Source organism: Wolbachia endosymbiont (group A) of Limnophora tigrina (assembly GCF_964263225.1).
GTDB lineage: Bacteria > Pseudomonadota > Alphaproteobacteria > Rickettsiales > Anaplasmataceae > Wolbachia.
On sequence record NZ_OZ181654.1, the window covers coordinates 115,344 to 173,014 of the forward strand.

General features: G+C 34.0%; 48 protein-coding genes, 1 tRNA gene and 5 pseudogenes (2 of these 54 cut by a window edge). 20 read left to right on the forward strand and 34 right to left on the reverse strand.

Translation table 11 applies throughout. The features are described from left to right. Positions 1-50: the final stretch of an AEC family transporter gene (locus ACE38P_RS00580; RefSeq protein WP_064125222.1), read on the forward strand. 880 nt of this gene lie to the left of the window's left edge; 50 of the gene's 930 nt are visible here — the last part of the coding sequence; its start codon lies off the left edge, out of view; it ends in the stop codon at positions 48-50. Positions 51-412: 362 nt separating this feature from the next. On the opposite strand, the gene ACE38P_RS00585 is transcribed toward ACE38P_RS00580, so the two are convergent. From ACE38P_RS00585 to prfA, 3 genes are all read right to left on the reverse strand, one after another. Beyond that, a complete protein-coding gene (locus tag ACE38P_RS00585; protein WP_264375589.1) occupies positions 413-598 on the reverse strand; it encodes a hypothetical protein in 186 nt (61 codons plus the stop codon). Continuing rightward, complete coding sequence (locus ACE38P_RS00590) at positions 592-789, reverse strand: hypothetical protein (protein ID WP_374699326.1); 198 nt, start codon at positions 787-789, stop codon at positions 592-594. Before ACE38P_RS00590 ends, ACE38P_RS00585 begins: the two co-directional genes overlap by 7 nt. Before the next feature lie 184 nt (positions 790-973). Next, entirely contained in the window at positions 974-2,065 is a 1,092-nt protein-coding gene (gene prfA, locus ACE38P_RS00595) for a peptide chain release factor 1 (RefSeq protein WP_010401258.1), read from the reverse strand. Positions 2,066-2,175: 110 nt separating this feature from the next. On the opposite strand from prfA, the gene yihA reads away from it, so the two are divergent. After that, positions 2,176-2,772, forward strand: coding sequence for a ribosome biogenesis GTP-binding protein YihA/YsxC (yihA, locus tag ACE38P_RS00600; protein ID WP_369800778.1), 597 nt, complete (start codon positions 2,176-2,178; stop codon positions 2,770-2,772). After that, positions 2,747-3,685, forward strand: coding sequence for an acetylglutamate kinase (argB, locus tag ACE38P_RS00605; protein ID WP_017531630.1), 939 nt, complete (start codon positions 2,747-2,749; stop codon positions 3,683-3,685). Before yihA ends, argB begins: the two co-directional genes overlap by 26 nt. A 351-nt stretch (positions 3,686-4,036) precedes the next feature. Here the strand turns inward: argB and tnpC (ACE38P_RS00610) are convergent, their stop codons facing one another. Together tnpC (ACE38P_RS00610) and ACE38P_RS00615 are read right to left on the reverse strand one after the other, a co-directional pair. Continuing rightward, a complete protein-coding gene (gene tnpC, locus ACE38P_RS00610; RefSeq protein ID WP_374699286.1) occupies positions 4,037-5,419 on the reverse strand; it encodes an IS66 family transposase in 1,383 nt (460 codons plus the stop codon). Between the two features lie 128 nt (positions 5,420-5,547). After that, positions 5,548-7,080: a hypothetical protein gene (locus ACE38P_RS00615; RefSeq protein ID WP_007302823.1), complete on the reverse strand. Its 1,533-nt coding sequence runs from the start codon at positions 7,078-7,080 to the stop codon at positions 5,548-5,550. A 179-nt stretch (positions 7,081-7,259) separates the two neighbouring features. On the opposite strand from ACE38P_RS00615, the gene ACE38P_RS00620 reads away from it, so the two are divergent. Beyond that, on the forward strand, positions 7,260-8,537 hold the full coding sequence (locus ACE38P_RS00620; protein WP_010401253.1) for an adenylosuccinate synthase: 1,278 nt from the start codon (positions 7,260-7,262) through the stop codon (positions 8,535-8,537). Between the two features lie 256 nt (positions 8,538-8,793). On the opposite strand, the gene tnpC (ACE38P_RS00625) is transcribed toward ACE38P_RS00620, so the two are convergent. After that, on the reverse strand, positions 8,794-10,176 hold the full coding sequence (gene tnpC / locus ACE38P_RS00625; RefSeq protein WP_374699286.1) for an IS66 family transposase: 1,383 nt from the start codon (positions 10,174-10,176) through the stop codon (positions 8,794-8,796). 107 nt (positions 10,177-10,283) lie between these two features. Beyond that, on the reverse strand, positions 10,284-11,666 hold the full coding sequence (tnpC, locus tag ACE38P_RS00630) for an IS66 family transposase (protein ID WP_374699327.1): 1,383 nt from the start codon (positions 11,664-11,666) through the stop codon (positions 10,284-10,286). A 308-nt stretch (positions 11,667-11,974) separates the two neighbouring features. Here tnpC (ACE38P_RS00630) and ACE38P_RS00635 point away from each other — a divergent pair, with 308 nt between their 5' ends. The 3 genes from ACE38P_RS00635 to ACE38P_RS00645 are packed head-to-tail and all read left to right on the forward strand — an operon-like array spanning position 11,975 to position 14,745. Then, positions 11,975-13,858 (forward strand): hypothetical protein, encoded by a 1,884-nt coding sequence (locus tag ACE38P_RS00635; protein WP_374699328.1) that lies wholly within the window; start codon positions 11,975-11,977, stop codon positions 13,856-13,858. 55 nt (positions 13,859-13,913) lie between these two features. After that, positions 13,914-14,177 carry a translation initiation factor IF-1 gene (gene infA, locus ACE38P_RS00640; protein ID WP_052264695.1) on the forward strand — a complete coding sequence of 88 codons (264 nt, stop codon included), beginning with the start codon at positions 13,914-13,916 and terminating at the stop codon, positions 14,175-14,177. Then, complete coding sequence (locus ACE38P_RS00645; RefSeq protein WP_264686397.1) at positions 14,155-14,745, forward strand: Maf family nucleotide pyrophosphatase; 591 nt, start codon at positions 14,155-14,157, stop codon at positions 14,743-14,745. The genes infA and ACE38P_RS00645 overlap by 23 nt, the downstream gene beginning before the upstream one ends. On the opposite strand, the gene ACE38P_RS00650 is transcribed toward ACE38P_RS00645, so the two are convergent. Both ACE38P_RS00650 and ACE38P_RS00660 read right to left on the reverse strand, forming a co-directional pair. Beyond that, on the reverse strand, positions 14,732-16,999 hold the full coding sequence (locus tag ACE38P_RS00650) for a hypothetical protein (protein ID WP_374699329.1): 2,268 nt from the start codon (positions 16,997-16,999) through the stop codon (positions 14,732-14,734). The genes ACE38P_RS00645 and ACE38P_RS00650 overlap by 14 nt on opposite strands. Positions 17,000-17,379: 380 nt before the next feature. Continuing rightward, positions 17,380-18,717 (reverse strand): alanine:cation symporter family protein, encoded by a 1,338-nt coding sequence (locus tag ACE38P_RS00660; RefSeq protein ID WP_029237595.1) that lies wholly within the window; start codon positions 18,715-18,717, stop codon positions 17,380-17,382. A 387-nt stretch (positions 18,718-19,104) separates the two neighbouring features. Between ACE38P_RS00660 and ACE38P_RS00665 the strand changes: the two genes are divergently transcribed. Together ACE38P_RS00665 and ACE38P_RS00670 are read left to right on the forward strand one after the other, a co-directional pair. Then, positions 19,105-19,332 carry a hypothetical protein gene (locus tag ACE38P_RS00665; protein WP_064085506.1) on the forward strand — a complete coding sequence of 76 codons (228 nt, stop codon included), beginning with the start codon at positions 19,105-19,107 and terminating at the stop codon, positions 19,330-19,332. A gap of 75 nt (positions 19,333-19,407) precedes the next feature. Next, the gene (locus ACE38P_RS00670; protein ID WP_374699330.1) at positions 19,408-20,298 is read left to right on the forward strand and encodes a hypothetical protein; all 891 of its coding nucleotides are present in this window, start codon (positions 19,408-19,410) and stop codon (positions 20,296-20,298) included. Between the two features lie 144 nt (positions 20,299-20,442). Here ACE38P_RS00670 and ACE38P_RS00675 read toward each other — a convergent pair whose 3' ends face one another. The 3 genes from ACE38P_RS00675 to ACE38P_RS00685 all read right to left on the reverse strand — a co-directional run bounded on the left by ACE38P_RS00675 (position 20,443) and on the right by ACE38P_RS00685 (position 23,272). Beyond that, positions 20,443-20,946: a protein-disulfide reductase DsbD domain-containing protein gene (locus ACE38P_RS00675; RefSeq protein ID WP_264376423.1), complete on the reverse strand. Its 504-nt coding sequence runs from the start codon at positions 20,944-20,946 to the stop codon at positions 20,443-20,445. A 287-nt stretch (positions 20,947-21,233) separates the two neighbouring features. Continuing rightward, complete coding sequence (gene groL, locus ACE38P_RS00680; protein ID WP_374699331.1) at positions 21,234-22,892, reverse strand: chaperonin GroEL; 1,659 nt, start codon at positions 22,890-22,892, stop codon at positions 21,234-21,236. 89 nt (positions 22,893-22,981) lie between these two features. Beyond that, on the reverse strand, positions 22,982-23,272 hold the full coding sequence (locus ACE38P_RS00685; protein WP_007302813.1) for a co-chaperone GroES: 291 nt from the start codon (positions 23,270-23,272) through the stop codon (positions 22,982-22,984). Between the two features lie 113 nt (positions 23,273-23,385). On the opposite strand from ACE38P_RS00685, the gene ACE38P_RS00690 reads away from it, so the two are divergent. Further along, positions 23,386-24,183 carry a YgfZ/GcvT domain-containing protein gene (locus tag ACE38P_RS00690; RefSeq protein ID WP_264331039.1) on the forward strand — a complete coding sequence of 266 codons (798 nt, stop codon included), beginning with the start codon at positions 23,386-23,388 and terminating at the stop codon, positions 24,181-24,183. A 163-nt stretch (positions 24,184-24,346) separates the two neighbouring features. Then, complete coding sequence (locus ACE38P_RS00695) at positions 24,347-25,000, forward strand: ankyrin repeat domain-containing protein (protein WP_374699332.1); 654 nt, start codon at positions 24,347-24,349, stop codon at positions 24,998-25,000. 1,053 nt (positions 25,001-26,053) lie between these two features. Here ACE38P_RS00695 and ACE38P_RS00700 read toward each other — a convergent pair. From ACE38P_RS00700 to ACE38P_RS00710, 3 genes are all read right to left on the reverse strand, one after another. After that, positions 26,054-26,227, reverse strand: coding sequence for a hypothetical protein (locus ACE38P_RS00700; protein ID WP_374699333.1), 174 nt, complete (start codon positions 26,225-26,227; stop codon positions 26,054-26,056). A 4-nt stretch (positions 26,228-26,231) separates the two neighbouring features. Beyond that, a complete protein-coding gene (locus ACE38P_RS00705) occupies positions 26,232-26,504 on the reverse strand; it encodes an ankyrin repeat domain-containing protein (protein ID WP_264683355.1) in 273 nt (90 codons plus the stop codon). A gap of 131 nt (positions 26,505-26,635) precedes the next feature. Continuing rightward, complete coding sequence (locus ACE38P_RS00710; RefSeq protein WP_064085230.1) at positions 26,636-27,625, reverse strand: ribonucleotide-diphosphate reductase subunit beta; 990 nt, start codon at positions 27,623-27,625, stop codon at positions 26,636-26,638. A 129-nt stretch (positions 27,626-27,754) separates the two neighbouring features. Between ACE38P_RS00710 and ACE38P_RS00715 the strand changes: the two genes are divergently transcribed. Further along, positions 27,755-28,093 (forward strand): outer membrane protein assembly factor BamE, encoded by a 339-nt coding sequence (locus tag ACE38P_RS00715; protein ID WP_029237605.1) that lies wholly within the window; start codon positions 27,755-27,757, stop codon positions 28,091-28,093. A gap of 52 nt (positions 28,094-28,145) precedes the next feature. Here ACE38P_RS00715 and ACE38P_RS00720 read toward each other — a convergent pair whose 3' ends face one another. Next, the gene (locus ACE38P_RS00720; RefSeq protein WP_010401890.1) at positions 28,146-28,673 is read right to left on the reverse strand and encodes a hypothetical protein; all 528 of its coding nucleotides are present in this window, start codon (positions 28,671-28,673) and stop codon (positions 28,146-28,148) included. A 196-nt stretch (positions 28,674-28,869) separates the two neighbouring features. On the opposite strand from ACE38P_RS00720, the gene recO reads away from it, so the two are divergent. Continuing rightward, complete coding sequence (gene recO / locus ACE38P_RS00725) at positions 28,870-29,598, forward strand: DNA repair protein RecO (protein WP_007302913.1); 729 nt, start codon at positions 28,870-28,872, stop codon at positions 29,596-29,598. A gap of 22 nt (positions 29,599-29,620) precedes the next feature. Here the strand turns inward: recO and ACE38P_RS00730 are convergent, their stop codons facing one another. The 8 genes and pseudogenes from ACE38P_RS00730 to gap form a co-directional block, all read right to left on the reverse strand. Further along, positions 29,621-30,997 (reverse strand): PleD family two-component system response regulator, encoded by a 1,377-nt coding sequence (locus ACE38P_RS00730; protein ID WP_010401888.1) that lies wholly within the window; start codon positions 30,995-30,997, stop codon positions 29,621-29,623. Then, entirely contained in the window at positions 30,969-31,259 is a 291-nt protein-coding gene (locus tag ACE38P_RS00735; protein ID WP_264687230.1) for a hypothetical protein, read from the reverse strand. Before ACE38P_RS00735 ends, ACE38P_RS00730 begins: the two co-directional genes overlap by 29 nt. Positions 31,260-31,264: 5 nt before the next feature. Then, the gene (locus ACE38P_RS00740; RefSeq protein ID WP_374699334.1) at positions 31,265-35,935 is read right to left on the reverse strand and encodes an NAD-glutamate dehydrogenase; all 4,671 of its coding nucleotides are present in this window, start codon (positions 35,933-35,935) and stop codon (positions 31,265-31,267) included. A gap of 27 nt (positions 35,936-35,962) precedes the next feature. Next, complete coding sequence (clpB, locus tag ACE38P_RS00745) at positions 35,963-38,524, reverse strand: ATP-dependent chaperone ClpB (protein WP_264375574.1); 2,562 nt, start codon at positions 38,522-38,524, stop codon at positions 35,963-35,965. A 397-nt stretch (positions 38,525-38,921) separates the two neighbouring features. Further along, positions 38,922-39,549 (reverse strand): annotated as a pseudogene (locus ACE38P_RS00750) (IS6 family transposase). A 141-nt stretch (positions 39,550-39,690) separates the two neighbouring features. Continuing rightward, positions 39,691-40,875: a hypothetical protein gene (locus ACE38P_RS00755; RefSeq protein WP_374699335.1), complete on the reverse strand. Its 1,185-nt coding sequence runs from the start codon at positions 40,873-40,875 to the stop codon at positions 39,691-39,693. 456 nt (positions 40,876-41,331) lie between these two features. Further along, positions 41,332-42,090, reverse strand: coding sequence for a twin-arginine translocase subunit TatC (gene tatC, locus ACE38P_RS00760; protein ID WP_010401503.1), 759 nt, complete (start codon positions 42,088-42,090; stop codon positions 41,332-41,334). 3 nt (positions 42,091-42,093) lie between these two features. Then, on the reverse strand, positions 42,094-43,065 hold the full coding sequence (gap, locus tag ACE38P_RS00765; protein WP_374699336.1) for a type I glyceraldehyde-3-phosphate dehydrogenase: 972 nt from the start codon (positions 43,063-43,065) through the stop codon (positions 42,094-42,096). 151 nt (positions 43,066-43,216) lie between these two features. Between gap and ACE38P_RS00770 the strand changes: the two genes are divergently transcribed. The 4 genes and pseudogenes from ACE38P_RS00770 to ACE38P_RS00785 all read left to right on the forward strand — a co-directional run. After that, positions 43,217-43,546, forward strand: coding sequence for a hypothetical protein (locus ACE38P_RS00770; RefSeq protein ID WP_374699337.1), 330 nt, complete (start codon positions 43,217-43,219; stop codon positions 43,544-43,546). A gap of 287 nt (positions 43,547-43,833) precedes the next feature. After that, positions 43,834-44,528: pseudogene (locus tag ACE38P_RS00775) on the forward strand (transposase); the annotation flags it as partial. A 55-nt stretch (positions 44,529-44,583) separates the two neighbouring features. Further along, entirely contained in the window at positions 44,584-46,041 is a 1,458-nt protein-coding gene (locus ACE38P_RS00780) for an IS4 family transposase (protein ID WP_374699293.1), read from the forward strand. A gap of 9 nt (positions 46,042-46,050) precedes the next feature. Then, positions 46,051-46,489 (forward strand): annotated as a pseudogene (locus ACE38P_RS00785) (transposase); the annotation flags it as partial. A 19-nt stretch (positions 46,490-46,508) separates the two neighbouring features. Here the strand turns inward: ACE38P_RS00785 and ACE38P_RS00790 are convergent. The 5 genes and pseudogenes from ACE38P_RS00790 to ACE38P_RS00810 form a co-directional block, all read right to left on the reverse strand. Then, positions 46,509-46,998: pseudogene (locus ACE38P_RS00790) on the reverse strand (hypothetical protein). Positions 46,999-47,025: 27 nt separating this feature from the next. Then, on the reverse strand, positions 47,026-48,180 hold the full coding sequence (locus tag ACE38P_RS00795) for an ankyrin repeat domain-containing protein (protein WP_374699338.1): 1,155 nt from the start codon (positions 48,178-48,180) through the stop codon (positions 47,026-47,028). Positions 48,181-48,357: 177 nt separating this feature from the next. After that, positions 48,358-49,638, reverse strand: coding sequence for a flavodoxin-dependent (E)-4-hydroxy-3-methylbut-2-enyl-diphosphate synthase (gene ispG, locus ACE38P_RS00800; RefSeq protein WP_374699339.1), 1,281 nt, complete (start codon positions 49,636-49,638; stop codon positions 48,358-48,360). A gap of 16 nt (positions 49,639-49,654) precedes the next feature. Continuing rightward, the gene (locus ACE38P_RS00805; protein ID WP_264330408.1) at positions 49,655-50,281 is read right to left on the reverse strand and encodes a TRP75-related protein; all 627 of its coding nucleotides are present in this window, start codon (positions 50,279-50,281) and stop codon (positions 49,655-49,657) included. Positions 50,282-50,457: 176 nt separating this feature from the next. Beyond that, entirely contained in the window at positions 50,458-51,015 is a 558-nt protein-coding gene (locus tag ACE38P_RS00810) for a hypothetical protein (RefSeq protein ID WP_374699340.1), read from the reverse strand. Between the two features lie 197 nt (positions 51,016-51,212). Between ACE38P_RS00810 and ACE38P_RS00815 the strand changes: the two genes are divergently transcribed. Together ACE38P_RS00815 and ACE38P_RS00820 are read left to right on the forward strand one after the other, a co-directional pair. After that, on the forward strand, positions 51,213-51,596 hold the full coding sequence (locus ACE38P_RS00815; RefSeq protein WP_211908733.1) for a transposase: 384 nt from the start codon (positions 51,213-51,215) through the stop codon (positions 51,594-51,596). A 76-nt stretch (positions 51,597-51,672) separates the two neighbouring features. Continuing rightward, a complete protein-coding gene (locus ACE38P_RS00820) occupies positions 51,673-52,161 on the forward strand; it encodes a transposase (RefSeq protein ID WP_010404973.1) in 489 nt (162 codons plus the stop codon). 137 nt (positions 52,162-52,298) lie between these two features. Here the strand turns inward: ACE38P_RS00820 and ACE38P_RS00825 are convergent, their stop codons facing one another. From ACE38P_RS00825 to ACE38P_RS00845, 5 genes and pseudogenes are all read right to left on the reverse strand, one after another. Beyond that, complete coding sequence (locus tag ACE38P_RS00825; RefSeq protein ID WP_374699341.1) at positions 52,299-54,407, reverse strand: FtsK/SpoIIIE family DNA translocase; 2,109 nt, start codon at positions 54,405-54,407, stop codon at positions 52,299-52,301. Next, positions 54,408-54,686: a YggT family protein gene (locus ACE38P_RS00830; protein WP_010401649.1), complete on the reverse strand. Its 279-nt coding sequence runs from the start codon at positions 54,684-54,686 to the stop codon at positions 54,408-54,410. 183 nt (positions 54,687-54,869) lie between these two features. Further along, a pseudogene (locus ACE38P_RS00835) lies at positions 54,870-55,497 on the reverse strand (IS6 family transposase). 66 nt (positions 55,498-55,563) lie between these two features. Then, positions 55,564-56,181 (reverse strand): RDD family protein, encoded by a 618-nt coding sequence (locus ACE38P_RS00840; protein WP_264374840.1) that lies wholly within the window; start codon positions 56,179-56,181, stop codon positions 55,564-55,566. 22 nt (positions 56,182-56,203) lie between these two features. After that, positions 56,204-56,286: transfer RNA gene (locus ACE38P_RS00845), tRNA-Leu, on the reverse strand. A 102-nt stretch (positions 56,287-56,388) separates the two neighbouring features. Here ACE38P_RS00845 and ACE38P_RS00850 point away from each other — a divergent pair. Further along, a protein-coding gene (locus tag ACE38P_RS00850; RefSeq protein WP_139686507.1) for a replicative DNA helicase crosses the window boundary here: on the forward strand, positions 56,389-57,671 show its 5' portion. Its footprint extends 160 nt past the window's final position; the window shows 1,283 of its 1,443 coding nt (coding positions 1-1,283); the start codon lies at positions 56,389-56,391; the stop codon falls past the right edge of the window.

Consider the following 57,671-nt stretch of genomic DNA (forward strand, 5'->3'; position numbering starts at 1 on the left):
ATGTTCCACTTATAATATCATTATTTTTTACTAAACTTGTCCCTTTTTGATCAAAAATTTAAGCGCTAGCCTATTCACAAAACTTGAATTTAGACTAGACTTCTTGGATAATCATAAAAGAAACTAATCCTTTTTTCCTCTCCTTTCTTATTTTTTTACACAGAATAGGAAGTTATCAATTGATGGAATTTTCGCAATAATGTCAATAGCAGTAAGATTTCCTACACCTTTTAGCAGGTCTATAGTTGAATTTGGATGTTCTATGAGCAGCAACAAATAAATGTAACTTGCCTTTTTCTATATGATGCTATTAACCGAATAGGTATTCGCTTGACATTTCCATATCTTTGTTATCATTAGTAATACTAAAGGGAAAACTAAACTTAGTAAGATTTGGAAGCATATTGTTGTTCTATGATTCACGTAATGCTGCTATGCCTTCGTTGCAGACGTTGTCATAAAGTAAATTAAATTCTTTAATATTTGAAAAACTACCACCCCTTAGCGCACTCATTAATATTATTTCACTTTCAACATCAATATCATTAGAAATTAAATCAAGTTTAATAAGATTTGGAAAGTTACCATTCTTTAACATTTAGTGATTGCTATTGAGCCTTCTGCGCCAATAATGCTAGAAGTTAATTTACACTCAGTAATATTTGGAAGATTAATATTCTCTAATGCTTCATTTAAAACTTCTTCGCACTGAGCATCAATATAACAATTAGATAAAGTCAAGCTTGTAATATTTTGCTTTTTCTGTAAAAAGTTTACTAGCTTTTCCATATATACATATAGATTATTTAACTCTAAGGTGTTACTATTAACATATTGATTAAAGTCAACTTCCATGGTTTCTGTAAGTTATAGAGCTGCTAATTATAGCATAAATTTAAATAATTGTCAACCTTATGAACAACTAACTTTACTTCTTTTTAACCTGATACCTATGCTTTGTTTCAAATTTCCATCAAAAAGTAACATTACCCCCTCCAGTCAACCTTTCTGCTTCATTTCGTGAAATCAATGCCTCAATAAATTCATCTAGTTCACCTTCTTTTATAATCTGTTCTAGTCGATGTGAAGTGAGATTAATTCTATGATCTGTTATTCTTGATTGTGGAAAGTTATAAGTTCTTATACGTTCAGAGCGATCTCCAGAACCAATTTGGCTTTTCCTCATTGTTGACCTTTCCATTTCTTTTTTTTGTCTTTCAATTTCGTATAGCCTTGCTCTCAACACTTTGAGCGCTTTAGCCTTATTTTTGTGCTGCGATTTTTCATCTTGCTGTATTACAACTATCCCTGTTGGCAAGTGGGTGACCCTTACTGCGCTGTCAGTTGTATTCACTGATTGCCCTCCAGGACCACTGGATCTATAAACATCTATGCGTAAATCTTTTTCTTCTATTTCAAAGTCAACCTCTTCTACTTCAGGTAATATTGCAACAGTAGCTGCGGAAGTGTGCAATCTTCCTGAGGATTCAGTTTCTGGCACTCTTTGTACTCTGTGCACCCCTGACTCAAATTTCAGTCTTGCAAAAACTTCTGTTCCATTAATGAGTGCAGAAGCTTCCTTATAGCCACCTATACCTGTATTAGAAATACTTATTGGCTCAAACTTCCAATTTCTTCTTTCTGCATATTTTTGATACATACGAAATAACATCGCTGCAAATAATGCTGCTTCTTCTCCGCCTGTGCCTGCTCTAATTTCTAATATTGCATTTCTTGAGTCATCTTCATCTTTGGGTAATAATGCCAACTTTAGTTTTGCTTTTACTTTCGGTAATAGTATCTTTTGCTTCTCAAGAAGTTCTTCTTTTGCTAACTCTTTTATATCACCATCGCTGTTCTCATCTTTCATGATTTCTTCTAAATCTGAAATTTCCTCTTTTAATATATTATATTCATCGATTATCTCGATAATTGGTCTGAGTTCAGAGTATTCCTTTGAAAAACTAACGAATTCTTTTTGACTCAAATTGGTAGGGTTTTCCAGATTTCTCTCTACATCAGAAAACTTTTTTTTTAAGTCTTGTAAATTATTCTCTATATCCATATAGTACAGGTCTAGTTTTCAGCTGTTTAAGTAAGTAATATATACTGAAATAAAAAATTTCTTATATCAAGCAATAACACTATAATTGTCTCGAATATTTCTACCTAAGTATAATGGCAAAACAGATAACATCAATCTGCAGCTTCATATTTGGAGCTTCAGACAAAAAATCATTACCAGATGAGTCGGCTCCAGAGATTGCATTTGCTGGTAGATCAAACGTAGGAAAATCAAGTTTAATCAACTTGCTGATAAACAGCAAAAAAGCTGCAAGAGTTTCTTCTAAACCTGGATGCACTAGACAAATAAATTTTTACTCTATGTACAATGATAAGTTTAGGATTGTCGACCTACCGGGTTATGGCTATTCTTGTGCAAGCAAGGAAGAAGCAGTACAATACTTAAACCTAATTGAGTACTATCTAATTCACAGGAGAAATCTAAAAAGAGTGTTTGTGCTTATAGATAGCAAGGTAGGATTAAAAGAAATAGACAAAGACTTTGTTTATTGGTTAATATGTAATAATATTAACTTTAATATTGTGCTAACAAAAATAGATAAAGTGAATCAGGAAAGTCTAGATGCTATTCTAGAAAATACTCAAAAGTGGGTTAATAATGAACATGTATCAATTCATCAAATAAGCATTCGTGTTAAGCATAAAATCACCAAGGTAAGAGATGAGTTTTTCAAATTTACAAGATAAAAAAATGAAAAGTGATGAATCTTTAAATGGTAAGATGCCATTGAAGGAAAAAACAGAAATATTATTTGAAGTTCTGTCTAACATACCTAAATTTGTAGGCGAAACTTTTATCATCAAATGCAGCAGTGTAATAATCTCAGATGAAACGCTGCTTAGTGCTTTTGCGCATAATGTTGTTCTGTTGAAACAGCTTGGTATAAATCCGGTGGTAGTTCATGACGGAGAATATGAAATTAACTTAGTGTTAAAAATGCTAGGTATGAATGATAAGTTTATAAATGGTGTCAGACTTACAGACAAAAGCACTATGAAAATCATTGAAATGGCACTGTGTGGTTCAATTAATAAAAAAATTGTTCAGCATATAAATTCTGCTGGTGGTTCAGCTATTGGACTATGTGGAAAAGATGGCAACCTCATAAAAGCTGAAAAGATAAGCACTACGCTTAGGGAAAATAGATTAAATAATATTGAAAAAATACTAGACATGGGATTTATCGGTAGACCAACTGAAATCAATCCTGATATATTATTCTTTATTGAAGAATCAGATTCTATACCAGTTATTGCACCTATCGGTTATGGAAAAAATGGAGAAACATATCATATTGATACTGATAGCACTGCAAGTGCAATTGCACTTGCAGTTTACGCATCTAAAATGATAATCTTGAGTGATACAGATGAAGAAATAAACAAAGTTGGCAATGGAAGAGTCTTGATTAAAAATTTAAAAGAATCGATTGATTGTGGAAAAATTAAAGGAGAAAAATTTGTTGAAAGGCTTATGTCATATACTAAAATGGTAGAAGAATGTGCAGGGGTTGTTCACATAGTTGATGGTAGAGTACCTAACATTATACTTGATTTATTTACTGAGAATAATTCAGGTATATCAATAATGGATGATTAATAGCTGTACTGCTTATAACCATATGAACATTGAAAATTTGGGAATAGCTTATGTCAAATTCCTATTCTCTTTTCCAGTTTTTTAGGGTTTTTTTTCTTGCAAGCATAATAGTTTCGTATACATAATTAAAGCAAATGGTATTTTTAGCTTGATAACAGAGGAAAATAAAGAGGGCTTGGGTGTAACACTCAAATAATGATTTACCTTATGGATACCGCTAGAAAAGTTGACTAAGGTATACAATTCTCTCTGCGTCAAGTTACTCAAGATATCGAATCTACAAACGCTTTGGATTGAGTGTGTTTGATCAATTTGAGTGCTTTAAATGAAGTATCCGTTCAGCAGAGTGGTTTAAGAAACGATAGATAGAAGATTGTGAAAAGGGTTTAGCCTCCTCTGTTTCCATGTTAAGTATAACGAAATTATTTGCTCAAGGAATGAGTTTCCTCGTTCTGATTGTGTAAAATATGAATTTTTGCGATAAACGACATAATGCCGTATTTGCCGTTCAGCGTGATTATTTGTCAGCGGAGTATTTTCTGGGTCATCTAAAAATTTCCACATCATTCTTTCAGATTTCAAAATATTCTTTGCAACTCGAGACGCTCCAATTGCTTCAGGTAAGCGAGATATTTCCTTCAAATAATACCTTGTACGTTTTCGCAATTTCTTGGCACGTCTAATAAATCTTGAAACATCTATCTCATTTTTTAGTAAAGCTTTTTTCAGTGCAAATAACTCAGTGGCTACATTTCTCAAGTAACAGCCCAGAACTTTAACTTCAAATTTCCAACTATGCGCTAATCTTTCAAAATCCCTTGCTAAGTGTGCCCAACAGATTTGCCTTCTTTCATCAGCAAAGTAGTTGTATGCTGCATATCTGTCGGTTACTACCAAGCTATTACGATTGCAGCATACACTATTTTTTAAAACTTTCATTCCCCTTGACTCTGTCAACTTCACAAAACTTGCCGTATTGCTTGCAAACATCCAACACCAAGCGAGTTTACCTTTGTTATAATGGCTCGTTTCATCAATATGTAGAACTTTACTCCTACTTATCTCTTGTTCGATCTGCTCATACATTTTTTTGCATTTTGAAGCAACTCTATGTTCACTATTTGATATGCTACCGACGCTTATGTTCAAATTGAAGATATCATTTATGATGCTAGCTACTTCGCGCTTTGAATTTTTATAAAACCCACTGAGTGCTGCAACTACTGACTTAACCCTTGGGCCAAATGTATCTGGCGTAACACCCTCTGGTAACTTGCTACTTCTTCTTTTTCCGCATCTCTGACAACGGCCATGTTCCAACTGATATTCCATTACATAAGCCTTAATCTCCGGAAGATCTACTTTCTGATGAATATAAGGTTTTTCGCATATTGCAATCTTCCCTCCGCATTCGCAAGTAGGTGACAACTCTATCTTTATCACCTCATCTGCTTCCATTTTAGCACGATAATTACCCTTATGCCCAACTTGACCACCAATCTTTCTTTCGCTTTTTGGCTTTTCCTTTTTCATTTTGTATAATTCTTTTGAATTGGGAATTGATGAGTTTTTTGAATTTAAACCTAGCCTTTCCTTTAATTCAGCGTTCTCTATCTTTAAAGCCTCATGCTCTGCTTTTAAACTTTCATTCTCTCTTTCCAATCTTTCTATTTTTGCTTCTAACTTTTCTATTTTTTGCTGTAAATTTTTGCAGAGTTCTAAAAGGTTTACCATATTACCTCATATTTACCCTATGATTATCTTTATTATCTTGCTTTGTCTACCTTATTTTGCCGCTCTGCTGAACGGACACTAAATGAAAGGCGAAAATTGAGCATACTACGCCTCTGTACACAGTATCTTTAATGCAAATGCCCATGTGATTCCATAGATAATCTCTGTTTTTTTATTTTATCTGTCCATTTATCATTCTCTATATCTTGTTTGTTGGTTGCTCTTTTTTCTTGCTCAACAATTGCCTTATCTATCTTCTGATGAATTGCATCAATTGCATTAATTGCATTTTTTTCTTTGTATACTTCGCTTTTTCCTTCAACAATTAAATTGGTAAAAATATTTACAACAAACTGCACTTGATTATGATTAACCTGACCTTTTATCGAAGAAGGTAAAGAGTTTAATTCCATCAATACTTCTGATGCTGTTTTATCTTGAGTGGAAAGCCCTAAATTATCTGCTACTTCACTTATTAATAACTCTCTGTTTTCTTTATTATCTTCCAATTTAGTATAATCACGCAGTAGATCCATAACTGCAGATACTCTGACTTCAATAATATCATCAACATCTTCACCTCCTAGAGCAACTCCTGATTCCAATAACTTCTCTCTGAGGTTTTTGCTTAAAAGATTAATAAATTCTTCATTTGCATCTGATCCTATGGTTGATATCGTACCATCTAAATAGTTATTTACTTTGATTTGAGTACCTAAGTCATGCTCTATTTGTATTTTTGTCTCATATTTAAATCCTAGTTCTGCACAGAATTTCTGAAAATATTCTTTAATAATGTCAAACAAGCTCTTGCCATTATCTTTATAGTTTTTTAGCTCTTCAGGAATAGTAAGTGATAACTTACCTTCTTTATATATTATACCATTTTTGCTATCTTGAGATTCAAGTGTGAATTCTAATGAGCTGGATAGGTCACATATTTTCTCTTTCGGATTGTTAAGCGTGGTTATAGGCATTGCCATATCAGACTTCACTTTTATGTGGTTGTGATCAGTGCAGTAAATGTTTAGCGCTTTTTTAGGACTATGTGGAATCAAGCTACAACTACTGAGTGCTGCATGAGATTCATTAAATATACCAGCTTCATACCCTGCTTGATTACAATTGGTGACTAGCTCTTCTAAAATAGCATTACTTGGAACTTCTGCCCCAGCGTACCTGAACATTTCCTTGAAAATTTCCTTTGCTAATGCACGATAATCTTTTTTGGAGAATAGATGATAAGAGCTTCTCCCTGCGTTATAAAATCTCTCAAATTCCTTTCTATATTCATCAATTTTTTTTTCATCAGCAACTGTAGGGCTATTACAATGATTTTCCCAAACTTCAGATAGTCTATCTTGATCAAGCTCCTTAAGTACTGGTTCCATAAAAGCTTTACCTTCTTCAGAGAGGTTATCAAAATTATCACGGTTAAAAATCTCATTTTTATAATCTTTAGCTCCTTCCTTAAATGCAATAATAAAATTTTTATCTATTTCTTTTTCATTAATAATAAAATTCATTCTTTGAAAATCTAAGAACATTGTTTCACCGGAATTCGCTAATTTATTATCTTGATCTGCTCTTAATTTACTAAAATTGAATTCTTTAGCTGTGGCCTTTAATCTAACTACCGGACTCTTCTTTGCCTCTTTCATAATTAACACCTTACTATAAATATGCTGTAAGTTGTACCATATAATGATGAATAATTTTATAATATATAAAAAAGTCGATAGTCTATTTCTTTATTTTAGGGATATAGGAAAGGCGTAGATTTCTCTTTTCATTTGTAGCATGCTGCATTAATATTTACGTATTAATCTAGAAAATAGTGATGAATAATATTGTAATTGTTGGTCTGCAATGGGGTGACGAAGGCAAGGGCAAAATAGTAGATTATCTTTCTGAGAATGCAGATGTAGTTGTGAGATTTCAGGGAGGAAATAATGCAGGGCACACTATAGTAATAGATGATGAGGTTTATAAATTAAATTTACTGCCCTCTGCTGTTTTGAGAGCGGACAAAATATCTATTATAGGAAACGGTGTTGCTCTTGATTCACATGCTCTAGTCTCAGAAATAGAGTCATTGAAAGTTAAAGGAGTGGACGTAAACTATAACAACTTGATGGTATCCGAGAGCTGTCCATTAATACTTAGCGTACATAAGGACAAGGAAAAGCTATTTGAAGATTTAAACGGAAATCACAAAATTGGTACAACAAACAAAGGGATAGGGCCATGTTATGAAGATAAAGTTGGCAGGAGAGCTATACGCCTTTGTGACTTAGAAAACACAGATGAGCTCAATCAAAGAGTGGATGCTCTCCTGAGTTACCATAATGCTATCAGAAAAGGACTTAACTACCAGGTAGTTAAAAAAGAAGAAATATTAAAGGAAATTCAAGAGATTTCAGAAAAAATTCTTTTATATAAAAAACCTGTGTGGAAGATACTAAATGATTTTATGAAAGAAGGTAAGAAAATAATATTTGAAGGCGCTCAAGGCGCATTTTTAGATATCGACCACGGAACTTACCCTTTTGTTACTTCAAGTAATACCGTAGCATCGCAAGCGATAACAGGCTCAGGATTATCCTACAATGCTCACATTATTGGTGTAGCAAAAGCGTATACAACAAGAGTGGGTAATGGTCCATTTCCTACTGAACAAAATAACGAGATTGGAGACAGCTTATTTTCTATAGGTAAGGAACTTGGAACAGTAAGCAATAGAAGAAGGCGCTGCGGATGGTTTGACGCAGTTTTAGTGCGCCAGGCCGTACAACTCTCTGGAGTTTCAAGCATTGTATTAACCAAATTAGATATTCTTGATTCTTTTGATACTATTAAAATAGGCACTGGTTATAAGTATGGCGGAAAAATGTATGATTATTTACCCGCATCACATTCAATACAAAAAGAATTAGAGCCAATATATGAAGAATTTCCTGGTTGGAAAGAGAAAACTCAAGGCAAAAGGTCAGTTAAGGAATTACCTGCAAATTTGATGAAATATGTGAGAAAAATAGAAGAATTAATAGGTGTACCAATTCATCTAATTTCAACTAGTCCCAATAGAGAGGATGTTATTAAGCTTAAAAATCTATGAAAACGTCTTGTTAACTTTTATCTAATAAAAAGCGATACTTGTGTGACTTCAAGCAATCTATTATGCAAAGTAGCAGTGTAAACGTACAGTGAGCAGTGTGATTTTTCTTAAATACATGTTGATTGTTATAATATAAACATAGTTAAAAGAGGCGTATTATGATTGCAGGTTTGACTAAGGGAGATAAAGCAGTAGATGCAGGAAAAATAGGTGATCAATTTGAAAAGCATTTTTGGTATCCGTTCAGCAGAGTGGTTTAAGAAACGATAGATAGAAGATTGTGAAAAGGGTTTAGCCTCCTCTGTTTCCATGTTAAGTATAACGAAATTATTTGCTCAAGGAATGAGTTTCCTCGTTCTGATTGTGTAAAATATGAATTTTTGCGATAAACGACATAATGCCGTATTTGCCGTTCAGCGTGATTATTTGTCAGCGGAGTATTTTCTGGGTCATCTAAAAATTTCCACATCATTCTTTCAGATTTCAAAATATTCTTTGCAACTCGAGACGCTCCAATTGCTTCAGGTAAGCGAGATATTTCCTTCAAATAATACCTTGTACGTTTTCGCAATTTCTTGGCACGTCTAATAAATCTTGAAACATCTATCTCATTTTTTAGTAAAGCTTTTTTCAGTGCAAATAACTCAGTGGCTACATTTCTCAAGTAACAGCCCAGAACTTTAACTTCAAATTTCCAACTATGCGCTAATCTTTCAAAATCCCTTGCTAAGTGTGCCCAACAGATTTGCCTTCTTTCATCAGCAAAGTAGTTGTATGCTGCATATCTGTCGGTTACTACCAAGCTATTACGATTGCAGCATACACTATTTTTTAAAACTTTCATTCCCCTTGACTCTGTCAACTTCACAAAACTTGCCGTATTGCTTGCAAACATCCAACACCAAGCGAGTTTACCTTTGTTATAATGGCTCGTTTCATCAATATGTAGAACTTTACTCCTACTTATCTCTTGTTCGATCTGCTCATACATTTTTTTGCATTTTGAAGCAACTCTATGTTCACTATTTGATATGCTACCGACGCTTATGTTCAAATTGAAGATATCATTTATGATGCTAGCTACTTCGCGCTTTGAATTTTTATAAAACCCACTGAGTGCTGCAACTACTGACTTAACCCTTGGGCCAAATGTATCTGGCGTAACACCCTCTGGTAACTTGCTACTTCTTCTTTTTCCGCATCTCTGACAACGGCCATGTTCCAACTGATATTCCATTACATAAGCCTTAATCTCCGGAAGATCTACTTTCTGATGAATATAAGGTTTTTCGCATATTGCAATCTTCCCTCCGCATTCGCAAGTAGGTGACAACTCTATCTTTATCACCTCATCTGCTTCCATTTTAGCACGATAATTACCCTTATGCCCAACTTGACCACCAATCTTTCTTTCGCTTTTTGGCTTTTCCTTTTTCATTTTGTATAATTCTTTTGAATTGGGAATTGATGAGTTTTTTGAATTTAAACCTAGCCTTTCCTTTAATTCAGCGTTCTCTATCTTTAAAGCCTCATGCTCTGCTTTTAAACTTTCATTCTCTCTTTCCAATCTTTCTATTTTTGCTTCTAACTTTTCTATTTTTTGCTGTAAATTTTTGCAGAGTTCTAAAAGGTTTACCATATTACCTCATATTTACCCTATGATTATCTTTATTATCTTGCTTTGTCTACCTTATTTTGCCGCTCTGCTGAACGGACACCATTTTTGTATCCGTTCAGCAGAGTGGTTTAAGAAACGATAGATAGAAGATTGTGAAAAGGGTTTAGCCTCCTCTGTTTCCATGTTAAGTATAACGAAATTATTTGCTCAAGGAATGAGTTTCCTCGTTCTGATTGTGTAAAATATGAATTTTTGCGATAAACGACATAATGCCGTATTTGCCGTTCAGCGTGATTATTTGTCAGCGGAGTATTTTCTGGGTCATCTAAAAATTTCCACATCATTCTTTCAGATTTCAAAATATTCTTTGCAACTCGAGACGCTCCAATTGCTTCAGGTAAGCGAGATATTTCCTTCAAATAATACCTTGTACGTTTTCGCAATTTCTTGGCACGTCTAATAAATCTTGAAACATCTATCTCATTTTTTAGTAAAGCTTTTTTCAGTGCAAATAACTCAGTGGCTACATTTCTCAAGTAACAGCCCAGAACTTTAACTTCAAATTTCCAACTATGCGCTAATCTTTCAAAATCCCTTGCTAAGTGTGCCCAACAGATTTGCCTTCTTTCATTAGCAAAGTAGTTGTATGCTGCATATCTGTCGGTTACTACCAAGCTATTACGATTGCAGCATACACTATTTTTTAAAACTTTCATTCCCCTTGACTCTGTCAACTTCACAAAACTTGCCGTATTGCTTGCAAACATCCAACACCAAGCGAGTTTACCTTTGTTATAATGGCTCGTTTCATCAATATGTAGAACTTTACTCCTACTTATCTCTTGTTCGATCTGCTCATACATTTTTTTGCATTTTGAAGCAACTCTATGTTCACTATTTGATATGCTACCGACGCTTATGTTCAAATTGAAGATATCATTTATGATGCTAGCTACTTCGCGCTTTGAATTTTTATAAAACCCACTGAGTGCTGCAACTACTGACTTAACCCTTGGGCCAAATGTATCTGGCGTAACACCCTCTGGTAACTTGCTACTTCTTCTTTTTCCGCATCTCTGACAACGGCCATGTTCCAACTGATATTCCATTACATAAGCCTTAATCTCCGGAAGATCTACTTTCTGATGAATATAAGGTTTTTCGCATATTGCAATCTTCCCTCCGCATTCGCAAGTAGGTGACAACTCTATCTTTATCACCTCATCTGCTTCCATTTTAGCACGATAATTACCCTTATGCCCAACTTGACCACCAATCTTTCTTTCGCTTTTTGGCTTTTCCTTTTTCATTTTGTATAATTCTTTTGAATTGGGAATTGATGAGTTTTTTGAATTTAAACCTAGCCTTTCCTTTAATTCAGCGTTCTCTATCTTTAAAGCCTCATGCTCTGCTTTTAAACTTTCATTCTCTCTTTCCAATCTTTCTATTTTTGCTTCTAACTTTTCTATTTTTTGCTGTAAATTTTTGCAGAGTTCTAAAAGGTTTACCATATTACCTCATATTTACCCTATGATTATCTTTATTATCTTGCTTTGTCTACCTTATTTTGCCGCTCTGCTGAACGGACACGCATTTTTGTATAGGACCAACTTCACTGAATAGGGAAGTTTATTACTCTACACTTATCTACCATACATTCAAAGAGTTATATTCACAATTAGATAATATCTCTCATGCTAATAAAACGAGATCAGAAAAAGAAATAATAAATTTTTATGTTCTACCTCAATTTGCACATTTTAAAGAAATTCTTGATGAAGGTATAAAAAAAGATCCTTCGTTTGCAAATTCTGCTATTGTGAAGTTTTGCTACTCAATTATAAAAGATAATAAATTATTTAAAGAATTAGAAGAAGTTAGTATTCCCGTAGAAAACTCTAGTGTAAAGGCAAGGATAAGCTTTCAACTGAAAAATCTTAAAGAAAAGGTGTGGTTCTTAAGAAAACTAAAGGAAAAAAAGAATTTCACTTATGTGCAGAGGGCTTTTGGGGATGAGTGGAGTTTTTATGACCTAATAAACGATAGAGATTTCAAACAAACGTACATAGATAAAGCAGTAACAGAGTCTGCTAATAAGAGCTTTGAGGAAGATATAAATAAATGCATAGAATTGGCAGAGCAGGGAAAAAAAGCTGCAAGTAAATATTTTGAGAGGAAAGACGTAGAGCTTCAAGCTTATTACACAGAAACTGGTAACGATCATAGAGTTTTGAATATTAACCTTACTCATTACGACAATAGTGAGCCAACAAAGATTAGTGACGTTTTACAGCAAGAGAAAGATATTAAAGAACTGAATATCTATTGCAATAAAAAACATGAAATACACGCTCATAAAAAAGATAAGAAAAGATATTATGAATTTAAAGAAGGTGCATATTATGAAATGACAAGCACTTGGCCTGCAAAAGATGGATCAGGAATGTGTACCATGATTATGAATGTGAGTAGCGATGGCATAACTGAAATACTAAAATTTAATGGTGAAGATTTTGTTTCATCGAAGGAGATTCTAGAATTAATAAAGCAAAACGATGAATTATATATTCAAGGTCTCTCCTTATATGATGCTGTAATGGAATCACTAGAAGAGAATAGGGCTACTCCTATTAATCTTTACAATGAATCTATGGTGGCTTATCAAGGTAAGGAACCAGAGGGGAAGTTAGATCATAAAGTTGATGCTGATAATAGCCTTCCTTCTTCTCCTTCTATTAATAGCAATGCATTGGAAGCCAATTTACAGCACACTGAAACTCAACCAGAAATTGCTTCACAACAAATAACTGATTTACAAAACAGTTTTGGAAAAGAAGAGCGAAAAAACACGGAATTGCAAACTGAACTGGCACAAAAAGATGAAAAGTTAGCAAGTGTGTTAGCAGAGTTACAAGAGAAAGCACAAGAACTTAAAAATGTATGTGAAGCAAAAGGAAAGCTAGAGGGTAAGCTAAAAGGTGTTAATACAGAAAAGAAGGAGTTAGAAGACAAATTAAAAGAAGCAGCACACATAATGAAGGAAAAGGAGCAGTATGTAAGCAATTTAAAACTTCAAGTGCAAGAGTTGAAAGATGAGCATAAAGCACAACTGGAATCTTATGAACAAGAGATATGCAAACTAGCATGGGAAGTTGAAGAGTTAAGAAGCAAGCTAGAGTGTGAGAATGAATGGGATGATAAAGTTGTAGAAATAGCTGATGGACTGGGAGAAAAAATTCATGCTGATGAACAAAGAAGCCTCAATAATCAATTTTATACTCCAACAAGAAATATTTTTAATGAGACTAATAATGAGTCTTGTGTTCCACTGGAAGAAAAGATGACGTTACTCAGATCTTCAAGCTCTGATGGCGGATATGGTAGTGATAATGGTTTATCTTCTAACATGAGTTCTATTGAACAAAGAAGCTTCAATCATCAATTTTATACTCTAGCAGGAAACGTTTTTAGTGAGCCTGATAGTGCCTCACAAAAGAAGACAGAGTTATCCAGATCTTCAAGTTTTGATAGTGGACTTGATAGCGATGAGGAAAATTGTGATAATGATTTATCTTCTAACATAACTTCTATTGAGAAGGTAGTAGAGAGTAGAAGCGTAGGTAGCTCGCTTTCCTCTTGCATTGTTAAGGAGATAAGTTGCAAGAGCAATACTCAAGTAGAGTATAAAAATCTCCTGTATTGATAATAATTTAAAATCTATAGTAGACTGAAAAAGATTATTAAATTATAATACGACAATGATAAAAGAAGACAAATCAAAAACAATTTTTGAAGTGGAAGGGGCAGTAACTGCTTTACTACCTGCAGCAGAATTTAGAGTGAAGCTGGACAATGAACATGAGATTATCTGTCATGTATCAGGGAAAGTGAGAAGAAGTAAAATACGCATAATTATAGGCGATAGGGTGTTGGTTGAGATGAGTGTTTATGATAGGAATGCAAAAAAGGGTAGGATAATTAGAAGGCTTAAAGGTACAAGTGACAGGACGATCTCTAAATAATCTTATTCTTGCTTCATCATCGAAAAGGCGTATAGCTTTACTAAAACAAATAAATATTGAGCCAGGTTTAATTTTGCCAGCAGACATAGATGAAGTTCCTTTAAAAAAGGAACTTCCAAGAGATTACTCAATCCGTATGGCAAAAAGTAAAGCTGAGAAAACACAAAGTTCAAATCCAAATTACTTTGTGCTTGGTGTTGATACAGTTGTTGCTTGTGGTAGAAGGATACTGCTCAAAGCTGAAAACGTTGAGCAAGCAGAAAAATGCGTTCGCTTGTTATCAGGAAGAAGGCATAGAGTATACACCAGTGTGTGTTTATTAACTCCTGATCAATCTAAACAGCATATTAGGACTGTAGTTACAATAGTGAAATTTAAGCGTCTCAGCGAACAAGAAATTAAATATTATTTAGCATCAGAAGAGTGGAAAAACAGGGCAGGGGGGTGCAACATACAAGGTCTTGCAGGAATGTTTGTATTATTTTTACGTGGCTCATACTCTTCTGTAATAGGGTTACCATTACATGAAACCCATTGCTTGCTAAGTAATTACTTTAACCTATACTAATACCATTGTCCTTTTTTTGTTTTTCTTCAGCAATAAGTTTAGCCCAGATTCTATTTCTATTTGCTAATGCAATTCTATTGCGATCAGGACTATCATTGCGTTCTGTTAAAGTATCTTTTCTTTCCTCTTCTACTATTCCAGCTTTCAGTTGTGCTGCATCTTTTTCTAGCAATTTATATAGTTCGCTATTTTTGTCTATAGTCAGATTAGTATTATCATTTTCTTGTTCTGCTTCTTGTTCTGCCACTTTTCTTTCTAATAACTTACGTACAGGGTCATATTTTTTACCTTCTTTTATTTCTTTCAACATACTTTCTGAGAATAAATCTTTAGTAGCCTGGTGTGAAGGTTCTCTCAATCCTTTATTCAATTTTTCCAATGTATCTTTTGGTTCAATGGTTTCTAATCTCTTCTCTAATTGCTCAGAATTGACCTGAAAATTATAGTGGCTAGTGTAAGTTGGAGATGAGTAACCTGAGTCGTTTATTTCTTTCTCCGCTGCATTGTCTTTTAGCAATCCAGCTGCTAATAAATGTTCTTTTGTTTGCCCACTCATTTTCTTTTGATTTACTGGTTTTAGCAGGAATTTCTGAGTTTCTTTATCCAACTTACTGGTAAATTCCGTAAGTAGGGTATCATCTCTTTGTTCAACATTCATTAGGCTCGCTTTTAACTGTCCAGAATTTACTCGAGATTTTTCATGATTAGAGTGAGTTGGAGATGAATAGCCCGAATCGTTTGTTTTTATGTCTGTTGAGCTGTATTCTAGAGATTCATTTTCTTGTAATTTATCTTCGGTTTCTTTTTGTTTATCGTTTCCTCTTTCTTCGTTTTCCTTAGTGCTAAGATAATCTTTTTCTTGTTTATAATCTGATTGAGGATTTGAAAGCGTTATATACTCATCTTCGTTATCGCTCCAACCATCTTCGAAGTCAGAAAATTCTTCATCATACTCACTTTCACTACGTAATAACTCATTTTTTGCTTTCCATGCAAGAATCGAAGCTACATCATTTAGTGGTTGCTTATTTCCAGTATTGCGTGATTCTTTAGCGTTTTCATACTTAAATGCATCTTTAACTTTTTTGAATGCAACGTCTTGTACTGGTGCAGCGCTTTCAGTAGTTGTAGGATCAAAAATTGCACTTTTTTGCCGATTATTAGATATTTGCTCACTTTCATCTGATTTTCGGCTTCCAGGTACAGCATGTCCAAATGTAGCAAATGTAGGATTGTCATACCGTTCATCCTCTTGTGTATTATCTTGATTGTAGATTACAGACTTGGTGAAAATAGTACTGCTTGAAGAAGCATCAGAATATGGAGAATTGTAGTTATTTCTACTATTAATCCGTATTGGCTGATACTCATCTTTTTTCTGATTATTAGGTAATGAACTAGCTCTAGGTGGAAGTGACGGTGGAATCTTTTTAGCAGATGCGTTATTAGAATTTGTAGTGCTAGTCGTTACATGCTTAAACTCAACTTCTTGATCTTGAGTAGCTTGAACGCCAATACCTTTACTAATATCACTTTCTATGAAAGTTTCAGATGATTGTTGTTTCTCTTGTTCTTGTCCTTTCTCCTTGAATTGTATTTGATATAGGAATAAGCCACCTATTTTTACATCTGTGTTTGCTTTTAATTGTTCCTCAGTAACACCATTACGTTCAGTTAGATCTACACCATCTTTATCAATCTTGATTTTGATAGTACATTTTTTTCCATTTTTGTCATGCCAATTCAAAGTCATTTCATATGAACCATCGGTTACAACATAATGCCTTATTCTTTTCTCTCCTTCTTCGGCAACAAAACCGTGCATTCCGCTCTTTCCATCACTATGCAGCGTTGAAAATCCCGAAATTCCTTTCTTCTGACAAAAGTCACTATTTAAAAACTCGCTGATTTTAAACTCTTTTTTGTCATCTCCCAGTGTAATACTTGCGTGATCGCCATATATTGAAACTCCTGCGATATCATCAACATACTCTTTTAACCTTGCTTTAACTTCACTTTCAAGCTTTTGTTCGGCTTTCTTTATCTTGTTCTGCTCTGGAAGAATAACTTCATAAGCTTTATTTTTGTCTTCATCTATCTCCAAATTCCAGATGGGGTGCTTTATTAGAAACTTTACTGCATTAAAACCAACTCTGGAATTATAAATTGGGTCGTCTTCCTTTTTTATTTCATCGAATAAAGTAAAAAATCCTCGAATGAATTCATGATATTGTTGTGTGCTTTGAGTATTCATATTTTCCCTCACTAATAACCCTCTGCCTTTTAGCCTTAGCTAGTACAATTATTACGGGAATTGATTTAGTTTTTATTAAAGAAGTTGTATTGCTAACGTGATGACATGAGCTATTTTATGTTCACATCAAGCAATTTAAGTTGTCATTCCAGTCTGGAATCTAGATTTTTCTAGACTTGATCCTATAGTCAAATTCATAACTACAAACGTTATAATATAAGAGTAATTTTCACCAAAAAGTATGTCATTCTAGTAGCTGACACTGGGATCCAGTCGCACTCAGTTAGTGAGCATAAAATTATTATGTTAAAACATAACATTTTTGATGAAGTTCATGAAAGGCTGGATTCCAGAATGGGATGACAACTTAAAATATTGCTTTAGCTCTGTTTTTGCAACTTCAAGTATTTGCTACTCATAGTAAATACTTCTGGATCTTGAGAAGTGAGCTTGAGTATAGCAAGTATGTTAATAAAAAGCAAAGCAGCAATCGAGATATCAGCTATATCCCAGAGTAACTTAACTCCACCAATTGCACCAAATGGAATGATTAAGGTAAAAACTACAGTCCAGATTTTGGTGTATTTATTATCCATAGATACATAGCGTATTGTTTGTTTTGAACAAAAAAACCAAGTAAAAATAGTAGTAAATGCAAAGCAAAACATTATGGTCATAATAAAATAGTCAATATAGGGCCAATTCATAGCTTTTCTAAAAGCAAATATGCACATGTTAGTGCTCTCTAAATCAGTAATCCAAGAATCTGTGACAAGCAGTACCATTGTTGTAATGAATACTATGAGTGCAACTATAAAAGGAGATATTATTGTGATTAGACTCTGTTCAATGATAAATTTATTGTTATTTTTTTTAGGAGTAATCGAGGAGTGTACAATTCCTTCGAGGCCAAGTCCTATATCTGTTGCAAAAATACCTCGCAAAGTTCCAACTTGAATAATAGTCAACATTTCTAAAATTAAACCTAAAGATAAACCAGAGTTAAAGCTACTAGTTGTAAAAAAACTGCTTGTTATTAATTTTAGAGAAGGAAGGATATTTTCACTAAACTTAAATAATATTATACCGCAAAGTGTAAGGTAACTCACCGTCATTATCGGTATCATAGCCGATATAAAAATTTTAATTTTTTTTAAGCTGAGAGCTGCAACAACAAAAAATATTATGGCCATTACAATGCCGCCAATAACTACAGGTACATCTACCATGCTGAGTGGTATTGATAGAGAATTTACCTGAACAAGATTACCAACTGTTATTGAAACTATTACCATAACAATTAGAAACACAATTGTAGCTTTGCTAGAGTTAAATGAGTCATTCATGTAGGCTACAGGTCCACCTATAAACCGTCCATTTTTTTCTTTTCTGGTTTTTATACTTAGGTAACAAGTAACATATTTTATCACAGAAGTAACAACAATAATGATTGCCATCCATAAAATGGATCCCGGTCCTCCGGTTTTTAGAGCAACAGCAGTTCCTGAAATATTTCCTACTCCTAAATTTCCCCCTAAGATTGTAAACAGAGCAGCTATAGAAGAAAATTTATTTTCTCCTCTTTTAGCTCCAATAAGTGAAAGGGCATACGGTAGTCTAAATATCTGCAACCATTTTAGTTTAACCGATAGGTAAACACCAGCAACTAGTATGAGTAGTATTGTTGGCAGTAATAAAACAAACTTTACTGTATCCATCTGTAAAAGAGAGATTTTTACTTGAGTATATAGCAAAAGTTGAAAAATACCTAACCTATTTTCTATGTATGACTTCGGTTCCATTATTCTAGCACCTCTTATCTTGTCATACCAATCACAACTGTATGAACATTGTAATATGGTACAATGTTAAAACAATGTCATTCCAGACTGGAATCCAGAAAATGAACAATGGATCATAGTTTTAGCTACTCGGATGATAAGAAAAGGATACTTGAATGACAAGAAAGGGGACACTAGAAAGAAATGGGTGTCATTCCAGTGCTTGACACTGGGATGGCTTTGTTGCATCACTCAAGAGAAAAGAACTGGCAGTTACTGACAAAATTCATTATAGAATAGCCATTTAACCATTGAAGAAAAAATATGCCACAGCAAATGAAAGTCAGTAACTGCAATGAATATAACAAATTTCTCCAAGAAAGAGGAAATATTTTTCATTTAGGCAAGGTGTTGATAAGAAGTTTAAGCTACAAGAGCATTAAATACACTGATGAAGTACGAGAATATCTAAATCACATATTGAAGCAACATTCAACAAGTGTAGATGGAGCACAAGCACAATCTTTAGCAGGTGAAAAGAAACAACTATAGTTTTTGTTATTGTTTAGTGTTGACCTAGAAGGTCAACACTGATATACCTCTATATAATTTAATGTGTGGAGGTATATGTTAGATAATCCTAAAGGTCTAATTAAAACTGACCTGAATCAAAATACAAATGAAAATTTTTATTTACGTGCAAAGGATAAGTTCTTTAAAAATGTAAGCCCAGGTAGCAAAATATCTGTAGATTCTGGAGATAAGAACGAAGAAGTTAGTATTGATGATGATGAAGTGTGGTTTAAACACTTTTCTACTGTGGTTCCTAGTGAAGAAGGACAGGAAAAGTATAGATATGAAGTTAATGGCAGATATGAATACAAATATGCTAATAAGTACGATAGCAAAAATATTGTAGGCAAAATTGCTAACAAAATTGCACAAGATGTAATTGAAAGTATAAAAGACAATACTTTAGAATATATAGGAATTAAAGAAAGTAGAAAGAAAGGTAAGATTAAGCCTGCACTCAGAATTATGCTTGGTGATTCTACAAAATCAATAAATGTGGTTGATGTTTTAAATAGTGATCTATGCAGAAAATATGGTGTAGATGGAATTACATTATTACTGCCTAGTAAAAGCAAGTGTGAAACAAGGGGAATACGCTGCAGAGTTGATGAGAATGGAGTAAGAATTTATGAAGTAGCTAATGGCTCATATTATATGAATTTAAATTGGTATGTTGAGGGGAAAGAGTGTAAAATGAAAATTAGCATTAGCGATAATGGTTCTGTAGAGTTTATTGAAAGCAATGGTGTTACTTGGGATCAATTAGCTGCACATAAAGAAGTAAAAGTAGGAAGACAATATGAAGCGAAGACTTTATATGAAGCATTGTCATATTTAAAGCGAGAAGGCTCTGAAGTAATAAAAGGATTTTATCCTCCAACAAGTGTGGAAAGCATACAAATTACTACAGGAGTTAATAAGCAAGCAGCTCTTTCAAAGTCATAATTTTCGTTATTGATTGAAATGAAGCCTTTTGGTCCTCAAAAGGCTTCATGATCGAAATTTTTGGAAAGATCTTTATTGGAAAATTCAGGGACAGGAATAACATTTTTAAGCTATCGTATAACTATCACTTGCTCGCTGGGAGCTCTATTTTTCATACCACTCATTTATGAGTTTATTGATATCAGAATCTATAAAATCCTTTAGTGGTTGACTGGTTTTTATCTCGGCATTTTTAGGGATACACCTATCTTTACATATTGCGTACTTTATATGAAAGTTAATATCAGCGTATTCCTGATTTGGAATGATATTGTTTTTAAAGGGAAATAACACCATATCTTCATATATGTTACTAACAAATGTAACTTCCCCAACTTTATCTTCATGTTCCTTGGGAGTAGGCCAATGAATATCTATATTTGATATGTTACCCTGACAGTCAAAGGAAGTAGGAAGGCCGAAATCTCCAGGGTCTTTGTAATATATATGCCAACCTGGTTTTATTGTAACCTTTATTGCGCCTTCAATGGTAAGGTTTGCTTTATTTACCTTACCAATGAGCAGATCAAATTTTGCAACTTCTTCTTCAGCGCACAATTGAGTGCAAGAAAAAAGTAAAAGTAGGATTGAGTATATACGTATTTTCATAAATACTCTATTTATGAAGAAAATAATTTAAGTTCTATCTATTATAATAAAAATATTATATAAATCATTTGTTAATATAATATTATGCTAATACAAATATAGTAGCAATTATAACTTTCATATATTATTTTTTTATTTTTAAGCAGTTATAATATTAAAGAGACGTAACAAATATAAATAGTAGTGGCTTTGCATAGAAAGTCACAAATTTATTTCCTTTATAAATGTAAGACTTTTTAGAACTAGAAAGATACCTTGGAGCAAGTTGCTCCAAGGCTCTTGTTTACTTAGAATCCACCCATTCCGCCCATTGCTCCTGCACCCATAGGTGATGAAGCATTTTCTTCTTTGTTTGGTAGATCAACTATCATAGATTCAGTAGTAATAAGTGCGCTTGCTACAGACACTGCCGTTTCAAAAGCAATACGAACTACTTTTGCCGGATCAATTACACCAGCTGTTGATGCATTAGCGTAGTTCATAGCCTCAACGTTGTATATAAGCTCTTTATCATTCTGATTAATCAAATAGTCAATTATAACAGCAGATTCAAGACCAGCATTTTTAACCAATCTTTTGATTGGAGCACTGAGAACTTTTTTGACAATGTTGATACCTATTTGCTCTTCATCGCTTGAAGCTTTTAGCTTATCAAGAGCAGATGCAGCGTAAAGAAGTGCAACTCCACCACCGGGAACTATACCTTCTTCAATTGCAGCTCTTGTTGCGTGAAGTGCATCTTCAACTCTATCTCTGCGTTCTTTTACTTCTACTTCGGTTGCTCCACCAACTTTGAGCACAGCAACGCCGCCTGATAATTTCGCTAAACGCTCTCTCAGCTTTTCTTTATCATAATCAGAGGTTGAAGTTTCAATCTGAGATTTAATCTGGTTAACTCTAGCATCTACTCTGTTTTTTTTATCAGAGTCGCTGTCTTCACTAACAATTGTGGTATTGTCTTTAGTGATTTTAACATTTTTAGCAGTACCAAGATCTTCAAGAGTCAAATCTTCCATCTTGATTCCAAGCTCATCTTTTATGACATACTTAGCACCTGTTAAAGCTGCTATATCTTCGAGCATCTCCTTTCTCCTATCACCAAAACCTGGAGCTTTTACTGCAGCAACTTTTAGACCACGTAATTTGTTGATCACTAAAGTGCTTAATGCTTCACCTTCAACATCTTCTGCAATGATAAACAAAGGTTTACCAGACTTAAAAATAGCCTCAAGAATAGGAAGTAAAGGTTGAATAATATTAAGTTTTTTTTCTGTAATCAGCAAATATGGATCATCAAGTTCCACGCTCATCTTTTCATTATTTGTAACAAAGTATGGAGAGAGATAACCACGGTCAAACTGCATACCAGTTGTAAGTTCAACTTCTAATTCTTTTGAACCCTTACTCTCTTCAACAGTGATGACGCCTTCTTTTCCAACCTTTTTAACAGCATCAGCAATGCTATTACCAATATCTTTATCACCATTTGCAGAAATTATTGCAACTTGTGCAACTTCATCCATTTTCTCTAAAGAAATTGTGCGAGACATTGATGTAATCTCCTTTAATATCACATCTTTTGCCTTCTGTATTCCATTTTTGATACAAATACGATCATTTCCAGCTGCAATTGACTTTGAAGCTTCCATTATCATATTGCTAGTCAGTATTGAGCATGTTGTGGTACCATCACCAACTTTGTCATTACACTGAGAAGCACTTTGAGCAATGGTGCTTACTATCGCAGAGTGTAATGGTTTTTCAGGCTTTATACCTTTCATTACCTTATAGCCATCCTTTGTGACCTCTGGTCCACCATATGGCTTGCTAATTCCTACTGTATTTCCCCTAGGCCCTGCAGTTGCTCCCACCGTTGAGTCAACCATTGCTGCAACTTCACGAAAGGCTTCTTGCAACTGTTCGCCTGATACTACTATGTTAGCCATTTTTATCACTCCTTAAATTAATAAAAAATTTAGAATATTAAAATACATAATGCACTATATAGCGCATTAGTTTAGTAAAATAGGAATACCTACTTGATAACAGCAAGTAGGTCTGACTCCTTCATCACGACATACTTTTCATTATCATGCTCTACTTCTGTCCCAGCCCACTGCCTGTAGAAAACCTTATCACCAGTTTTTACAGTTAAAGCTATACGCTCTCCGCTTGAGTTGCGTGAACCACTACCAATTGCTATAACTTCACCTTTAGTAGGCTTCTTTTCAGCACTTGATGGTAGTACAATTCCACCTTGTTTTTCTTCAGTAATAGGCTTTATTAGCACGTTATCATCTAATACATTCAAATTTACACTTGACATTTATGTTTCCTCATTAATAGATTAACCTACAATTCTATGTAGTCATCTAAAGGTTACATTTCAAGGGTTGGAGTTAGTAAAAGTGTATAATTTAAGGTTTGAACAGAAGTTTTATGGGCTACATACCGCTAGCAAACCGTAGTCTAATATCTTTATACGGACCAGATACGAGAGATTTTCTTCAGGGTGTTATAACAAATGATATTAATAAACTAAGTAGCCAGCAGGCAATTTACTCTTTATTACTCAACCCTCAGGGAAAATATCTGTACGATTTTTTCCTCATTGAGCATGATAAATATATTTATTTGGAGTGTGAAAATGCCCATCTACAGCAAATAATTGAAAAATTAGACTTGCTCAAAACTTACCTTAGAGTGAGGATTAAAGACATTAGTTCACTATATAAGGTTGGAGTTTTGTTTGATGCTAAGTTGGCGGAGTGTAGTAGTAAGTCACAAGTGATTTTTCAAGATCCAAGGCACAAGCTGCTAGGAATGAGGATCATACATGAAGATGAAATAAAAGAACCGGTTGGAGATTTTATTCAGTATGAAAAAGTTAGAATTAAAAACCTTGTCCCAGATGGAGCAAAAGATATGGTGCAAAATTCATCATTTCCGCTGCAATATTTAATCGATAAGATAAATGGTATAAGCTTTAATAAAGGGTGCTATATAGGTCAGGAAGTTGTAAATCGAATGAGCAGACAAGAAAAATTCAGAAGGAAACTTTACCTTGTTGAGGGAAAAAATGCACTTCCAAATATTGGCACTAAAGTAATCAGTGAACATAATGAAGAAGTAGGAGAACTACGCTCTAGTGTCGACAATATTGGACTTGCATTGCTTAATACTGGAAAAAGCCACGCAAATTTATATGTCGGTGGAGTTAGCATTAAGACGTTATAAAATATCTATTCGGGTAAAAGCACCTTTTTCTTGTTTGAATGTTTGTGATACTAGTTAAATTCTTGACTTTCTTGCTTAAATGTATAATAATTAAAGTATTAGTGTTTTTATAAATATTGTGGCTATTAGAAAAAGAGAGCTTTTATCCTGGTTTAGGGAAAGTGTGTTGAATGATCATAATCTGGATCGATTTAAAAACTTCTTGCAAGAAAAATATAAACATGAATATAAAGAGTGGAAGGAGAAGGAATTTGATATAAATCATCTATTTAGCTTAGAGGGAAGAGAGTATAGATATCAAAGTACATTATTGCATGTAATAGTTGGAGATTTTGATTACTTAGAGAAGGAAAGGAAGAAGTTAATACGATATCTATTAGACGAAGGTGCTGATGTTAATGCACTAGATTCTTTTAGAAACACTCCTTTGCACGAGAGTTGTTACAAAGAGGTAATACAAATTTTACTAGATGCAGGTGCTAATCCTTTTATAAAGGATCATCATGGAAGGACTGCAAGAGATTGTACCTGTGATAAAGAAAGAAAGCAGCTTTTAAAAAAGGCAGAGGATAAATACAAGTATAAGGCAATGAAAGTTGGTAGTGTTTGTGGTGTTGTAGCTGCATTAGCAGTTGGTGGTGGACTTTTTGCTGCTGGTGTTGCATTACCAATATTGGCTTTAATTGGCATAGCTGTAGCTGCTGCTGTACTCACTGGACTTATTGCTGGTGGTATTACATATGCAGTATCTACTAAGATAGAAAATCCTGACACATCAAGGTCGGCAACAGAACAAGGTTTGCCTCAGCCAAATTAAGTAAAAGGAAGAAAAGACTTCTTCCTTTTCTCCAAGTTTTTTACTTCGTTAGGTACCCTTAATCCTATTCAGGGTACCTAGATCTGATAATAGGTGTAACCATTGCTCGAACAGAAACAATGTTTTTAGCGTCGTTCTTTAAAGAATGACACTATTTTTTCCATTTGATTAGAAGCCCCTTTTTCTTGTTTTAGTTATTCACAGAATTGTTAATAACTAAGTTGATAACCTAGTAGAGTATATAATTTTACATTTCTGAGTACTTTGGAGATCTATAATAAATATGATCTCCAAATACTAATATATATATAATTGAGAACAAAAAAACTGTTGATAACTCTGAAAAAGATCAAAAAAGACATCAAAAAGAGTATGATTAGATTGAAATATTTACAGAAAAACTTACTCAATCGATAAATATCTTAACACTTTTTAAGAAAAGACAAATAGAGGGTCGTATTGGAGCTAAAAGATAAAATTTTTAAGTGCTTTTGAAGTGATACTTTTAAAGTATCAATTGAACATTTTTGAGCATTAATCTGGAGGTTCAACAGGCACTTTTTTATGCTGTTTGAGAAGAGCAAAAATTGAATTTTCTCTTGCTGAAAGCTTGTGTTTCTTATATTTTCCATAATATACATTATGTAATTTTCAATACTAACAAAAATATCCGCCAATCTTTTAAACAACAACCTATCGAACCTCCGGATTAGTACTTAAAAGGAACTATTAAAGTACCTCTTTAAGTATTAAGAAGCACTTAAAATTTCAACCTTTAGCTCCAATACGACCCTCTATTTGTCTTTTCTTAAAAAGCGTTAAGATATTTATCAATTGAGTAAGTTTTTCTGTAAATATTTCAATCTAATCATACTCTTTTTGATGTCTTTTTTGATCTTTTTCAGAGTTATCCACAGTTTTTTTATTCTCAATTATATATAAAAAATTTGGAGAAAAGAGGAAGAAGTCTCTTCTTCCTTTTTTTACTTAACTACACTACCATACTTGCCGCTGTACTAGCTTTTTGTTCTGCATCAACGCTATAGCTTCTCACTAGGAACCTGCTTTGACATTGCATATGTAATACCAAAAACAAACAAACCCTATTGCTATAGCAACAGCTGCGCCAATAAAAGCCGATATTAGTAATGAAAGACCAGCAGCAGCAAAAAGTCCATTACCAACTCCCACTCCAGCCGTAATACCAACAATAGCACCAAATTTCATTGCTTTATTGCTTGTATTTATCTTCTGCCTTTTTTAAAAGCTGCTTTGATTCATCACGGGCATGTTTTCTTGCAGTCATTCCATAATGATCCTTTATAAAAAGATTAGCACCTGCATCTAGTAAAATTTGTGTTACCTCTTTGTCATGACTATTGTGCAAAGGAGTTTTTCCAAAAGAATCTCGTGCATTAACATTAGCACCTTTGTCTAATAGATATCGTATTAACTTCTTCTTCTCCTCCTCTAAGCAATCAAAATCTCCAACTATTACATGCAATAATGTAACTTTATATCTATACTCTCTTTTCTCTAAGCTAAATAGATGATTTATATCAAATTCTTCCTCCTTCCACCTTTGATATGTATCGCAAGCTTCCGTTGAAACGATAAAAAAGGGTGAAGTTACTGCTATTCACTTTTTGTATAGTTTTTAGCAAAAGCTTCCTCCCAAGTGCCTTGAGTTGCTGCACGGCTATACTCTGTTACTCTATTTTCAAAGAAATTTGTATGTTCCACGCCATTTAGTATTTCATCAAGCCACGGAATAGGGTTATCTTTAACATTATATATAGATTTAAGACCTAATTGCGTTAACCTTCTGTTTGCTATGTAACGTATATAATTGCGCACTTCCTCTGCAGATAGCCCTTCAACATCTCCTAAATCAAAAGCAAGACTTATAAATTCATCTTCAAGTTCAACAATAGTGCGACATGCAGAATATAATTCTTCTTTGAACTCGTCATTCCAAATTTCATTATTCTCTTTAATAAACGTATTGAACAAATTGATAATTGAATTGGTATGCAAGGTTTCGTCACGTGCTGACCAAGCAATTATTTGCCCCATACCTTTCATTTTTCCAAACCGTTGAAAATTGAGCAAAATTGCAAATGATGCAAATAACTGCAATCCTTCAGTGAAGGCACCAAATACTGCTAAAGTTTTAGCAACATGTTTTTTATCGTGCTTTTTACTTTCCTCAAATTCTAACATGTATTCATACTTCTTTCTCATAGCATCATATTTTAAGAATGCTTGATATTCACTTTCTGGTATGCCAATCGTATCTAGAAGGTATGAATAGGCTGCAATGTGTATAGTCTCCATATTGGAAAAGCTTGCAAGCATCATACATATTTCTGTTGGCTTAAATATATTTGAATAATGCCTCATATAGCAATTATTTACTTCAATATCTGCTTGAGTAAAAAACCTAAAAATCTGGGTCAATAAATTTTTCTCTACATTAGAAAGTTTAGTTTTCCAATCTTTCACATCATCAGCAAGCGGAACTTCTTCAGGTATCCAGTGTATCCTTTGTTGCTGCAACCATGCATCATATGCCCAAGGATAATTAAAAGGCTTGTATATTGGATCTGCTTCTAGCAACGACATAAGGTACCTAATTATTTTGAAGTAAATATTATATTAAATGATATTGAGAATCAGTCAATTTAACTTTTTTGAAATTTGACGACAGATAGTTTATCAGTGTATTATGATTTCAAATAACTAATTGACAAAATGCGAGTATTAATATTTTCTGTTTTGCTGTTTTCAGTAGGCTGCATGCACACTATCTATAATCACGGAGTTCCTGGCATTAATGTTGAACTGTGGAGCAAAATAAAAGTAGGTGATGATAGAGAAAAAGTGGTTCATACTTTAGGATTGCCAACATTAGTATCAAAGTTCGACGAAAATGTTTGGTACTATGTCTCATATAAAATTAAACAAGCTAACTTCTTGGGAAAAAGGAAGTACAGTAGTAAGTCTCTGCAAATTTCGTTTAATCAGAATGACGAAGTTACAGATATAAGAGAAATCAACGTTGCAGAAAGGTCTTTAGCTGTTGTTGATTGAAAATTTGCTGATCTATTTTTCATCACAAGTAACTAATTCAGGTAACGTAAATTCACCTATTTAGAATAAAATCTAACGTGACTTCGCGCCAAATGTGATGATGCTCAGCAGGTAAGCCAATTAACGGGCTACATTTATACACTGCACGCATTGCATTATCTGCTGCTGATCTAAAAAGAGGATTATTTTGATAAGAACTACTATCTGCTACGTTGGCTACAACGATCTCGCCTTTACTGGATAATAATAAGTTAATTTTTATACTAAAATTTTCTTTATAAACTATGCCCTCAGGAATGCTCCAACACTCTGTCAGTTTATCCCTTATAGAATTAATAATTTCTGTTACAGCCAATTCATCATCTTTGTTCTCAATATTTTTCTTATCTCTTATTTCATTTTTCACCTCTTTGATGTCTTCTCTTAGTTTTCTTTCTACACCCTTTTTTCTTTTGGGAATTGGAATACCCTCATCAATTTCCTGTATTTCAATAATTTGCCTCGGTTGTACTAACTCAACTAATTCTTTTTTTCTTTGTGGTATAGGAATAACTGATGAATCATTCGTTTGGGCTTTCATTGAAAAAAGCAAAAAACAACATAGAGACAAAAGAAGAATATAATTAAAATAGAGAGGGCGCATATGTTAAGCAGCTTGTTTTACTGGTTTAAAGCTAATATTGCACATAAAGTCAATATATTTCAGTTGACTTAAACTCAAATTTGCTACACTAATTTTATTATCTCTATAATATCATATGGTCAATATACTCTAAATGAGATGGAAAGATGAAGGTGTTATTATAGCTGTTAAAAAATACGGTGATAAAAATTTAATTCTTTCTCTATTTACAAAAAATCATGGAAAGTGCAGAGGATTAACTAGGTTAACAAACAATAGCAATTATAAGTTTCAAATAAGTAATCTATTACATGCAGAATGGAGTGCTAAGCTACCTGAAAATCTAGGTTTTTTAAAGTGCGAATTGATTGAATCTCCATTTCATCATTTCTTTCAAGATAGGTTAAAAAGCATTGCTATTGTTTCTTTCTCGTCTATATTAGAAAAAGTGCTTCCAGAAAGTGAATCCTGCATCAAGTTGTATGATAATTTTAGACACTTCATCGATGTAATAAAACATAATAGCCAGTTTTGGCAAAGTCATTACCTTAACTTAGAGCTTCTGCTTCTTACGCAACTTGGATTTAAGTTAGACCTATCAAAATGTGCTGTAACAGGTGTGAAAGAAAATCTACAATTTATTTCTCCAAAAACTGGTAGAGCAGTGTCAAAAAAAGTAGGTGACTGTTATGCAGATAAATTACTACCTTTTCCACAGATGTTGCATGATGTATACAATAACAACCTACAAAATAGCTACTCATATCAAGAATTCAGACTAGGGTTAAAAATTACAGGGTATTTTTTAAATAAATATCTATTTCTGCAGTTAAATGCGAAATTTCCGGAGTTGAGAAATTTTATGCTATCATTTGAATCTTAGTTACTACTTATTTAAAAGAACTTCAACCAGTAACCACTCTATTTCTACCACTGTTTTTTGCTTTATATAAATATTTGTCAGCACGTACTATAAATTTTTTAACATCATCAAGGTCAGATCTTTGCATTGCTGAAATTCCAATGCTCACAGTTAAATTATGGGTTGTATTTTTATCCACAAGTATAAAAGGTTCTTTGGCAATAATTTTCCTTATTCTCTCTGCAATAGTATACGCATCTGATACATTGGTATCTGGCATTACAACAACAAATTCCTCACCACCAAACCTAGCTAATAAATCTGTCACTCTGATATTTTCAGAAATTCTTTTCTGTATTTCCTTTAAAAGTTCATCTCCAGCATTATGCCCAAAGTTATCATTCACCATCTTAAAATAATCTATATCAAGTATCATAAGAGATAAACTTCTATCTTTTTCCACAGAATCCTTAACAATATTTCTTAAGTGTGCATCAAAATATCTTCTATTATAACAGTTAGTTAATGGATCCTTTATAGACATTTCCACATTATTAAATAAATTCATTCTCAAGGCATCTTGATACCTTTTGCGTTTCACTTGCAAATTAACCCTAGCTATTAATTCACTCTCATCTAAAGGTACTGTTAAATAATCATTAGCACCTACATCAAGTGCCTTTACTAAATTGCTTTTATCATAATCTTCAGAAAGGATCAGAATTGGTGTATAACGTGTTTCTACTTTACTACGAAACTTAGAACACAACCGTAGGCCGTCAGTTTTTGAAAACTGCATGTCAGAAATAATCAGGTCGTAATTATCCTTAATACCAACCTTTAATGCTTCTTTTGGATCGTGCAGTATTTTAATTGATCTGAAGCGTTGCTTTAGAACATTGTGTATCTGCTCTGCTTGAAAGGTGTCCTCATCTACAACAAGTATGTTAGCATCAAAAATCTGATTAGAATAATCCATAATACTGCTTTCTGCTACTCCACCAATCTCAGCATTAGTTTCTCCTCTCAAGCACAACTCATCTATTATCATCTTTAAGCGCACAAGAGACTTAATTCTTGCAGATAAAGCAGTTTCATCTATCGGCTTAGTTAGAAAGTCATCCGCACCAGCATTAATTCCTTCCACTCTATCATGAGTGTCATGCAGCGCAGTTACCATAATTATTGGAATATAAGTCGTTAAGGGATCATTCTTTAGCTTCTTACAAACCTCAAAACCACTCATTTTTGGCATCATGACATCAAGTAAGATAATATCTGGCTGCTGTTCCGCTACTAAATCTATCGCCTCCTCGCCATCATAAGCTACAATAACTGTATAGTACTCTGCTTTTAGCTGAGCCTCCAAAAGCTTAACATTAGATGGTATATCATCTACTACTAGGATTTTTGCTGTCATTTTTTGTACTATCTACATTGTAAGTAGGATAAAGCTTGCCATCTTCACCAATTATGTAATTGACTTTTTCAACGTTATGCTCTTCATATAATTCTTTAATTCCGGTATCCTTCAACAATTTCCTAACTCTTGATTTTACAACCCAGAAATACCTATATATATTTTTAATAAGATTAAGAAATACAGGTACTTTACTTTTATCAAGAACCATTATACTCACTAAAGCTACAACTAAAACTTCTGACAGACCTATATTAAACATTTTTCCTATGAAGCAAGTATTTTAACTCTTCTGATTATGAGTATTAATTTACTTAAATCAAGTTTATAAGCGACCATCTCATCTAAAAAGCTATTGTAGCGCTCTATATAATCCTTATCATTAATAGCCCAAGTTTGAACCTTGTCTACATGATTATCAGTAGCTTTTATAACTTTAACAGCTAGCTTATGTTGATAATTGCTTAAATCATCTAATAAATCATTAATTAAGCTGCGATCCCAATAGGAAGAATGGCTTTTCATCTTGCCAGCAACTGTTCTAATCATATCAAATCTTAGCAGCGACTTTAATTCAAAGTATATTCTACCAGCCTCAAGGATGGACAAAGATGTCTGCTCAGCAACAGATATAACGTCCAGCGCATAAATAAGAATACGTAGATCAGCAACCCTTTTTGCTAGATCTTTATTTATGTTAAGCTCTAACAAAGAAGCTAATCCATGATTATAGACCTCTAATAGGTGCTCATCTAAAATATCATGGCCTAAAGTTTCAATTGCACCCCTAAATTTTGTAACACCATCTAGTTCTACAAGATTAAGCTTACCAAGATTTTTTACTAACCAAAATGATACCCTACCAATAAATTTTTGCACACTTCTCACTACTTGCAAATATGAATCAACATCAATTTTTCCATCCAATTCATCAATTTTCTGCCAAAGGCTACTTAAATTATATAGGTGATTAACAACGATATATATGTTAACTGCTTCATGTACTTTAATTCCAGTACTCTCAACCAAATTATTAATAAATATACAGCCCATCCTATTTACTACATCGTTTGTAATGCAAGTAGAAATAATTTCCCTACAAAGTTGGTGTTTCAATATGGAATCCTTGAACTCTGTTACCATCCTTTGTGGAAAGTAATTTAGTAAGTAATCACGGCACAAAAAATCTTTTTCAGGTAGCTCAGAGTGTATAACTTCATTTTTTATTGCTGTTCTTGCATAAGACATCAGAACAGAAAGCTGAGGAGAACAGAAACCTTCTCCATCAGTTAACATTCTTGCTACCTCTTCTTCAGCTGGAAGAAATTCTACATCTCGGTTTAGCAGCCCAAATTTCTCTAAACTGAGTAATAATTTATGGTGCTGCTCCAACTTTTCTTTAGCTTGCAAACACTCAAGAAGCAATGCTTTTGTTTCAATCCTGTTATGGTTTTCAAGTACCTTAGATGCAACTTCATCTATCATGCTAGCCAGTATTTCATTCCTTTTTTCCAAGGAAATTCCCCCTTCTTTCATAATTGCAACAAAAGCAATCTTGATGTTAACTTCAAGATCAGAACATATTACTCCTGCTGAATTATCAATAAAATCTGCATTGATATACCCACCTATTTTAGCGTATTCTACCCTTCCAAGCTGCGTGCAACCAAGGTTGCCACCCTCTATAAACATAGAAGCTCTAATATCATGACCGTTTACTCTTAATTCATCATTTGCTTTATCGCCAACCATGCCATGGCTTTCACTTTTTGCCTTAACAAAGGTGCCAATTCCTCCATTCCATATGAAATCCACTTTTGCCTTGAGCAAATATCGAATCAAATCATTTGGAGATAATGTATCTTCCGTTATATCAAAGCACTTTTTCATTTCTTGAGAAATTTCTACTTGTTTGCTACTACGTTCAAATACCCCGCCACCATGAGAAATCAAATCTCTATTGTAATCCATCCAAGTGGAAAACGGTAATTCAAAGAGCCGTTTACGCTCCACGAAACTCTTTTCCGCATCAGGATTTGGATCAACAAAAATATGCATATGATTAAATGCTCCAATTAAACTCATATTTCTTGAAAGCAGCATGCCGTTCCCAAATAGATCGCCAGCCATATCTCCAATTCCAATAACAGTTGTATCCTGGTAAATATCCTTATTCATTCTCCAAAAATGGCGTTGTGCTGCAATCCATGCACCTCTTGCTGTAATACCCATCTTTTTGTGGTCATAACCTGCTGATCCACCAGATGCAAATGCATCTTCGAGCCAAAAGTTACATTCAGAGGATATTTCGTTTGCATAATCAGAAAATGAAGCAGTGCCTTTATCTGCTGCAACTACCAAATATGGATCATCTTCGTCATACCTAATCACATTTTCTGGTGGAGTTATTTTGCCATCAACTACATTATCAGTAATATCAAGCATTCCTCTGATGAAATTCTTATAGCATTCAACACCTTTCTCCCTTAAAATGTTTTTGTCTTTATAAACTTGCTTTATTACAAACCCACCCTTTGCGCCAACGGGTACAATGACCGCATTTTTTGTCATCTGGGCTTTCATGAGTCCCAAAACTTCAGTGCGAAAATCTTCCGTTCTATCCGACCATCTCAAACCACCACGAGCCAACTTCCCTCCTCTTAGATGTATTCCCTCAAAAAGGTTTGAATAAACATACAATTCACGGTATGGGCGCGGGTCAGGTAAACCATTTATTTTACTTGAATCAAATTTGATAGATAAGTATGGCTTATCATCTTGATAATAACTGGTTCTCAAAATTGCCATTATCAAGTTAAATATCGAACGCAAAACGTAATCATGTGAAACGTTGCTGATCTCTTTTAGTAGTTCTTCAATTTTTTCTATCAAAATGCTAGTAGTTTCTGCCCTATCAATATCTATTTTAGTATCAAATCTTGAATGAAATAATTCTACTAAATACCTTACTACTTTTGGATACTCTGATACTACTTTCTGGATATATTCTGGGTTATAGCTAAATGATGTCTGCTTTAGGTAGGCGCTTAGCGCTCTAATCAGAAGCACTTCCTTCCACTCGAGCCCAGCAATAATGATCAAGCTGTTAAAATAGTCATTTTTTATTTCCTTGCTGAACACTTTTACAAGTGTTACCTCAAACTGCTCTTTTAAAGTAATGTTGTCTATTAATTCATCAACTCTTGACAACATAAAATGATGTATCCATATTCCACCGTTGATTTCTATATAATAACCATTATGAGATAGAATCTTAGCCCCTAAATTCTTAGTAACCTTTAATATCTTTGACAATTCAAGGCCTCCGTTGCTTGGAGTGTAAACCTTCAATTGATAGTTGAGATTGTCACGAGTAAGCCTCAAATCAACTTCACTGACTTTTTTCTTTCTCACTATCTCCAATTTTTTCATATCATAATACGCATCATGAGGTTCAAAATTCTCTTGATAACTTATCGGAAATGCCTTGCAATAGCGGATAAATATATCCTCAACAGTGCTAAAAGTATTATATAAATTGTCTATAAAACGATCTTCCCACTTTTCTGTAATGTTTCTTAACTTGTTTTCGATACGCAAAACTTCATCATCAAAAACGCTAGCGCTTTTGGTTCTTAGCACCACGTGTAATTTCATCAAATCATATTCATTGATAATGTGATTGTTATAAATATCTGAACTTTCTGCATTCGTTTCATCTTTCAATATATCGCGTATCTTAAACATTAGTCTTGCACTAGCATAACGCATCGGTATCAATACTATGCAACTAATAAAGTTCCCTACCTTTCTCAAAAATAATTTGACTCTTGGTCTAATCGCAAGAGACATGATCGAGGTGCAAATTTCAAATAACTCGTCTTCATTTGATTGGAATAATTCGTCACAAGAAAATGCCTGTAAAATGGAAATTAAAGCTTTATTGTTATGGCCACCAGGAACAAATCCTGCCTTTTTTTCTATTGTTGTAACCTTATCCTTTATTACCGGAATAGTTCGAATATCTTGCACTTCTGCTATAGAAGTAAATAGCCCAAAAAAATGCTGTTCCCTTATTACATCACCCTGATCATTAAATTCTTTCACTCCTATACAATTCATATAGGTACGCCGATGAACTATTGAGATTAGGTCTGATCTTAGTATGTATAAAGAATTCAAGCTTTCAGAAAAAATTGATGAATTTTGGTACTCTTCACTTGCTCTCATTAACCCGAGGCTCTCCTTACCACTTAGAGCAAGCTTTCCTTCTTTATTAGTAATGTATTCTTGATAACCTAAAAATACAAAATTGTTATTTTTCAACCAAGCTAGAAAATCTCTGCCTCCAGCATCCAATGCCGGATGCTCAAGAAGCTTCTTGAGCATCCATTGCCAGTCCCTTACAACGCAGTTAACTGCTTTTAGCGTCTTTCGTAGAGATTCTTCTAGTGTATCAACAAAGCTATCACTTATGCCTTTAATAATTACATATATTACTGACTCTTTGATTCCATTACTTTCTTCCAAAAGATGAATTTTATCTATTAGGCTATTTTTTCTTTGAACATTAATTATGCTGTTACTATAATAGCATATAGTTAAACCGTGTGACTTAATAGTGGAAATGACAGAATCCACTAAAAAGGGCATGTCATAATTTGTGATTTTAATTATAGTGAAATTGCCTTCTATTCCTGAAATATCATTTACATTACTTACTGCCAATTTACTTTCTTCTTTTTCTTTTTTAAGAATGAAGTTGTATGCATCTTCTGCAATGTATAAAAGAAATTTATCGTTGACTTTTAGGTCACTATTATAAACAAAATTATAAAAGTACTGTATAAACTCTTTAATTTTTTCTTTCTCTTTTTTATTCCCTTGATCAACTAGCTTAAATAAAGACTCAACATTAACATTATGATTTATACACATTTTTCAAAACAAAAATACACAGCGAATCTAGATCTTTTTAACTAAGATTTCGTTACCAGAAGTATACACTATTAGCTCATCTCCTTCTACTATTTCCCCCGATAAAACTAACTTAGCTAGATTATTTTGAATGCATTCTTGTATTACCCTTTTCAGAGGCCGCGCTCCATATTCAGGGTCATATCCAGTTTGTGCTATTAGTTCTTTAGCTTCTTGCGATAAACTAATACTCAGTTTACGCTTAGCAAGCATCTTTTGTAAATAAGAGAATTGAACATCTATAATTTTATCAATGTCATCTTTGGTTAAGCTGTGGAATATAATAATTTCATCCAGTCTATTTAAAAATTCTGGACGAAACGCTGACTTAACTATTTTCATCACCTCATCTTTCACAGATTCGGTAGCTCCTCTTAGCATCACCTCAGCACCAAGGTTAGAAGTTAGAATCAGTATGGTATTGCGAAAATCAATCAATTTACCGTGGCTATCGGTGAGCCTGCCTTCATCCAAGATCTGCAGCAATATATTAAATATATCTGGATTTGCCTTTTCTATCTCATCAAACAAAATTACCTGATATGGTCTTCTCCTTACTGCCTCAGTTAACCTGCCACCTTGTTCATAGCCAACATATCCTGGAGGCGCACCAATTAACTTTGAAACGGAGTGTTTTTCCATATATTCTGACATATCAAAGCGTAGAAGTGCTGATTGATCATCAAACAAAAATTCGGCAAGGGATTTTGCCAACTCTGTTTTTCCAACTCCGGTTGGACCTAAGAATAAAAATGAACCAAAAGGTCGATTAGTATCCTGAACACCAGAGCGGGAGCGCCTTACTGCATTACTTATCGCTTCAATTGCATCTCTCTGCCCTATTACTCTTTTTCCTATTTCATTTTCCATGTTAAGGAGCTTTTCCTTTTCACTATGTATCATGTTATCAACTGGAATGCCTGTCCATTTTGAAACAATATTTGCAATATCACTCTCAGTAACTTCTTTCTTTAGGAAACTATCAGTAACTTTTTCCTGATTTTTTAACTCATTTTCAAGTTGAGGAATCACACCATACATCAATTCCCCTGCCCTTCCTAAATTTCCATTACGCTGAGCCAGTTCCAACTCTTTTCTCGAGTTATCCAATTTTTCAGCTGTTTCTTGTATTTTAGCTATCTTATTCTTTTCCATCTGCCATTTACTGCTTAAGTCAGCAAATTTACTGTTTAGACTCTCAATTTCCTCATTTATCTTTTTTAAACGTTGCTTAGAGTTTTCATCACTTTCTTTTTTCAAAGCCTCTGATTCAATTTTTAGTTGTATAATCTTTCTCTCAAGTTCGTCAATAACCTCAGGTTTGCTATCCATCTCAATTCTTACTCTGCTTGCTGCCTCATCAATTAAATCAATCGCTTTATCAGGTAAAAATCTATCTGTTATATATCTATTAGAAAGCGTTGCAGCAGCAATTATTGCACCATCTGTGATTCTAATACCATGATGCACCTCATATCTCTCCTTCAAACCTCTCAGTATTGAAATAGTATCAGTTTCAGTTGGTTGAGAAATAAACACAGGCTGAAAACGCCTTGCAAGCGCAGGATCTTTCTCTATATGTTGACGATACTCATCTAAAGTTGTAGCTCCTATACAGCGAATTTCTCCACGCGCAAGAGCAGGCTTTAGCAAATTTGAAGCGTCCATTGCACCACTTGTTGCTCCTGCTCCAACTAAAGTATGAAGCTCATCTATAAATAAGATAACTTTCCCCTCTGCTTTTGAAATATCATTGATTACTGCTTTTAATCTTTCTTCGAATTCTCCTCTGAATTTTGTTCCAGCAATTAACGCACCTAGATCCAAAGCTAAAACTTTTGCATCACGCAAACCAAGTGGTACATCATTTGCAACAATTCTGTTTGCTAAACCTTCAACTATTGCAGTTTTTCCAACACCAGGTTCACCTATCAGTACTGGATTATTTTTTGTTCGCCTCAACGATACCTGCATAGTTCTTCTGATTTCCTCATCACGACCAATTACAGGATCAAGCTTACCTTGCATAGCAAGCTCTGTAATATCTTTTGTATACCTCTTTGCCGCATTTAATTTTTCCTCGCTATTTGGAGAGTCTGCACTGCCACCTTTTCTCATTTCTGCAATAACTGAATTTAATTTTTGCGGTGTTACACCACCTTCTGCTAAAATTTTACCTACAATTTCATCTTTTTGTGCAGCAAGGCCCTGCAGTAACCGCTCAACAGTAACAAATGTGTCTTTATTTCTCCTCGCAATACCAATTGAATCATCAAAAACTTTTGCTACCTCTCTTGAAAGCTGAAGTCCACCACTACCTGGTCCTCCAACCACTGGAAACTTTTTAATTGCACTACTCACAGCATCAGAAATATTCTGAACATTTCCACCACAAGCGCCTATCAAATCCTGAACTAAACCTGACTCATCTTCAAGCATTACTTTAAGTAAATGTTCAGGCATAAAAATCTGATGCCCAGCTCCCAATGCTTTCATTTGAGCGCTCTGGATTAGGCTTTTTGCTTTTTCGGTAAATTTATTCAAGTCCATAATACAAATTTAACTCATACTTGCTGGTATATATAACAACTACTTTCTCAATTTTAAACTTAAAGTCATTCATCAATAAAAATTTTCTAAGTTCATACAAAACAAGAAAAAGCAGATTCTCTACAAAAGAGAAAACTTATATTAAAATATTAATTTGTTTTAAAACTAAACTAATGTTAAGATATAAAGCATATAGCTTAATTTTTTTATAAAAGAGCAATGAATATCAATGATTTTAACATAAAGAACTTAACAACAATTTCTATAGTACAAGAAATAAAGAATGGCGTTAGGCTTGTTCCAGACATAATCAAACCTGGAATACAGGGTATATTTTAGGTTCTGTCGAATCTATAAACCATAGGAAAGAAGATCATTAAAGGTGGGATTATAGGAGTTATGAAGCCATTAACATAGCAAAATTCTCAAAAGTAGAAACATTATTTTAATAATTTGTCTTTTTTGAATCATACGAATATTTTCTATGCCTGTGATGGTAATCTTTGCGGAATGGAAGCTTTTAAACCCAAGCATTTGCTTTATTAGTTTTTTGATAAATCTATCAACAATATTATTTAGATATTTTATTTGAAGAACTATAATCTTCAGAAATTTCTGCATTCAAATCATCAAGAGCAGCAGTATTACTGCCGCTTTTATCAATTACAATTTTCTCAGGAAGATAGTTACTCCTGAAGGCTTTACGAAAGAATGCAAGTGCTGCAGACTTGTCTCTACTAACACACAAGAGGAAGTCTACAGTATATAAATAAACCCATTTACCGTTTAATTTAATGTAAGTCTCTCCAATTACTACCAACCTGCTTCTTTCTTTTCCTTACTGCCTCATCTATCAGTGGTGATAACCCACCTTTGTAACGTAGCATTTTGCTCCCCTTATACTCATCATTTCTTCCAAATCTCGATAGCTCAAAGAGAATCGACATTTCATGTATACAGATAACATCCGCTGAAAAGCTAAATCCTTTGAAATATGGCAACAATTTTTGATTGATACGAAACATCTTTGCTTTTTTTTAGACAATTATATCATTCTTCTTTCTACTTCCCTACAAATGCGACAGAACCGAAAAACTTCCTCTTATGGCTGTAAAAATGTTATGATAAGAGCTAATGTTCATGAGTAGGGAAATACCAAAATATTACTATCTTCCATCTTTTCTCTTTTCAATTCGTGCAACCATTTCTTTTACACTTACATTCGTGGAAGGTAAATTTTTGCTGGCAAGATGGTTGATCGAAGATTTTTTATTCCCTACTGGAAATGAACGAGATTGTTTTCTCTTCACACTGATATCCGTTTGTGTTACTGAAGTAGTTTTGTTTTCAGCAGGCAACACGTTCTTTACTTGATTTCGCTCAAATCTTTCTTTTAATGCCTTTACTTTACTACTCTCGCGAGTCACTTCTTTTTTCATAGCAACTACTAGTACTTTTGGTCCATCAGCTTTTTTTGCTGATTCTTTACCATCTTGATTTTCAGATTTTAGTGGTAGTATAGGGTTACTCTCAGCTGATTTTTCCACTACTATTTTTTGCTCTGTGCTTACTTTTTCGCCTAAATCTTTAGGCTTTGGTGGTACTGCAGGTTTATCTTTTTTCGGTTCTTGTCTAATTTTTTGATTGGCAGTAAACATTTTCTCTGGTACTGGTGGTACTCTTGGTGGTTTTGGTGGTGCAAGAGATTGAAGTTGTTGTTTCTTCCTATGTTCTCTTTTTGCTTCTATATGTTCTTTAGAGATTATTGCATAAATCGGCTCCTCTTTAATTGATTGTAGATTACGCAAATCTTTTGTTAAAGATTTACTTTTTTCCTCTTGATAATTTGATATTTCTTCATACTCAGGATCTTCGTTTAATGAACCTCCATAACCTGAATCTTCTCGCTCATATAAGAGATTTTTCTTTTGCTGTCTATTTTCTAAATTTATTCCATATGACCTATATTTATCTTGACTTCTTTCTATTCGCTCTAAATCTGAAATTTTTTGAATAACATCTGTATATTCGATTGCTGTTCTAGCAGTTGAAGGAGGCAATTTATCTTTTATAAAATTACTTATATTCCTAATCGAAACATCTCTTCCTAATATTCTATTGAATATCCTAAGAATTAATGGCTTTTTATTTGCCTTCTTTACACAATTATTCAAGTCATCACGTATAACAAGCTTAGCTACATCTTCTGCCTTATCTGTAAAACCCGCTAAAGCATGAGACAGATCTGTTACTGTTTTATAACATTGTTTCTCTGGATTTCCTATATTTATAGCTTTGATCAGAGAATCAAGATTTTTTTTATAATCCTCACTTTTAAATGGATCATGCATACTAATTGTAATATTTTATTGAAATATAGATCTAAAATATTAAGATCTAATGAATATTGCTTTTTTAGTTCATATATAGCTATAGTTATACGGCGATAATGCGTAGCAGAATAACGATTTCGTCATTCTAGTATCTGCTGTTACCCCTTATCTAGGTGTGTAAAAGTGAAATCTAGTTTCGCTATATAACACAGTCTCATACAAGTAGCTTCTCGATAATATTCTCATGTTCTTCCATCGCAGCCTGTAACTTACCATATAATTCTTGTTGTGTTCCGTTTAACTCTTCATATTTTGGCATATAAAATTCTCCTATTCAAAATAATAATATACTTTAATTATTATATATTTAAGCAAACAAGTCAATAAATCAATAAAATGCTGTGGTGCCAAAAACACTCAAACAAGAAAAAGCGCTCTGGTGCTCATTCTTTGTTTATAAATAATATTCTTGATTCAATCCTTTGCTTTCTTTTCAATGTATCTACATATCAGAATAGACAGCTCATATAATACCAACATTGGAATTGCAAGCCCTACTTGGCTTAGTACATCAGGTGGAGTTAAGATTGCAGCAATAATGAAAATTACTACTATCGCAATTCTACGTTTATTTGACAAACTTTGTGCAGTGATTAGCCCTACTCTCACCATTAAGGTTAGTATGACTGGAATTTGAAATGCAGTACCAAACGCAAACATGAATTGAAGAACAAGGTCTAAATATTCACTAACTGATGGCATAAACTCTATTGGTATACCGAAAGATTTACCGCTATGTTCAAAAGCAATAAAAAATTTCCAGGCTAGGGGAAATATGTAGTAGTAAACTACAGCGGCTCCCGTTACAAACAAAACCGGTGTTGCAATTAAGTATGGCAATAACACTGCCCTTTCTCTTTTATATAAGCCAGGTGCTAGAAACATATAGAATTGCCATGCAAACACAGGAAAAGAAAACAACAGTGCACTCATTATTGCAACCCTGAGATATACAAAAAACGCTTCTGTTAAGTCTGTATAGATTAGAGAAAAATCATTGCTATCTTTTGTAACTTCTATTAAAGGTGCAAGTAAAAAGCGGTATATATTTTCTTTAAAGTAGTAACAAAACCCGAAGGTAACACAAAAAAATAGAAAGCAAAAAATAACCCTTTTTCTAAGTTCCGCAAAGTGCTCATAAAATGAAGCATATTTTTGTGAGTTTTCGTTCATACTTTACAATAAAGCTATATCTAACATTCTCAGTGAAAAAGCCCATTCATTATCGTACCACGCTGCAACTCTACAGATATCACCTGTGACATATGTACCAGCTAAATCCACAATTGCACTATAAGGGTTATGGACAAAGTCTATTGAAACTAAAGGCTCGTTACATACGGAAAGCACATGATTTGCTGAATTCTTAAACATTTCATTTATTTCTCCAGCTGTTACCTTCTTATCAGTCGTAAATTTAAAATCAACCATAGAAACGTTGCTAACCGGAACTCTAATAGCAGTACCATCTAGCTTATCCTTTAACTGAGGAATGACAGAACCAATTGTTTTTGCTGCTCCAGTTGTAGTTGGCACCATAGAAAGGCCACAAGCTCTTGCCCTACGTAAGTCTCTATGGTTGCCATCAAGAATATTTTGATCATTCGTATAGGCATGTATAGTGGTCATAAAACCGCTTTTTATACCTAAATTGGAGTGTAAAACGTGTACAATCGGAGCCAGACAGTTTGTAGTACAAGAACCTGCTGAGATCACTTTATGCTCCTTTTTTAGCATATCGTTATTTACGCCGTAAACTACAGTTACATCAGCATCTGAAACTGGAGCAGAGACAATTACTCTCTCTGCATTATGCTTTGCTGCTTCCGCACGCTTGTTGAATGCACCAGTGCATTCAAGCACTACATCAACATTCCAAGGAATATTTTCAGGGCTACGTTCTCTATATAAAGAAAATTTCCTGCCATTTATAGATAGCCAATTTTCAGACTCGTTAAAATCAATATCGCCGTTAAATTTGCCATGAACAGAGTCATATTTAATCAAATGTGCATGCTGCTCAGCACTGAGCGACCCATTTACCGCCACAACTTCTATTTGCTCGCTATAGTTTTCTACTTCAAAAATAGCACGCAATACACTTCTGCCTATTCTACCAAGACCATTAATTCCTACACGAATTGTCATTTTTCCATCTTAAAAGTTTAATTATAGAGGATATTGCCTGATATTTCATTCTATTCTTTTAGCTGTTAATCCTAATGTTATAATATATTGATTGACTAAAGAAACTGTATCACTTAATTAATAATATCTAAATTTTAACTTGGAGTAGGTTATGCATGGATTACCAATGACAAATTCAGATAATCAGTATCAGCAAAGAAAAATAGAAGCATTGCAAAAAGAAAATAAAGGACTGTCAGAAAAAGTGAAAACACTACAGAAAATGTCAGTGCTGCAAAATGAAATGCTAGTAATGCTACAGTGGAAATCAATAACAGAGAAACTGCGCACAGAAATATTAAAAAAACTGCTAGAAGCACCTCAAGAAGCAGCAGCATTTCAATTAGAAGAAAGAGATGAAGATCAGCAAGTAATAGAAGACATACTGGATATGCAAGAAGAATTTGAATCTTCACAAAATTTGGAAATGCGGGAGTGTTAAATAAACCATACGCGTCAAGTTAAGGAAAAGTGGTATAAGGAAGAAAGGAAACGAAAAAAAACTATTTTATATATTAAGTAATAAAGTTATTAATTTATAGATTCTTCTGAAAAAATCATCTTCTTCTAGATAAGAACTCCCTAAAAAAATAAATGTAACAAATAAAATGCCCATCTCAAATGTTGCTATATTTCACGATATTTCCTTAACTTGACGCGTATGGTTAAATAAACTGTGTCAAACCGAGAAGTAAAGTAATAAATTGATAAAAAAATGGAGGTTTGACAATGAGTCAAGCAAACACAACTACCGGTTTGGTAGACTATAAAGAATTAGAAACAAATATCTTATCATCTATACGAGAAGGAAGACCATTGACAGGAAGAGATGGAGCATTAACACCATTTATAAAAAAACTGCTAGAGGGAAGGCGAGATAGAAAACCATTTGTCGGCTGAAAGCGAAGAAAACAACCGAAGAAATTCAAAGACTTTACGGACAAGTATTTGAACTATTGACACCAAGAGATAGAGAAGGAAGTTTCGAGCCACAAGTAGTCAGAAAAAGGCAAACAACCGAACTTGAAGCAAAGGTTTTAAGTACATATGCCAGTGGCATGGGATATAGCATCGCATGTAGAAGAAATATAAAATATCTGCAGAAGAGATATCAAGTATTACTGACAAATTGTTACCGGTAATCAACGAATGGCGCAGTCGTCCGCTGCAATCTGTATATCCAATAGTGTTCATGGTTTTTTAAGGTCAAGGAGGACGGGCATTGTGTAAGCAAATGTATGTATAACATATTAGCAAAATGGCAGAAAAGAAGTTTTGGGTTTTTATTTGGCTGAAAGTGAAGTTCTGGTTGGGAGTACTAAATGACCTAAAGGAGAGAGGAGTAGATGATATTCTGATAGCTTGTGTTAAAAAGCTTTCCTACAGCTATAAATAGCGTATTTCCTAAAGCAGAAATCTCACTTTTACCCACAAATAAAAAAGTGAGTAAAATGGATACCAAATAAATTTGGGATTAAAATGAGTGAAGTAAGTACAAATGTGCAATATACTGATGGCTTAGGGGATAAATGGCTGGAAAGAGAGTTAAAACACGTTAATTTAGGAGATACAAGACTTAATAAGAGACTTATTAAAACAGGCTATTGTATAGAGGGTAAGGCGTCTGGATCAATTAATCAAAGCTGTAGTGGATGGAAAGAAGCTAAGGGTGCATACAGATTATTTAGCAATGAAAAGCTTAAGGATAAGGAAATTTATTCTTCCCATTACAAAGAAACTATGGAGAGAATGAAAGGAAATCAGTTTGTTTTTTCAGTTCAAGATACAAGTTATTTGGATTTTGACTCTCATATAAAAACTAAGAGGCTAGGTAGTATTTCTAAAGCTTATACGAAGCATAAAATGGGTTTACTGTTGCACAGTGCCTTAATAGTCAGCAAAGACGGATTGCCTTTAGGTCTATCTTCTCAACAATGTTGGGCACGTTCTATTAGGGAAAAAGAAACGTCACAAGAAAAAGCAAACAGGAAATACCGTACCTCCATAGAAGAAAAAGAAAGTTATAAGTGGATAACAGCTCTCAAAGAAAGCATAAACAACCTTCCTGCAAATGTACAACTTGTTACCCTTGGTGATAGAGAGGCAGATATCTTCAAATTTTTATGGATCACTGAGACATTAGGTAGTTTTTATGTAATCCGTAATCGAACTAATAGAAGATTTATCTGTACTGAAATTGGAAAAACAGATTTGCAAACACGCATCACTCAACTGCCAGTAAAGAAGAAAATTTCTCTAGAAGTTAATAAAGGTGGAAACCAAAGATCAAGGAAAGCTAATATTGAAGTTAAGTATATGAAAGGCTATATACCTATCAGATCTTCTTCAATTTATGGATCAAAAGACACAGTGCATAAAATAAGTGATAAAATCCCTGTATATGTGGTAAGTGCAAAAGAAACAAATCCTCCTGAAGGATTGGAAGCTATTGATTGGACTTTGCTGACTAATGTACCAGTTAATAGCACTTTAGATGCTATAGAAAGGATAAATTGGTATAAGCTAAGATGGAAAATTGAGGAGTATTTCAGGGTTTTAAAATCAGGATGTAAAATAGAAAGCTCTCGTTTAACTACAAAGGAAAGGCTACAGAAATTAATTGCTATAAAGAGCATTATTGCATTTAAAATTTTATATTTAACAAAAGTCGCTTTATCAAATCCCATGGAAACCTGTACTAAAATTTTAAGCAACGAAGAGTGGAAGGCCCTTTTCATACGTGAGCATAAAGTAGCTACATTGCCAGAAGAACCTCCAAACATAAAACAAGCTATTATTTGGTTAGGAAAATTAGGTGGATTTATGAATAGAAAAAGTGATAATTTACCAGGGGCTATGACTCTATGGCGGGGCTATGAAAATCTTAAGGAGAGCATAGTTATGCTTCACATCATGACCTCTCAAAATTGTGGGTAAAAGTGAGAGCAGAAATGTATAGTACATCAGATAAGAAATTCACTGAAATATGTATCGAGCAAAAGTTTTCATGAATGATTTGAAAAAAACATATCAAGTAGAGAAATAGCCGAAAATTATTTGCTTGAGCTAGAGGAAAAATGGGGAGAAAAATATACTTTAGTTTTGGGAGAATAATTGGGAAAATCTGTCTAGTTATTTTAAATATTCCGGCCCTGTAAGAAAGTTAATTTATACCACAAATCCTATTGAAGGGTTACATAGACAGATCAGAAAATTTACTAAAACTAAGGGCTCATTTACTAGCACAAATGCCTTGTATAAACAGGTATATTGTGCTATAAAGAAGGCAGGAGAGAAATGGACTATGCCTATACATGATTGGGCTTTAACTATCTCTCAACTTGATATCTTTTTTCCTGGTAGGCTAAAAATCGAGTTGAACTAAAAATGCGATTTGACACAGTTTATTTAACACTCCCAACTTGTCCGGGAATTGATAAACTCAAGCATATTTCTCTCCTTAACATAACTCTACTCATAGCCAGATATATGAAATTTTCAGTGAGTAAATCTTATTCTTTCGATAGTCTTCTATTCCTAAAGCAAAAGTCCTTTCTACAACCCACCTTCTTGGCTGTACTTTAAACCCCTCATTGGTAGTAGCTAAGGCGGTGTGTCTTTGTTGACTTAGAACCTACATGAAGGCCTTTTGACAATCTCAATATCCATACCATATTCTTCCTTTATATGATTTTTTAAATTTTCTCCTTGGTATCCCACCACATAGTAAATACCGCCATTTACACCTGTACACAATACATAGAAAATTGCTTCTAATATTTCTCTTTTGCTATACTTTGACGACCTTCCTCCTTTCCTGTATGATACTCTGGAGTAGCTTTCTATTCTTGTCCATTCCCTTTGACTTAGGTCTGCTGGATGCTTTTTTCTCATCTTTACCCAGCACTAAAACTTTAGATATTATAGCCTTTTACTAATCTCTGGACAAGCTCTAGCTTCGGTAAACTCAGTAGAAGGTTCTTTTGCAAAAAATGCAGCATGTACAGCATTTTTAATAAAAAAACATGCAGCAAGTGCAAATATTGTTGTCGGTACATAGCGCAAAGGAGAAGCTATACTAAAAAAAGTAGCAGAAGCAACGATTAAGCAACAACAAGTCAGTATCGTTTGATCACGTAGATAACGTCTATCAACTCCACCGTACTCAGCCATCAACCTTTTAACTTTATCATTGTTACCGTATGGCAAAGTAAGCGTTTTAATCCAATTCATTATACCATTATTAATGAAATATGGAGCATACTCTATAACTCTGGAGCCATTAACCTTCTGATTAGGATCTGCACCATACTTTAGAAGCAACTCTACATATTTTTCGCGTTTATCGTTGTCAAAATTGATTGCTTGATATAATGGACCTCGACCATTTCTATCTACCATATTAGGATCAGCACCATATTTCAAAAGTATTTCCATAGTATGATCATCATAACACAAAAACGCTTCAAACAACGGATTTTTACCATTTCTATCTACCATATTAGGATCAGCACCATATTGTAACAATAACTCTACAATTCTGCTGTCATCGAGAACCATATAATAGTGTAACGAAGCTTCATTATGTAATAGCTTTATATTAGGATCAGCACCATTTTCTAAAAGAAGTTTCAGAATACTATAATTTCTTGAATCTAAAGCAATAGATAATGGAAAGTAAATACAAATTTCTTCATTGATGTAATCACCAAATCTTTCATCTTTACCATTTTTGAATTTGGAAAAAAGCTTTTTAAGAAACGCTATATCCTGATTGCGGATAGCCCAATATAAGTAAAACCTCAAATCTTCAGGCGAATTAATTCCATTTAAATTTTCGTCAGTTAGATTTGTAACCTCTTCTATATTTTTCTTAGTGAGAAATTCATATGCAGAACCTAGCTGCTTAAATTTCTCTTCATTTTGTTTCTTCACAACCTCATTTTTACCTGAATGTTTATCAGGATGATATTTCAAAGCTAATTTTCTATAAGCTGATTTAATTTCTTGTTTACTAGGCTCATCACTTGATTCAAAACCTAATATTTTTAAAGCTTCGTCTCTTTGTATGGCCATAATGTTTCTTTAATAAATTTATATATATAGTTTATTATATAATATCTATGATATAAAATCAAGTAATTCCCGATAATCTAGAAAAGCAAATTTTTCCATTAGCTGGTTTTTAGAAAAATTTAATCCCCTCTCATAAAATTCATTTTTCACATCAGATTTACAGTAATCATGAACCTGTCACGTGTAATGCTTCTCCACATAATCACTAATAATTGCCTTAAATTCTTCAAAAATATTATCACCTTGTAAAGTTTTGAAATATTTGCCGTCTTTGTAGACTGCTGAAACAGGTTTTTCTCCATACCCAGGCAGGCTGATCCCCAGATTTGCATGTTTGCTCTCTCCAGGACCATTTACTATGCATCCCATAACAGCAACTTTCATATACTCTACACCAGGATTATTTTTCTTCCATACCGGCATATGAGTTTTTATGTAGCCATTTACTTCCTTAGTTAATATACGAAAACGATCGCCACTTGTGCGTCCACAACCAGGACATGAACTCACCTGAGGGTTAAAGTGACGTAAACCTATAGACTGCAGTATTTCCTGACATACTACCACCTCATTAGTGCGTGATTCACCAGGGCGCTGAGTTAAAGAAGCCCGGATAGTGTCTCCAATACCATTTTGCAATAAATAAGTAAGCCCTGCTGTGGTATTTACTACGCCTTTGTTACCCATACCAGCTTCGGTTAAACCCAAATGCAGCGCATAATTGGAAGATTTTGCAAGTGCCGTATAAACTAAAATTAAATCCTGCACTCTACTGACTTTACATGAAATGATTATTTTCTCTGCATTAAGGCCAATCTTTTTAGCTTTTTTTGCACTACCAAGAGCAGACATTACAAGCGTCTTACGTAATATAACATCAGAAGTTTTTGGATTACTAGACAAGGAGTTTTCATCCATTAATTTTTGTGAAAGGTACTTATCAAGACTACCCCAATTTACTCCAATTCTGACAGGAAGATCATGCGTTATTGCATACTCTATAATTTTTTCGAATTTTTCATCACGTTTATCACCAAAGCCTATATTACCTGGATTTATCCTAATTTTACCCAGAATTTTAATGTTGTCTGGATAATCCTGAATCAGCCTGTAGAGCTCATATTGTCCACAGCCTACTAATATCTTACCATCAAAGCCTTCTTTATTTATTTCCTCTACTATATAAGGTATTGCTTTTGCTACTTCCTCTGAGTTCAAAGCAATTCGCACCAATTCTGAACCTGCATGCGCTAGTTCTATTACTTCTTTTGCATATTTCTGAGCACTGCTTTTTATGTTGTCAGAATCTATATGTGCACCAAGTGCCATGGATTGAACAACTATAGGATTATTTCCACCTATCTTCACTTGTCCAACTTTTACAGTATGAGTTTTATGCCTGGAAACCGGCGATGACTCATATGCATCATCACTCAGTGTCAGGTCTCTATCTAGCATATTATTAATCGTGACACTATTTTACTGTGTCAACTACACTGCCAAATGAACTTGAACCATTTAAACTATGCTGTGGTGTTCTATTTAGATCAGTAATAGAATCATGAGAGCACGTTCTTCTTGATGGACTTTCTTTTATAGTAACATTTATAGGGGAAACTTTTTTTTCTCGTGTTGAAGTAACTTTTTTCCCTTTTTGTTGTTCACTTTTATGCTGCTTACTTTCATACTGAGAAACTGGCTCTTGATCTATAAATACAGCACCCTTTAAACGTGCAAGATTAATACCATGCTGATTGATCATAGCATCCTCCCCATCTTCAACTATGCAAGCTCCCACGTTGTTTGGCTCGTTATCAAGGCTAGCAATTTTTTTTTCTTTTAATTTTTTGATTAGATCTTCTTTATTTATAGCTAGATCTTGTAACTTTTTTTTCTTGAGGAGCTCCCTACGCTTCTCATACAGTTTATATGACTCAGCAAAATCCTCGTCTGCATGAAAGTTTGCACCACCAGGGTTACCAGGAGGTATGTACCTCTTACTGAACTTTACCTTAGACTTCGCTTCAACATTATGTACAGTAAAGAAACTAGAAACCAAAAGTATTAATATAAATAAAACTTTAGAAAAGATCTTAAGCATACTATAGTGAATATTGTGCTTTAAAAGATACCAATTAACAAACTTCAAGTAAATCAGAATCTCTACCAACTTTATAATACAAACATCTTTCTAAAAAATTTACTACCAAAACCTACATAATCTAAAGGAAATTTAAGGTGTTACAAATTTTACGTAACACCCTTTCAAGAAGAGCATTACACTCTTCCTTGCTGTAAGTTATTCTTCAGTTTTTCGGTATCATTCACATTATTAAACTTTCCGCTTGGCATATCTTGAGACAAGTCGTTTTTCTTCTCTTTATCAAGCTTAACTCCCTGATAGATACAGAATGCAACAAAACTAGTTACAGCTATTGCAGCAACAGCACTGACTATGGCACAAGTTAGTATTGCTTGTTCTTGTCCCCCTACCATGTCTGCAAATGTTTCTACTTTTTCTTCTAAGCCTGTAAATTTTTCTTGCAAGCCGCTTAAGTGCTCTTGCATAGCTTGAAACTGCTCAGTACCAATCTTATCTTCTAATGCACCAAAAACTTTTTCAAACTGCTCAACATCTATCTTTTGAGCTTCTTGCCACTCTTTTAATGCACTAAATACCTCTTCAAACTGTTTAGCATCTATCTCTTGAGCTTCTTGCCATTCTTTTAATGCGCTAAATACTTCTTGAAACTTTTTAGCATCAATATTTTGACTTTCCTGCAATGCTGTTACATCCGATTTATCAAAACCGAATACAAATTTGGTTATACCCATTTTTAACCCCCTAGCTAATTAATATATTACTATTGTACGTTTTTAGTAGTTAATTTAGTATTAAACACTATACAACTGGGATCCAATAAGAAATATCTGGATTCCAGCGGGCTTTGTTGCATAGGTCAAATAAAAAGAACTGGCAGTTACTGACAAAATTCACTATAAGACAAGCATTTAACCTACTAAAGAAAAATATGCCACAAAAAATGAGAGTCAGTAACTGCCATGAATATAACAAATTTCTCCAAGAGAGGGGAAATATTTTTTATTACGTCAATGATGCCATAGAAAATTGGTACGAAAAAGGTCCAAAAATGGCTGGTGGCAACTATATTTATAGCGATAAGGTCGTGATTCTGGTTCACATAATAACTTATTTATTTAGAATAGGTCTGAGACAAACAGCGGGATTTATAGCAGGGTACCTTGAGCAAGTAAGGAAAAACTTGCAAGTTATTAGCTATTCCCAGGCCTCAAGAAGGCTTAAAAAACTTAACATCAAAATTAATGATCGAAGACATGATAAAAATAATACAGAAGATATTGAGATTGCCATAGATAGTACTGATCTACAATAATATTCCAGGTCATAGCAAGGCAAATGGTACAGATAGAAAGTATCGCCGCTATGAGCAAACAAGAAAACTGCATGTAATGCTAGAGATAGGTAGCAAAAAAGTTATAGCAGCAAAATACAGTGGCGGAGTTTATTCTGACCACTATGGAGCATGTGATCTTATTGCAAGGATTGATGTTAAATATAATATAAGCACACTATATGCAGACAGGGCATATAATCGAAAGAAGTTATACAAACTGTGCGATGAGCTTGACATAAAGACAAGGATTCCTCCGCAAAATAATGCAGTAGAGCATCCAAAGTTGGATTATATGGATGAGAGAAATTCTACAATCAAGCTCATAAAGTCATATGATGAAGATGGTATGAAGAGGTGGAAAAAAGAGATAAATTATGGGAAGAGATCTTATATAGAAAGTTTTTTCTCGCGACTGAAGCAAACATTTGGGTTTAGTTTTAGAAACAAATCTGAGGTTAATCGTGAGAGAGAACTGCTACTCAAGTGTTATTTGCTTAACAAATTTACTGATATAGGCATGGCTAAATTTGAGATAGCTTCATGAATTTATTCCACGTTACCTATTATCCGAAGAGTGATGCAACAAAGCCATTCCAGCGTCATGCGCTGGAACTTTTGAATTCCAGTTATGCAAGAGATCTATTGATCTTAGAAATAACTTTCCTTGGTTTAAGTTAGCGATTATTCTACCAATATCTCTCTCTTTCCTGAGTAACTTGGAGCACTGACAATACCTTCTTTCTCCATTCTTTCAACAATATTTGCAGCTCTGTTATAGCCTATTCTAAGTTGCCTTTGAATGTAACTAGTTGAAACCTTTTGATCTCTCTGAATGATGGCCACCGCTTGCTTGTATAGATCGTTCTCTTCATTCTCTGTTTCACCTTCTGATTCTGCAAAAGAATTTTCATCTTCTTGAGTGATTTCCTCCATGTAGTTTGGCTCACCTTGCATTTTCAGATGATCAACTATATTTTGTACCTCATCATCACTTACAAATGGACCGTGAACTCGAATAATCTTACCACCAGAGGCCATATAAAGCATATCACCCATACCGAGCAATTGTTCAGCCCCTTGTTCACCAAGTATTGTACGGCTATCTATCTTAGAAGTAACAGCAAAACTAATTCTCGTTGGAAAGTTTGCTTTTATCACACCTGTTATCACATCTACAGATGGGCGTTGTGTTGCCATTATGATGTGTATTCCTGCAGCACGAGCCATCTGAGCTAAACGTTGAATAGAGCATTCTATATCTTTGCCAGCAACAAGCATTAAATCTGCCATTTCATCTACAATCACCACAATATACGGAAATGTCTCCATTTTAATCGGTATTTTTTCAAACAAAGGTTTACCCGTTGTTGAGTTAAAGCCAATCTGTACAACGCGTTCCAATTCTATTCCGCTATTCATCGCTTCTGTAATTTTTTGATTATAGTTTATTACATTCCGCACATTTAAATATGACATCATACGATAGCGATTTTCCATCTCTTTCACGATCCACTTAAGAGCAATAACAGCTTTTTTTGGCTCTGTTACCACTGGCGTTATTAGATGCGGTATTGCATCATATATTGAAAGCTCAAGCATCTTTGGGTCGATCATTATCATCTTGCATTCATCAGGACTTAATCGATAAACAAGCGACAGAATCATCGTGTTAATCGCAACTGATTTACCTGATCCTGTAGTTCCGGCAACAAGCAAGTGGGGCATTTTAGTCAGATCTGCAATAATTGGTTTTCCGCTTATTTCCTTGCCTAGTGCAATCGGAAGATTTAAGTTTGCATTTTGGTATTCTGGCGATTCCAGTAAATCACGCAGCATAACAATTTCTCGTTCTTTATTTGGCAATTCTATTCCCATTGCATTTTGTCCACGAATTATTGAAATACGTGCAGAAAGTGCACTCATTGAACGTGCAATATCATCTGCAAGACCAATCACTCTTGCAGATTTTGTGCCTGCTTGTGGTTCAAGTTTGTATAAAGTCACAACCGGTCCATAACATACACTTATAATTTTTCCTTGCACGCCAAAATCACTTAGAACCTGCTCGAGCAGAGATAAATTCTTATTGCTCTCTAATGCATTCAACTGTTTTCTCTGCACAGATTCTTCTACTTTAGAAAGTAAGTGAATGCTTGGAAACTCAAACTCGCTAGAAGGTGGTTTAAAAATCTCTTCGGTAGCTTTTTTCTGTCTTTCTTTTGGTTGTTGTCTAGTGGTTCTATATTTTTCTTCTACTACTAACGGTGCTATTGAATAATCAGTAGTTTTACGTAACCTGAAAAACAGAACCTTTGTAAAAAGGGAAAATATTTTTTTACATAGGAAAAGTAAATAATAAACCGTTCTCTTCCAACCAATTAACCCTACAAAACCTATTGATGCTGCTACTGCAAAGATGTAAAATGGGTAGTTACTAATTAGTGCATTTCCTATCATTCCGCCATGCACATACCTTGCAGTGATACCGAGCGAAAGTTGCTCTAATGTAGCGCATATTCCTAAATTGATTAATATTAAATAGAGAATTTTCAGCAGCCTTTTTGATATCAAAAAGTAAACTATGGTTGTAGCTATTGTAATACTAGCGAGTCCAAGAAATTGAACCAATATATCAGCTAAATATGAACCTACCACTCCGCCCAAATTTGTTACTTCCTGATTTGTAGCTGTATTTAAGGATGGATCTTGATAATTATAGCTAAAAACCGATATATATATATACATTAAGAGTAACAGGTATATCGCTGATTTTAGCTGTTTTTTTAACATCTACTTAAAGTAATAAGTAATTGTATATTTTACAAAGTGAATTGCTATTATCAATATCATCACGGATAAATCTAATCCATTGAACGGTTGTATATACCTTCTGATAACCTTTAGTGGAGGATGGGTAAGTCGGTTTAAAGTTTGCATTATGTTGCTTACAACTTCATTATACATGTTCACTACATTCAATTTAATCAACAAATCGAGAACAACTGAGCATATTAGAATGAAGCTGTAAAGATCAAGTAGCAGGTTAAGTAAGTATATGATTGGATGCATATTACTAATTTATACTAAAGTCTATTATGTGTAGTGATATATATAAAATCAAGCCTCACAATAATTTTCATGCTGAAATAGGTATAAACAATAACTGATTAGTCTGTTTATCAACTGATATGTCGGTTCTGTCGCATCTATAAACCATAGGAAAGAAGATCATTAAAGGTGGGATTATAGGAGTTATGAAGCCATTAACATAGCAAAATTCTCAAAAGTAGAAACATTATTTTAATAATTTGTCTTTTTTGAATCATACGAATATTTTCTATGCCTGTGATGGTAATCTTTGCGGAATGGAAGCTTTTAAACCCAAGCATTTGCTTTATTAGTTTTTTGATAAATCTATCAACAATATTATTTAGATATTTTATTTGAAGAACTATAATCTTCAGAAATTTCTGCATTCAAATCATCAAGAGCAGCAGTATTACTGCCGCTTTTATCAATTACAATTTTCTCAGGAAGATAGTTACTCCTGAAGGCTTTACGAAAGAATGCAAGTGCTGCAGACTTGTCTCTACTAACACACAAGAGGAAGTCTACAGTATATAAATAAACCCATTTACCGTTTAATTTAATGTAAGTCTCTCCAATTACTACCAACCTGCTTCTTTCTTTTCCTTACTGCCTCATCTATCAGTGGTGATAACCCACCTTTGTAACGTAGCATTTTGCTCCCCTTATACTCATCATTTCTTCCAAATCTCGATAGCTCAAAGAGAATCGACATTTCATGTATACAGATAACATCCGCTGAAAAGCTAAATCCTTTGAAATATGGCAACAATTTTTGATTGATACGAAACATCTTTGCTTTTTTTTTAGACAATTATATCATTCTTCTTTCTACTTCCCTACAAATGCGACAGAACCCTTAATCCACTCTATTATGTTCTGAGACCATACATCTAAGACTTTTACTTGTTACAACTACTGTGCCTGCAATCTTATCGTGCCAAGTTTGGCAACGTTTGTCGAAGCTTGCCCATATGAAACCTAAGAATAGTGGTGAAGTTGACAATATAAAGGAAAAAAACCTCTTTATTGCTTGTTTTAGAGTCAATTTTTCAAAAGTTTGTGCATTTACAACTCTGAGTCCAAGTAATAACTTTCCAGGTGTAGCGCCAAATCTTATCCACATATATGCTACATAACTAAAAAGCATAATAAATTGAACTATCTGATTTAGAACTAGTAACTTGATTAGTTTACTCTGCATTGCTGTTTCCTCTGCAGATAATGGTGTTTGCATCTGATATTTCGCAGCAATTTGGCCTAATATTTTACTGCTCTCTGAGTTCATGAAGAGTTGGCTTAAGGCTTGGCCGCAAAGCTGCAAGAACAAAACGATGATAATTAAATCAAGCAGCACTGACAAATAGCGTCTAAGTCCTGTTACGTAACATATTCCATTTTCATCTTTCTTTACCCTTTGAATAGCATTTATCGAAGAAAGAATGGAAAATAAACGATTAAAAAACTTGTGTAACATAAAGCATTTTCCAATATTTGAGTGCCCCTGGCCGGACTTGAACCAGCATGCTTTTGCAAGCAACAGATTTTGAGTCTGCCGTGTCTACCATTCCACCACAGGGGCCTACTTTAATGCTATAAGCAACACAGGATTAGTCAAATTTTTTCTCTTTCAAGTAAGGACTGAATATTCTACAATAATCAATCATTACTCTGAAAAATTAAAATGAATGAATTAGCCAATCTTATTGATTCAAGAGAAGAAATATGTAAATTGCCACACAATTTAGAAGCAGAGCAAATGCTCATTGGTGCAATGGTTCGTGATAATAGAATTTGTGATGCAGTCGAAGATATAATTGCAGCAGATAATTTCTATGATCCACTACATCAAAGCATTTTTACCCAGATATCTAAAACCAGAAAACACGGTATAGTTGCTAATGAACTGAGCCTCAAGATGTTTTTCGAGAATGATAAAGCATTTGCCGAATGTGGTGGAGTTGAGTACCTAGCAAAACTTGCAGCAAAGGCAAGCATTGCGCTTGACATCTATAGCTTGACCAGAATAATCCGTGATACTTATTTAAGGAGATGCTTAATCAAGCTCGGACAGGAGATAGTTGACGATAGTTACAACTACGACATTGAAAATCCTGCACAGGTACAAATTGAGCAGGCAATGACAAAGTTGTTCAACTTAGCAGTAAAAAAGCAAGGTGATAAGACATATATAAAGCTTGCAAGTTCAATTAAAGATGTGGTTGAGAAGATCAGCAAGCTGAAGAATAACCCAGAGGCTCTAGGTATTACAACCGGACTTCAAGACCTAAACCAGCTTCTTGGTGGTTTGCAGAAATCTGATCTGTTAATTATAGCTGCAAGGCCCTCAATGGGAAAGACAGCATTGGCGCTGAACATCGCACTTAATGCTTGTAAGATTTTGCAAAAAAGAACAGATAAACAACATTATGTAGCATTCTTTTCACTTGAAATGTCAGCAGAGCAATTGACCGCAAGATTGATTACTATAGATTCAGGCATTGGTTATTATAAGGCACTGACTGGGAGAATTAGTGATTTTGAATTACACGAATTCATTAATGCTAGTACAGATCTATCCGAATTACCTTTCATCATAGATGACACTCCTGCGTTATCAATTAGTGCTCTTCGTACCAGAATACGTCTTCTCTATCAACTATATAATGTAGAGTTGGTCTTTATCGATTATCTGCAGTTAATTCGAGGAACAACAAAAAGGAGTAGTGAAAATAGAGTGCAAGAAATCTCAGAAGTGACGCAGGGTTTAAAAGCAATTGCAAAAGAACTAAATATTCCCATTGTTGCACTATCACAGCTCTCTCGTTCTGTTGAGCAAAGGGATGATAAAAAACCACAACTTTCTGATTTACGTGATTCAGGAAGCATAGAGCAGGATGCGGATATAGTAATGTTCCTTTATAGAGAAGAATATTATGAATTAAGAAAGCAACCAAATGAAGGAAG

Bases quoted from the DNA above. Each gene is read 5' to 3' on its own strand.
- ACE38P_RS00700 (WP_374699333.1), bottom strand. From the start codon at position 26,227: ATGAAATTTGGTGCTATTGTTGGTATTACGGCTGGAGTGGGAGTTGGT.
- tnpC (WP_374699327.1), bottom strand. From the start codon at position 11,666: ATGGTAAACCTTTTAGAACTCTGCAAAAATTTACAGCAAAAAATAGAA.
- ACE38P_RS00665 (WP_064085506.1), top strand. From the start codon at position 19,105: ATGCCACAGCAAATGAAAGTCAGTAACTGCAATGAATATAACAAATTT.
- ACE38P_RS00585 (WP_264375589.1), bottom strand. From the start codon at position 598: ATGTTAAAGAATGGTAACTTTCCAAATCTTATTAAACTTGATTTAATT.
- ACE38P_RS00735 (WP_264687230.1), bottom strand. From the start codon at position 31,259: ATGTTTAATATAGGTCTGTCAGAAGTTTTAGTTGTAGCTTTAGTGAGT.
- ACE38P_RS00805 (WP_264330408.1), bottom strand. From the start codon at position 50,281: ATGCTTAAGATCTTTTCTAAAGTTTTATTTATATTAATACTTTTGGTT.
- tatC (WP_010401503.1), bottom strand. From the start codon at position 42,090: ATGAACGAAAACTCACAAAAATATGCTTCATTTTATGAGCACTTTGCG.
- ACE38P_RS00815 (WP_211908733.1), top strand. From the start codon at position 51,213: ATGCCACAAAAAATGAGAGTCAGTAACTGCCATGAATATAACAAATTT.
- recO (WP_007302913.1), top strand. From the start codon at position 28,870: ATGAGATGGAAAGATGAAGGTGTTATTATAGCTGTTAAAAAATACGGT.
- ACE38P_RS00840 (WP_264374840.1), bottom strand. From the start codon at position 56,181: ATGTTACACAAGTTTTTTAATCGTTTATTTTCCATTCTTTCTTCGATA.
- ACE38P_RS00670 (WP_374699330.1), top strand. From the start codon at position 19,408: ATGTTAGATAATCCTAAAGGTCTAATTAAAACTGACCTGAATCAAAAT.
- tnpC (WP_374699286.1), bottom strand. From the start codon at position 10,176: ATGGTAAACCTTTTAGAACTCTGCAAAAATTTACAGCAAAAAATAGAA.
- ACE38P_RS00830 (WP_010401649.1), bottom strand. From the start codon at position 54,686: ATGCATCCAATCATATACTTACTTAACCTGCTACTTGATCTTTACAGC.
- ACE38P_RS00710 (WP_064085230.1), bottom strand. From the start codon at position 27,625: ATGTCGTTGCTAGAAGCAGATCCAATATACAAGCCTTTTAATTATCCT.
- ACE38P_RS00770 (WP_374699337.1), top strand. From the start codon at position 43,217: ATGCATGGATTACCAATGACAAATTCAGATAATCAGTATCAGCAAAGA.
- ACE38P_RS00740 (WP_374699334.1), bottom strand. From the start codon at position 35,935: ATGTGTATAAATCATAATGTTAATGTTGAGTCTTTATTTAAGCTAGTT.
- ACE38P_RS00720 (WP_010401890.1), bottom strand. From the start codon at position 28,673: ATGAAAGCCCAAACGAATGATTCATCAGTTATTCCTATACCACAAAGA.
- ACE38P_RS00690 (WP_264331039.1), top strand. From the start codon at position 23,386: ATGGGCTACATACCGCTAGCAAACCGTAGTCTAATATCTTTATACGGA.
- ACE38P_RS00650 (WP_374699329.1), bottom strand. From the start codon at position 16,999: ATGAATACTCAAAGCACACAACAATATCATGAATTCATTCGAGGATTT.
- ACE38P_RS00715 (WP_029237605.1), top strand. From the start codon at position 27,755: ATGCGAGTATTAATATTTTCTGTTTTGCTGTTTTCAGTAGGCTGCATG.
- prfA (WP_010401258.1), bottom strand. From the start codon at position 2,065: ATGGATATAGAGAATAATTTACAAGACTTAAAAAAAAAGTTTTCTGAT.
- ACE38P_RS00820 (WP_010404973.1), top strand. From the start codon at position 51,673: ATGCTAGAGATAGGTAGCAAAAAAGTTATAGCAGCAAAATACAGTGGC.
- ispG (WP_374699339.1), bottom strand. From the start codon at position 49,638: ATGCTAGATAGAGACCTGACACTGAGTGATGATGCATATGAGTCATCG.
- infA (WP_052264695.1), top strand. From the start codon at position 13,914: ATGATAAAAGAAGACAAATCAAAAACAATTTTTGAAGTGGAAGGGGCA.
- tnpC (WP_374699286.1), bottom strand. From the start codon at position 5,419: ATGGTAAACCTTTTAGAACTCTGCAAAAATTTACAGCAAAAAATAGAA.
- ACE38P_RS00825 (WP_374699341.1), bottom strand. From the start codon at position 54,407: ATGTTAAAAAAACAGCTAAAATCAGCGATATACCTGTTACTCTTAATG.
- ACE38P_RS00620 (WP_010401253.1), top strand. From the start codon at position 7,260: ATGAATAATATTGTAATTGTTGGTCTGCAATGGGGTGACGAAGGCAAG.
- ACE38P_RS00685 (WP_007302813.1), bottom strand. From the start codon at position 23,272: ATGTCAAGTGTAAATTTGAATGTATTAGATGATAACGTGCTAATAAAG.
- ACE38P_RS00615 (WP_007302823.1), bottom strand. From the start codon at position 7,080: ATGAAAGAGGCAAAGAAGAGTCCGGTAGTTAGATTAAAGGCCACAGCT.
- ACE38P_RS00660 (WP_029237595.1), bottom strand. From the start codon at position 18,717: ATGGATACAGTAAAGTTTGTTTTATTACTGCCAACAATACTACTCATA.
- ACE38P_RS00810 (WP_374699340.1), bottom strand. From the start codon at position 51,015: ATGGGTATAACCAAATTTGTATTCGGTTTTGATAAATCGGATGTAACA.
- gap (WP_374699336.1), bottom strand. From the start codon at position 43,065: ATGACAATTCGTGTAGGAATTAATGGTCTTGGTAGAATAGGCAGAAGT.
- ACE38P_RS00675 (WP_264376423.1), bottom strand. From the start codon at position 20,946: ATGAAAATACGTATATACTCAATCCTACTTTTACTTTTTTCTTGCACT.
- ACE38P_RS00730 (WP_010401888.1), bottom strand. From the start codon at position 30,997: ATGACAGCAAAAATCCTAGTAGTAGATGATATACCATCTAATGTTAAG.
- groL (WP_374699331.1), bottom strand. From the start codon at position 22,892: ATGGCTAACATAGTAGTATCAGGCGAACAGTTGCAAGAAGCCTTTCGT.
- clpB (WP_264375574.1), bottom strand. From the start codon at position 38,524: ATGGACTTGAATAAATTTACCGAAAAAGCAAAAAGCCTAATCCAGAGC.
- argB (WP_017531630.1), top strand. From the start codon at position 2,747: ATGAGTTTTTCAAATTTACAAGATAAAAAAATGAAAAGTGATGAATCT.
- ACE38P_RS00780 (WP_374699293.1), top strand. From the start codon at position 44,584: ATGAGTGAAGTAAGTACAAATGTGCAATATACTGATGGCTTAGGGGAT.
- ACE38P_RS00795 (WP_374699338.1), bottom strand. From the start codon at position 48,180: ATGGCCATACAAAGAGACGAAGCTTTAAAAATATTAGGTTTTGAATCA.
- ACE38P_RS00590 (WP_374699326.1), bottom strand. From the start codon at position 789: ATGGAAAAGCTAGTAAACTTTTTACAGAAAAAGCAAAATATTACAAGC.
- ACE38P_RS00755 (WP_374699335.1), bottom strand. From the start codon at position 40,875: ATGCATGATCCATTTAAAAGTGAGGATTATAAAAAAAATCTTGATTCT.